Origin of the sequence: Gordonia soli NBRC 108243 (assembly GCF_000334455.1) — a bacterium.
In the GTDB taxonomy this organism is placed as follows: Bacteria; Actinomycetota; Actinomycetes; order Mycobacteriales; family Mycobacteriaceae; genus Gordonia; species Gordonia soli.
In genome coordinates, this window is the sequence record NZ_BANX01000011.1 from 398651 (window position 1) to 455902 (window position 57252).

Below are 57252 nucleotides of genomic sequence, written 5' to 3' on the forward strand. Positions count from 1 at the left end.
TACGATCCGTGGTTCGCCCGTGCGCGCACCACCGGGACCATCACGGTCCGCGAGATGGACGAGGGAATGGTCAAGTGCGGACTCGAGGCGGCAGCGGCCCGGTTGCCGTTCCTGCCGATCCGTGCGGGCCTCGGCTCCGACGTCGTCGAGTTCTGGGAGGGCGAGCTCCAGACCGTCACCTCGCCGTACCCGGACGCCGACGGACGCACGCAGACGTTGATCGCCATGCCGGCATTGAGACTCGACGCGGCCTTCGTCCATCTCGACCTCGCCGACAGTCGCGGCAACGCCGCTTACACCGGCGTCGACCCCTACTTCGACGACCTCTTCTGTGCTGCCGCCGATCGCCGCTACCTCGAGACCGACCAGCTGGTCTCCACCGAGGTGCTGGTGAAGTCGGTTCCGACACAACGTCTGCTGCTGAACCGGATGAACGTCGACCGCGTGGTGCACGCCCCCAACGGCGCGCACTTCACCTTCGCCGGCGCCGCGAACAATGCAGCCGGTGCGAACGTCACGGCCGACTACGGGCGGGACGAGGCATTCCAGCGCTTTTATGTCGAGTCGACGAAGGACGCCGAGACCTGGACGGCGTTCTCCGAACGGTTCCTGGTCGTCGACGAGGAGACCTACCAACGCGAGATCGAGGCCTGGCGCACCGAGCAGGAGGAGGCCAAGTGACCGACACCGTCACCGACACCGACATCACGCGCGCCGAGGTGTGCGTCGTCGCCTGTGCCGAGATCTTCTCCGGCGCAGGCGAGATCATGGCATCCCCGATGGCGCCGACCCCACTCATCGGCGCACGGCTGGCGCGCCTGACCACGGAGCCGGATCTGCTCATCACCGACGGCGAGGCACTGATCTTCGCCGACACCCCGGCCGTCGGCGCATCCGGCCCCATCGAGGGATGGATGCCGTTCCGCAAGGTCTTCGATGTCGTCGCCTCCGGCCGACGGCACGTGGTGATGGGTGCCAACCAGATCGACCGGCACGGCAACCAGAACCTGTCGGCCTTCGGTCCGCTGCAGCAACCCACCCGACAGATGTTCGGTGTCCGGGGGGCTCCCGGCAACACCGTGAACCATCCGACCAGCTACTGGGTGGCGCGGCACTCGACCCGCGTCTTCGGCGACTCCGTCGACATCGTCTCGGGCGTCGGCTACGACCAGATCGACCCGGAGAACCCCGCTTTCGACGATCTCGACATCCATCGGGTGGTCACCAACCTCGGCGTCTTCGACTTCGGCGGCCCCGACCACACGTTCCGGGCGCTCTCCCTGCATCCGGGTGTGACCGTCGCCGAGGTCGCCGAGAACACCGGCTTCGAGGTCGCCGATCTCGACAAGGCGCCGCACACCCGGCTGCCCACCGACGAAGAACTGACCCTGATCCGAGAGGTCTTGGATCCCAAGGGTGTCCGGAATCGAGAAGTGAGATGACCTCCGTCGACTCGACCGCGTCCTCATCCCCGGCGACCGGGACACCCTCGACCACCTCGACTGCGACCACTACGACGGCGACCACCTCGACTGCGGCGCCGAGCCGGGCGGCAGCGCTGTCGACGAGGTTCACCGAGCTCGTCGGGATCGAGTACCCGATCGTCCAGACCGGCATGGGGTGGGTTTCGGGGCCGTCGCTGACCGCGGCGACCTCCAATGCCGGCGGGCTGGGCATCCTGGCGTCGGCAACCATGACCTACGACGAACTCGAAGCCGCGATCGCCAAGACGAAGTCGGCGACCGACAAACCGTTCGGTGTGAACATCCGCGCGGACGCCACCGACGCCGACGAACGGATCGACCTGCTGATCCGCGAGCAGGTCCGGGTCGCATCCTTCGCGCTGGCACCCAAGCAAGAGCTGATCGCCAAGCTCAAGGACCACGGAGTGGTCGTCATCCCGTCCATCGGTGCGGCCAAACACGCGGTCAAGGTGGCCTCCTGGGGTGCCGACGCGGTGATCGTGCAGGGTGGCGAGGGCGGTGGCCACACCGGCCCGGTCGCGACCACGCTGCTGCTGCCGTCCGTGCTGGACGCCCTGTCGGCCAAGGGCATCGACATGCCGGTGGTCGCAGCAGGCGGCTTCTTCGACGGCCGGGGCCTGACCGCGGCACTCGCCTACGGCGCCGAGGGGGTCGCGATGGGTACCCGGTTCCTGCTGACCTCCGACAGCGCCGTCCCGGACTCGGTCAAACAGGAGTACATCCAGCGCGGCCTCGGTGACACCGTGGTGTCGACGAAGGTCGACGGCATGCCGCATCGCGTGCTGCGGACCCGACTCGTCGACGCGCTCGAGAGCGGGAGTCGGGTGCGGGCGCTGACCGCGGCGGCCCGCAACGCCAACGAGTTCAAGCAGATGACCGGCATGAAGTGGACAACCATGCTGCGCGACGGTCGGTCGATGAGGAAGTCCGGTGACCGGACCTGGCAGCAGATCATCATGGCGGGCAACACTCCGATGCTGCTCCGCGCGGGCCTCGTCGAGGGTGACACGGGCGCCGGCGTGCTGGCGTCGGGTCAGGTGGTCGGGATGATCGACGACCTACCCAGCTGCGACGACCTGATCCAGTCGATCATGACCGGCGCCCACGACCGTCTGGCCGCACTCGGCGCCCTCTCCCAGCCGAATCCGTAGCAGTTCTTCCCGGAATCCGGGAACATCTTCTACGGAATCGGTTGTCGGGTCAGGTGTTCGCGATGTCGACGTGCGCGACGCGGAGGTCCTTCTTCAGGATCTTGCCGCTCGGGTTCTTGGGCAGCGCGTCGGCGATGACGACGTATTTGGGACGCTTGTAGCCCGCCAGGACCGTCGCCACATGCGCGTCGACGTCGGCAACCGTGACGGTGACGTCGGGCTTGGGCACGACCACAGCCGTCACCGCTTCGATCCACTTGGGGTGCGGCACGGCGAAGACCGCGACCTCGGCCACCCCGTCGAGCTGATAGATCGCCTCCTCGACCTCTCGTGAGGCCACGTTCTCCCCACCGGTCTTGATCATGTCCTTCTTGCGGTCGACCACCGACAGATAGCCGTCGGAGTCGATGACGCCGAGGTCGCCGGAGTGGAACCAGCCACCGTCGAACGCCTGGGCCGTCTTGTCCTCGTCGCCGTAATACCCCAGCGCCGCATGCGGACTGCGGTGCACGATCTCCCCGACCTCGCCGATCGGCACCGACTCCCCCGTCTCGTCGACGACGCGTGTCTCGACGTTCAGCGCCGGGCGACCGGCCGAACCGGCCCGACTCATCTGCTCATGCGGCTGCAGGATGGTCGCGAGTGGCGACATCTCCGTCTGACCGTAAAAATTCCACAGCGAGACGTCGGGGAGTCGGCGCCCCATCTCGCGCAGGACCTCGACCGGCATCGCCGACGCGCCGTAATACCCCTTGCGCAGCGACGACAGGTCGCGGGTCTCGAAGTCGGGATGCCGCAGCAGGGAGATCCAGACCGTCGGCGGCGCAAAGAACTTGGTCACCTGCTCGGACTCGATCGTCGCGAGCACGGTCGCCGGATCCGGTGCGCGGAGGATGATCCCCGTCGCGCCGAGGTAGACGTCGACCGAGAAGAAACAGTCCATCTGCGCGCAGTGGAACATCGGCAGCGAGTGGATCTCGATGTCGTCGCCGGTCATCCCGCCGTCGACGATGCACGAGACGTACTGCGTGATGAGCGACTTGGAGGACAGGAGCACTCCCTTGGGCCGCGACTCGGTGCCGGAGGTGTACATCAGCCGCAGCGGGTCGTCGTCACCGACTGCCGTGGTGGGCGGGGTCGGATCGCCGTCGCGCGCCCAGTCGTCGACCGTTTCCCAACCGTCGGGGGCCGCGCCTGAGCCGAGCGCGATCCATCCGCGGGCGACGATCTCGTTGCCGGCGAGGTCGAGCGCCTCGGTGACCGTCGGAGCCAATGCGTCCTCGGTGACCACGGCGCGGGCGCCTGAGTGCTCGAGGATGAACGCGATCTCGCCGGCGCCCAGGCCGAAGTTGACAGGGACGAGCACGACGCCGAGGCGCGCGGTGGCGAAGGCCAGAACCCCGTACTGCCACGAGTTGTGACTCACCAGCGCGAGCCGGTCGCCGTGACGGAGTCCGTGCGCCGACAGCGCATTCGCCGTCCGGTTCACTGCCGCGTCGAACTCGGCATAGGTCAACCGGGTGTCGCCGTCGATGATCGCGGTCTTGGCGGGTACCCGGAGCGCTGTTCGTCGGAGCAGGTCGCCGAAGGTCTGACTGCGCGCGGAGGCAACGGTGGCGGTGGTCTGGGGTGTGAAGCTCATGGCGCTTTTCTAGCAGTCGCACCGCGCCCGCGGACCCTACCCACGAGTAGTCGCGACGAGCGGCGGTAGCCGGCCCATGAACGGTCAGTTCTCCGGCCGCAGCACACGATCGACGATCGGGCGCAGCGTTGCCGGAGTCGACGGACGGTCGGCGTCGAGGCCCATCGAACGAGTGAAGAGCACGCCTTCGAGTGTCGTGATCAGGTCGCGGGCGGCCGAGTCCGGATCGCGTGCGTTCATCGTGGTCATCAGCGATGTGGCCGCCGGCAGCGAGAAGAAGCACGCCGTGAGGTCGCGGTCCCCGGAGTCGGTCATGAGCGCGTAGCGAGCCCGCACATCGCGGCGACGGTCGGTGACGAGGGTGGTGAGGTATCCGACGATCACCTCGGTCGGGTCCGCATCGTGTCCTGACTGCGAGTCCGACTGCGCCCTCGACTCCGGCTGCGCCCTCGACTCCGGCTGCGACTCCGACCTCGACTGCGAGTGCGCGACGGCAGCGGCGAATGCGTCGCGTGATCGGTCGGTGAGCCGGTCGAGCGCGGCGTCGACGAGAGCGGCCCGCGTCCGGAAGTAGTAGGACGTGGAGCCCTTCGACAACTCCAGGGCGCGGTCGACGGCGGTGTGTGTGATCGCGTGGTTGCCACCGGCGGCGGCGAGGTCGAGGCATGCCTCGGCGATCAAGACGCGGCGATCGGTGCGCTCCATCACGTCAGGCTACCAGCACCCTCTACGATGATAGAGTGCGGTCATGTGGCCCCGTCTGCGTCGCACCCAAAAATCGGTTCTGCCATCACATTCGGACTTCGTCGTCGCGGCCGCTTCGGTCGGCTTCACACTGGACGTCGGTCAGCGGGCCGCAGTCGAGGTGCTGACGACCGGCGAGAACGTCTATCTCCACGGCCCACCGGGCCGCGGGAAGTCGTGGCTGATGGACGTGGTCGCCACCACGGCGCCGACAGATTCGACGCTCCGGCTGCACTCGCACGAGTTCGCCGACGCGCTGCACGCCGCCATCGTCGTCAACGGTTCCCTCGCCACCGGCCTCGAGGCCATGCTCGGCACGGTTCGGACCCTCTGTTTCGACGAGCTGGTCGTCGACGACCCGGCCGACGGCATCTTCCTCGCCCGCCTCTTCGCCGCGGCGGTCGACCGCGACGTGACCATCGTGATCACCAGCAACAGCGCACCCGACGAGCTGATGCCCAACCCGCTCTTCCACGACACCTTCGTGCCGACCATCGAACTGCTCCGAACGCACTGTCAGGTCGTCGAACTCGATGGTGGCACGGACTATCGGTCGCGAGCCGAGCACGGCGCGGGCTTCGCCTCGGGACGCTGGATCGCGGACACCACCGGCCGCGCACTGGAAGCACCATCGCCGGACGAGCGGACGGAGGTCCGTCCCGCGGGGCATCCGATCACCGCCCGCGCGGCGACACCTGGACGCGTCTGGTTCACCTTCGACGACCTCTGCGGCTCCCCCACCGGAGTCCGCGACTACCTGCGCCTCGTCGCCGACCACCGGACCTGGGTGATCGACGACATCCCGCCCCTCGGCACCACCGACCGCGAGTCGGCCCGACGGTTCGCGCATGTCGTCGACGTCCTGTACGACCGCGACGTGCCCACCACTTTCCGCGCCGCGGGCGATCGGGACACCTGCGTGCCCGCGGACCTCGACCTCGCCGGGGTCGCACGCCTCCGCAGTCGGCTCACCGAGCTGCGTTCCCACCAGATCTCGTAGCGCGAACACGTGATATCCGCGTGTTCGCGCTACGAAAACGGCAGTGTCAGTGGGCCATCGCCCATCCGGCCGCCGCAGTGCGCTCATGCCAGAAGCGCGCGTACTGGCCGCCTCGACCGATCAGCTCTGCATGGGTACCGACATCGTCGACGCCGCCCTCGTCGTCCAACACGACGATCTGGTCGGCGGCCACCACCGTCGACAGCTTGTGGGCGATCACGATCACCGTGCTGTTGTCGGCGAGCTCCCGGATCGAGGCCGCGACGTGTGCCTCGTTCTCCGGATCGAGCGCACTCGTCGCCTCGTCGAAGAGGACGATCGGCGCACCCTTCAGCAGGGCCCGCGCGATCGAGACACGCTGACGCTCACCGCCGGACAAGGCCGAGCCGCCCTCCCCCACCGGGGTGTCCCAACCGTTGTGCAGCCGGTCGACGATCCGCCCGACCCCGGCGGTCTCGGCAGCCGCCGCGATCTCTTCGTCGGTGGCGTCCGGACGGCCGATACGGATGTTCTCCCGCAACGTGTCGTCGAAGAGATAGACGTCCTGGAACACCTGGGACAGCTGGCCCATCAGTGTCGCGGTGTCCTGGTCACGGACATCCACACCGCCGACCCGCACCACGCCGCCGTCGACGTCGTAGAAGCGCGCGAGCAACCGGAACAACGTCGTCTTGCCCGACCCGGACGGACCGACCAGTGCCGTCATCGTGCCGGGCTCGGCCCGGAAGCTGATGTCCCGCGCCACCGGCTCGCCGTCGACGTATCCGAATCGGACGTGCTCGACCTCGACCGAACCCGGCATCGACACCGGCTGCGGCTCGGCGGGCTGGGCGATCGACTCCGTCTCGAGCACGTCGGTGATGCGCTTGATCTCGTCACGCGCCATCCGGAGCGTCGACCCGAGGTCGGCGAGTTCACCCACCGGGCCGGTGAACCGGGCCGCGAGCCCGAAGACCGCGATCAGCAAGGCGGGCTCGATCCGATCGGTCACCGCCAGCCACGCACCGAAGGCCAGGATCGCGGTGAAGACCGCCTGCACCGCGACGCCGTTGAGCGAGATGCCCGCCACCGATCGCCACATCATCCGACGGCCGGTGCGGTACTGGGTGTCGAGCACCTCCGCCAGCGGCTCGTACGACGTCCCGGCTCGACCGAATGCGCGCAGGACCGGCTGACAGCGGGCGAACTCGAGGACTCGGTTGTTCACGGCGATGGAGACGCGATGATTGGCCTCCTCCGCACTCGCGATGACCGAACTGGACACGATTGCGGCGACGTACAGGAGGACCGCGCCGGCGGCTGCGACGAGACCGATCCGCCAGTCGAAGAACAACAGTCCGACGACCACCACCAACGAACTGGTGGTGTTGGCGATCACCGGCGTGAAGAAGTGTGCGCTGGTGCTGCCGACGAACATCGTGCCCTTGACCGCGATCTGCGAGACCTCGCCGGTGCGCCGACGGGTGAACCATCCGAGCGGGAGCGTCACCAGATGCTCGCCGAGGCGGTGGTGCAGGGTGCGCATGGTGAACAGCGCCAACCGCATCCCGCGGATCGACTGCACGTAGAAGGTGATGCAGCAGATGGCGACGAGGAGCAGAAGCCAGAGCAGCCAGCGCACGGCAGCCGAGCCATCGAGGTCCAGGAGTGCCTGGACGAAGGGCACCAGCACCAACATCGCCAGCCCCTGCGCAACACCGAAGGTGGTCGCCCAGAGCAGGAAGCCGAACATCTGTCGACGCTGGCTGCCGAGAATGGTCAGGAATCCGCGGATCATCGCACAGCTCCGGTGTTCTCGAGTTCGGACCGGTCGACGACGTCGGCCGGTTCTGAGGTCCGGTCCCGACCGATGTCGAGTCCTCCCTCGGTGTAGGACCGCCACATGGCGGCGTAGGTCCCCTGCGCTGCGACGAGATCGTCGTGGCGGCCCTGCTCGACGACCCGCCCGCCGTCCAGCACGACGATGTTGTCGGCGTGTGTGATGGTTCCCAGCCGGTGGGCGATGACGAGGACGGTGCGGCCGTCGATCAGCGTCGAGATCGCCTGCTGTATCTGCGCTTCCGACTCCGGGTCGGCGAAGGCGGTCGCCTCGTCGAGCACCAGGATCGGGGTGTCGGCCAGCAGCGCACGCGCGATGCTCACCCGCTGCGACTCACCACCGGAGAAGTGGGCGTCGTCGCCGATCACCGCGTCGTAGCCGCGCGGCAGCGCGACGATCCGATCGTGGATCCGTGCGGCGCGGGCGGCATCGGCGACCTCCTCTTCGGTCGCGTCCGGGCGTCCGAGCCGGATGTTGTCGCGGATGCTGATGCCCAGCAACTGCACGTCTTGCAGCACGAATCCGACCGTGCGATAGAGCGTTTCCGGATCGATCTCCCGGACATCGACCCCACCGATCCGGACCGAACCGGTGTCGGCGTCGTGGAAGCGCGGCACGAGGGTGGCCAACGTCGACTTGCCACTGCCGGACTCACCGACGAGTGCCGTGAGCGACCCCGCCGGCAGCACCAGATCCACTCCGTCGAGGGCCTTCGATCGCCCGTTCTCCCCGACGCTCGCCGGGGCAGTGGTCTGATACGAGAAGCTCACATCCTCGAGTTCGACCCCGTTGCCCTGGGGCACAGCGGGATCGGCACTGACCGGCAGCTCGGGGAGGGCGAACAGATCCACCAGGCGGCGGGCAGCCCCGCCGGCCTGCTGCCGGCTGTGGAGCGCCATGGTGATCGCCATCAGCGACGTGGGGAGGACCAGGGCGATCAGCGTGGCACCGACCACCTCGATCGGCTGCACCCACCCGCTGCTGGTGAACCAATATCCGCCGGCGAGGTTGACCAGCAACACCAGCGGAGCCGACAGCATCATCGCCGCGATGGCCTCGATACGCAGCATCGGACCGACGTATCCGGCGAAATCGTCGTTGAAATCGTCTGCGGCATCGATGAATCGGCGATGCGCCCGGCCGACCTGACCGAAGGTCTTGACGACTGCGACGCCGGAGACGAACTCGACGATCGTCGCACTGATCCGTTCGATCCCGGTGTTCATCCGTGCCATCTGCTCGGTCATGTCGCGGATCATCCACGCGTAGCCGGCGGCGTAGAGCGGCAGCGTCGCCATCGCCAGGAGCCCGAGACGCCAGTCCAGGACGAAGCAGTAGATCAGCGCGAAGACCGGGGTGACCACCGCGGCGGTGGTCTCGACGTCGGCGTGCGCGACGAGATAGTGCAGTTCGTGGACGTCGTTCTGAGCAGACTTGCGCACCTCGCCGGAGGACGTCCGGGTGAACCACCCCAACGGGAGGCGACCGAGCTTGGTGACGATCCGTCGACGCAGGTGCGACTGGAAGTCGACATCCGCGAAGTGGCTGATGCCGAGGGCGAGTGCACCGAAGAACGCACGCGCACCCAGCCCGACGATCACCAGCCAGACGATCGGCCAGATGTCGCCCGCGGTCGTCTGGCCGGCCAGTAGGCGGCGCCCGAGTTCGACGATCCCGATGAAGGGGAGCACCGTCGCCGCCGAACCGATGAGTTGGACGCCCTGCGCGAGGCGGAGGCGCCCGCGCACGGGTTGCAGCATGTCCTTGAGTGCCGCGGACTCGGCGCGTGCCGACGCGGCAGGGTCATCGCCAGGTGTTGTCATACGCGTACGATAACCCTGCCGACGAGAAAAAGAAAGGTAAGCCTAACTTCGCTTAGCGACGTGGGACGATGCCGTCGAGGACAACCGAGAGGTATTGGTCGGCGATCGCGGACACCGGCCGCGAGCCGCCGGGCCGGTACCAGCGGACCGCGACCCAGACGGTGTCGCGCATGAACCGGTAGACCAGCTCGATGTCGAGGTCGGAACGGAACTCGCCACTCGCGACGCCACTCTGTAGGACCGAGTGCCACAGCGACCGGAACTCGGTGTTGCGATCGTTGATGTAGCCGAACCGCTCTTGGGCGGCCAGACGCTTCGCCTCGTCCTGGTAGATCGCGACGGCGTGATGATCGGCGTCGATGGACTCGAAGGACGCCACGACCAGTTGCCGCAACGTCTCCGTCGCCGACGAGCCGGTCGCGACGATCTCGCGATAGCGGGCGAAGAGCTGGTCGAGGAATCCGCGCAGCAGCTCGTCGACCATCGACTCCTTCGAGTCGAAGTGGTGATACAGACTGCCGGACAGGATTCCGGCGGCGTCGGCGATGTCACGTACGGTTGTCGAACGCAAGCCCTGTTCGGCGAACATCTGTCCGGCGGTGGCCAGCAACTCGTCACGACGTGACGAACCGGCCCGCTTCTCTCCGACGCTGCTGTTCCGTGGCGCCATCGGGATCTCCTCGCACTCGCCGTGGCCTTCTCCGTGACCCTAGCAAGCGCTTGGCCGGGCCCGTCGGTGACGGACCCGGCCAAGACAGAACTCTCGTCAGCGCTTCTTGAGCTTCTTGATCGCGCGGTTGTTCAGGCGCGTCCACAGTTTCAGCTGACCGTCGGTCATCTTCTTGTCGCGTGCGGTGAACGGAGGCGACATCAACTCCGCGACCGACAGCGGCAGCCGCGAGACCGTGACCGCGCGCGCGTGGCTGAAGGTCTCGAAGCCGAAGCGGCCGTGGTAGTTGCCCATCCCGCTCTTGCCGACGCCGCCGAACGGCAGGCCGCCGCTGAAGAGGTGGGTGGCGAAGTCGTTGGCGTTGATCGAACCGCTGCGGGTGCGATCCGCGAGTTCGGCGAGCCGCTCGTTGTCGTCGCCGGCCCAGTACAGCGTCAGCGGATGCGGATGACTGGAGATGTGGCTGATCGCCTCGGACAGTTCGCGATACGGGTACACGGTGAGGACCGGACCGAAGACCTCGTCCTCCTCGATCTTCATCCCCGCCTTGACCCCGGTGAGCAGCGTCGGCGGGATCTTGCGCTCGGCATCACTGGGCAGCGTCTCCCCCACCGGGACCACCTGATGCTTGGTCGCGCCCAGCTGCTCGGCATCGTCGATCAGCCCGACGATGCGTGTGTAGTTCTTCTCGTTGATGGTCGACGTGTACTCACGGTTGCCGACGATGGTGGGGAATTTGGCCTTCCATCGCGCGACCACCTTGTCGGTGAACTCGCCGAGCTTGGCCTCCGGCACGAAGACGTAATCGGGACAGAGGCAGACCTGCCCGCCGTTGACGAGTCGGGCGTCGGCCAGGAACTTGGCGGCCTTGTCGATGTCTGCGTCGACGTCCACGACGGCTGGGTTCTTGCCACCGAGCTCGAGCGTGACGGGCACGAGGTTCTTGGCCGCCTCACCGGCGACCGACGCTCCGACCTCGGGCGAGCCGGTGAAGAACATGTGGTCGACCTTGAGCTTGGCGAAGTCCGAGCCCGAGCCGTGCTCACTGGTGACGATCGCGAGCTCTTCGATGGAGAAGTAGTCGGGAGCGTGTGCGGCGATCACGTCGGTGGTGCGCTTGGTGATCGACGACGGGCGCATCAGCACCCGGTTACCCGCCGCGAAGGCCGAACCGGCCGGCACGAAGGTCAGCTGCAGCGGGAAGTTCCAGGGACCCATGATCCCGACCACGCCGAGCGGATCGTGTCGCAGTCGCTGCGTGAAGCCGGCGATGCCCTGCCCGCGCGCGACGTTGACCTCCTTCATCCACTTCTCGGCATGCCGACGCTGATGGGTGAGGTCGATGAGACACCCCACGACATCGGCGGCCACCGACAGCTCACGCGGACGCGTACCGAAGTCGGCGTCGAGCGCCTCGGCGATCTCGTCCGCGTTGTCGAGCAGCAGCGCGGACAGCCGCGTGATGCGGTCGATCCGCGTCTTCGCGTCGGGGATGCCGTCCCGGAGGAATGCCGCCCGCTGGATCTCCAGCAGTTCGGCGAGAGTGTGTTCGCGCGATGACGTGCGGTCGGCGCCGCCCGTCGTCACCTCTGCGGGCTTGGTCATCAGGTCCTCCGTGGGGCTCGCGTTGGAACGGATGTCTCCGTTTGTTCCAGCATAGTATGCCCCACGTCACATCGAAACTGGCGACGGGTGTTGTCAGAAGTTCAGAGCTCAGCCCAGCCGCTCGATGATCGTGACGTTGGCGGTCCCGCCGCCTTCACACCCGCGGCTGACCGCCGGAGCTCAGCCCAGTCGCTCGATGATCGTGACGTTGGCGGTCCCGCGCCCTTCACACCCGCGGCTGACCGCCGCGGCTCAGCCCAGTCGCTCGATGATCGTGACGTTGGCGGTCCCGCCGCCTTCACACATCGTCTGCAGCCCGTAGCGGCCGCCGGTGCGTTCGAGTTCGTTGAGCAGGGTGGCGAACAGCTTGGCGCCGGTCGCGCCGAGCGGATGTCCGAGCGCGATGGCCCCGCCGTTGCGGTTGACCTTCTCCGGATCGGTGCCGGTCTCCTTGAGCCAGGCCAGGACCACCGGCGCGAACGCCTCGTTGATCTCGACGACGTCGATGTCGTCGATCGAGAGCCCCGTCTTCTCGAGTGCGTACCTCGTGGCCGGGATGGGTGCCGAGAGCATCATCACCGGGTCGTCACCGCGGACACTCATGTGGTGGATGCGGGCCCGCGGGGTGAGGCCGTGGTCGGCGAGCGCCTTCTCGGACACGACCAGCGTCGCCGATGATCCGTCGGCGATCTGCGAGGCGACGGCCGCGGTGAGTCGCGATCCCTCGGAGAGCGGCTGCAGTCCGGCCATCTTCTCCAGCGAGGTCTCGCGCGGGCATTCGTCGACGACGCAGTCGCCGATCACGACGTTCTCCTTGTCGAACCGGCCGGCGTCGATGGCGGCTCGCGCTCGTTGGTGCGACCGCAGCGCCCACTCCTCCATGTCCTCGCGGGAGATGTCCCAGCGCTTGGCCATCAGGTCGGCACCATTGAACTGGGAGATGAAGGCATCGCCGAAGCGGTCGCGCCAACCGACGGATTCGGCCGTGGGCGTGCTGAAACCGAACTCCTTGCCGGCGATCATGGCCTGCGAGATCGGGATCGCGCTCATGTTCTGCAGTCCGCCGGCGACGACGACGTCCTGGGTGCCGCTCATCACGCCCTGTGCGGCGAAGTGGATCGCCTGCTGCGATGATCCGCACTGCCGGTCGACCGTGGTCCCCGGGATCTCGAGCGGCAGGCCGGCGGCGAGCCATGCGGTCCGGGCGACGTTGCCCGCCTGACCACCGATCGTGTCGAGGCATCCGAACACCACGTCGTCGACGACGGACGGGTCGATGCCGGTGCGCTCGACGAGCGCGGAGAGGATGTGGGCGCCGAGGTCGGCGGGGTGGGTCTTGGCCAGCGACCCGTTGCGCTTGCCGACCGGGGTACGGATGGCGTCGACGATGTAGGCCTGGGGTGTGCTCATCGGATTCTCCTGTGGTGTCGGATGTCTGGTGCGGCCACGATGTCGGTCAGGCGCGCTGGCTGGAGATCGAGACGACCTCGCCGGTCAGATATGTGGTGTAGTCGCTGGCGAGCATCGCGATGGTGGCGGCGACCTCCCATACCTCGGCGGCACGGCCGTAGGCCTCTCGCGAGGCGAGTTCGTCGAGGAGGTCGTCGCTGGTGACCTTGGCCAGGAACGGATGCTTCGCGATGGACGGTGCGACGGCGTTGATACGCACGCCGTGGTCGGCGGCTTCGACTGCGGCACATCGGGTCAGGGCCATCACACCGGCCTTGGCCGCGGCGTAGTGTGCCTGACCCCGCTGTGCGCGCCACCCGAGCACCGACGCATTGTTCACGATGACCCCGTTGTGCGGCACCGACCGGAAGTAGCGCAGGGCGGCACGCGTCGCCCGGAACGTGCCGTTCAGGGTGATGTCGAGGACACGGTCCCACTCCTCGTCGGTCATGTCCACGACCGGGGTCTCACCACCGAGACCCGCATTGTTGACGAGTACGTCGATGCGGCCGAGTTGCGCTGCGGCACTCTCGAAGAGCGCATCGACATCGGCGGTCTCCTGGACGTTGCAGGTGGCCTGCAGCACCTGCTGGTCGGCGAACTCCTCGCCCAGCCGCTCACATGCCTCGCCGAGGCGGCGTTCGTGCCAGTCGCTGATCAGGACGTCGGCGCCCTCCAACAACGCGCGGCGTGCGGTCGCGAAGCCGATACCGGTGCCCGCCGCGGCCGTCACCACCACCTTGCGTCCGGCCAGCAGTCCGTGGCCCGGCGTCTCGTCGGGCGGGGTCGCCAACGGCGATGTGCTCGGTCCGGTCCCGTTCTCGGTTGCCGACGTGGTCACTGGCGGGCCTCTCTTGGTAGGCCGAGCACACGCTCGGCGATGATGTTGCGCTGCACCTCGTTCGAGCCGCCGTAGATGGTGTCGGCGCGGGTGAACAGGAAGAGCCGCTGCCATTCGTCGAGTTCGACGTGCTCGGCGTCGGTGATGTCGTTGACGGCACCCTCGGCAGTCACGTCGGGTCCGATCAGCGACGCCGCCCCGACCACCGCCATCGCGAGTTCTCCGAGATCACGATGCCAGTTGGCCCACAGCAGTTTCAGCACCGACGCCGCGCCAGCCTGGGAGACGATCTCACCTGCCAGGGTGCGCTGCGCCTGCGCACGCATCACCTTGAGGCCGATCCACGCCCTGGTGATCCGGGAGGCGATCTCGGGGTCGTCGGCCGCGCCGTTGGACTTGGCGATGGCGACGATGTTCTCGAGTTCCCGTGCGAAGCCGACCTGCTGGCCGAGCGTCGAGACCCCGCGCTCGAACTGCAGCAGGCCCATCGCCACGCCCCAGCCCTCGCCCGGCTCGCCGACGATCAGATCGGAGTCGGTGACGGCGTCGTCGAAGAAGACCTCGTTGAACTCCGATGTGCCGGTGAGCTGTTGGATCGGCCGGACCGTGATGCCGTCCTGGTCGAGCGGGACGAGTAAGAAGCTCAGTCCCTTGTGCCGGGAGCTGCCCTTCTCCGACCGGGCGATCACGAACACCCACTGCGCGACATGGGCGAGTGAGGTCCAGATCTTCTGTCCGTTCACGATCCAACGGTCGTCGTCGAGACGGGCGGTGGTCGAGACGTTAGCGAGGTCGGAACCGGCACCGGGCTCGGAGTACCCCTGCGCCCAGAGCTCGGTGACGTCGACGATCCGCGGCAGGAACCGCTCCTTCTGCGCATCGGACCCGAACTCGATCAGCGTCGGTCCGAGGAGCTCCTCTCCGAGGTGATTCACCCGCGCGGGAGCGTTCGCGCGGGCATACTCCTGGTGGAAGATGATCCGCTGCTCGAGTGTCGCGCCCCGCCCGCCGTATCGGGTGGGCCATCCGAGGCACGTCCACCCGGCGGAGGCGAGATGACGATCCCACGCGAGACGTTCGGCGAAGAACTCGTGCTCACTCCCCGGTCCGCCTCGACCCCTCAGCGCGGCGAACTCCCCGACCAGGTTCTCGTCGAGCCATGCGCGCACGGCGTCGGCGAAGACCTCGGCGGCATCCGGGGTCGAAGCCGCCCATTCGCCGAGGTCGACCCCGCGATCGGCAAGGTTGATCGAGGTCATGGCAGCTAGCATAACGCACCAAGCAAGTGCTAGGTTGGGCGCCATGGAGTCGCCGCGGACCTCGCCGTCCGCCCTACGCCGTGCAGCCCGTTCGTGGCCCGAGGGCATCGCCCTCGTCGACCGCCAATGGGGTACCGACGTCGAGCTGACATGGTCGGAGCTGCTGACTGATGTCCGTTCCTTCGCCGCGACCCTGATCGGTGCCGGAATCCGCCCTGGTGACCGGGTGGTCATCTGGTCACCGAACAGCCACCACTGGCCGGTCGCCGCGCTGGGCGTCCACTACGCCGGCGGTGTACTCGTCCCACTGAACACGCGCTACACCGCGGTCGAGGCCGTCGATCCCATCGAGCGGTCGGGAGCGCGCGCCGTGGTCGTCTCGGGTGCGTTCCTGGGCACCGATCACCTCGCTGACCTGCTCGCCGACCATCGGGACGCGCTGCCCGACCTGGTCATCAGGGTGCCGCTGGACGATTCGCCGATCGCCGACGACGCACCGGGCGGAGTGGTCGACTGGTCGGACTTCCTGGCCACCGCAACCGACGATCTGCGCGCCGAAGCCGAGCGTCGGGCAGATGCGGTCGCACCCGACGACCTCTCCGACATCCTCTTCACCTCCGGCACCACCGGCAGGTCGAAAGGTGTTCTGGCCGAGCATCGTCAGACGATGGCGGGATCGCAGGCCTGGGGGGCCAACGGTGGACTCTCCCCGGACGACCGCTATCTGATGGTCAACCCGTACTTCCACACCTTCGGGTACAAGGCGGGCATCCTGCCGAGTGTGCTGTTCGGCGTGACGATGCTGCCGCTCGCGGTGTACTCGCCGAGCGAGGCGATGCGACTGGTGGCGGCCGAGCGCGCGACGGTGTTCCCCGGTGCGCCGACCATCTTCCAGACCATCCTCGACGCCCCCGAACGCGCCGATCACGACCTCTCGTCACTGCGACTGGTGGTGACCGGCGCCGCGATCGTGCCGGTGGTGCTCATCGAACGGCTGCAGACCGACCTGGGCGTCGAGACCGTGGTGACCGCCTACGGTCTCACCGAGTCGAGTGGATTCGTGTCGACGTGTACCCCCGATGACGACGATGTCACCGTCGCGACCACCTGCGGACGTGCATTCGCGGGCATGGAGATCGCGTTGTCGGAGCAGGGTGAGGTGCTGGCCCGCGGCGACATGGTGATGCGCGGCTACCTCGACGATCCCGACGCCACCGCCGCGACCATCGACGCCGACGGCTGGCTGCACACCGGGGACATCGGCACCATCGACGACCACGGCAACCTCCGCATCACCGACCGCCTCAAGGACATGTACATCTGCGGCGGCTTCAACGTGTACCCGGCCGAGGTCGAGCAGGTGATCGCACGGATCGACGGCGTGACCGAGTCGGCGGTGATCGGGGTGCCCGACGACCGTCTCGGCGAGGTCGGGAAGGCGTTCGTGACGCTGCGGGACGGTACCGACGTCGGTGGCGCGGACGACCTCGAGCACCATGACTTCGAGTACCGCGTCGTCGAGCACTGCAAACAACAGCTGGCGAACTTCAAGGTCCCTCGGTCGGTCGTGATCGTCGACGCCTTCCCGCGTAATCCGGCCGGGAAGATCCTCAAACGCGAACTCTCCTAGCCGTTAGCGGGGCTTCACGATCGGGAACAGGATGGTCTCGCGGATGCCGAGGCCGGTGAGGGCCATCAGCAGGCGGTCGATGCCCATGCCGGTGCCGGCGGTCGGGGGCATGCCGTACTCCATCGCGGCGAGGAAGTCCTCGTCGAGGGCCATCGCCTCATCGTCGCCGGCCGCGGCCAGACGCGCCTGGTCGACGAACCGCTCACGCTGGATGACGGGGTCGACGAGCTCGGAATAGCCGGTGGCCAACTCGAATCCGCGGATGTAGAGGTCCCACTTCTCGACGACACCGGGCACCGACCGATGCGACCGCACCAGCGGCGACGTCTCGACCGGGAAGTCGCGGATGAACACCGGCTCCGAGAGGTGCTGTCCGACAGTGTGTTCCCACAGTTCCTCGACCAGCTTGCCGTGGCCGTAGCCCTTCCCTGCGGGCACCTCGAGTCCGACGCGCGCGGCGATCGCCAGCAACTCGTCGACACTCGTCTCGACCGGCACGATCTCCTGACCGAGCGCCTCCGACAGCGAGGGGTACATCTGCAGCGAGGTCCACTCCCCCGACAGATCGTAGGCGCTGCCGTCGGGCATCGTCGGCGCGAGCGTCCCGAGTGCGGCCTGCGAGACCTCCTGCACGAGTTCACGGGTCATCGCCGCGGCGTCGTCGTAGGTGCCGTAGGCCTGATACGTCTCCAGCATCGCGAACTCGGGCGAGTGGGTGGAGTCGGCACCCTCGTTGCGGAAGTTGCGGTTGACCTCGAAGACCCGCTCGATGCCACCGACCACGCAGCGCTTGAGGAAGAGCTCCGGCGCGATCCGCAGGTAGAGGTCGATGTCGAAGGCGTTGGAATGGGTGACGAACGGTCGGGCCGCCGCGCCGCCGTGCAGCGTCTGCAGCATGGGCGTCTCGACCTCGAGGAAGCCCCGACGGACCAGTGCGGCACGGAGTTCGGCGATCACGGCCACGCGGGTACGGGCGATCTCGCGCGCCTCGGGCCGCACGATGAGGTCGACATACCGCTGCCGGACCCGCGACTCCTCGTTCATGTCCTTGTGCGCGACGGGCAACGGCCGCAACGCCTTCGACGCCATCTGCCAGGCATCGGCCATCACACTGAGCTCACCGGTCCGCGAACTGATCACCTGGCCGCCGACGTAGACGATGTCACCGAGGTCGACCTCGGCCTTCCACCGTGCCAGCGACTCCTCACCGACACCGTTGAAGCTGACCATCGCCTGCAGCTGGGTACCGTCCCCCTCCTGCAGCGTCGCGAAGCAGAGCTTGCCCTTGTTGCGCAGGAAGATGACACGTCCCGCGACACCGACGTGCTCACCGGTCTCGGTGTCCGCCTCGAGGTCGGGGTGCGCGTCGCGGATCTCGCGGAGCGAATGGGTACGCGGGATCGACACCGGGTAGGCCTCGTGGCCCTCGGCGAGGATCCGCTCACGCTTCTCCTGGCGGATCCGGATCTGCTCGGGCGTGTGGTCGGCGGCCTGGTCCGGGACGGAGTCTGCAGGTGAGGTGGGGCTGTCGGTCACCTGTCGACCCTATCGAACCAGCCGGGGCTCCCGACCGGAGGCGGCTGCCGCCAGCTCGACGCGGGTGCGCAGACCGAGCTTGCCGAGGACGTGTGACACGTGGGTCTGGACGGTACGCGGTGACATGAACAGCCGACCGGCGATGTCGGGACCCGAGAGCCCCAATGCGACAAGCTCGGTGACCTGCGCTTCCGTGGGCGTGAGGCTGTCCCAGCCGGTGTCCGGCCGACGGCGGGTCCCGCTGGTGGTGACCCGCACCCCGGCGCCCCGCATCCGCGACAGGATGCGCGACCGCCATCCGTCGGCGCCCGCGTCCTCGACGGTTCGCAGTGCCGCACGGGCGTGATCGATCGCCTCCGTCTTCCGTCCGTCGACCGCTGCGGCGACCGCTGCCTCCTCCCATCCGCTGACGATGAGGGCGAAGTCCTCTGTCCGGGTGGCTCGGCGCGCGACATCGGATGCGACCTCGACGACCGCCGACGGCTCGGCCGACGCCATCGCCTCGGCCAGCCGGACCGCGTCCGTGGTCGCCGGTCCCAGTGGCCGGGGCAGGGTGGCGAGGTCGGCGGCAACCTGGGTCACCAGGTCCTCGTCGACGGCCCGGATCGCGATCCGGACGATCTCCGGGGCGACCATCGCCGCCCACGAGAAGCAGTGCTGTGACATCGCGCCCGACCACACCTCCCCGGCCAGGTGTGCGGCCGTGCGATGGCTGCGCCGGGCCTCGGCGGTCAGCATCCGCACCCGCGCGATCTGCGGGATGCCGAACTGGTGCAGCAGGTGCCCGTAACCGATACGGTCGTCGTCCCACAACTGGACGCGATGTTCGGCGCCGGCCAGGTCACCGGTCATCACGTCGATCATCGCCCGACCGCCGTAGGCCAGCGACGACACGGCCTCCTCCCCGGTCGCCACCTTCTCGAAGGCGGCGTCGTAGATCGCGACGGAGTCGGCGAGGTTGCCGCGGAGGAGTTCGATGGAGCCGGAGATCAGCTGGTGATACGTTCCCTGCCAACCGGTTCCGCGGTCGGCCTGTCGGCGTGCCATCTCCAGTCGCGACTCGGCGGCCGCCTTGGGTCCGCGGTGGTACATCTCGATGAAGGGCGGCCAGAGGTCGGCCGACGCGCCCTCACTCGAATCCGATGCCTCCTCGGTCATGAAGCGCCGCGACGCCTCGGCGGCGTACTCGACCGCGGCGAAGGTCGCGCCGGTCAGACAGCTGCGTAGGGCCTCGGCCACCAGCCCCGTCAGTGACAGTTCACCGACGGTGTCGACATACGGTTCGAGCGGTATCGGACCGGCGCCGCCGAGAAGCCGCACGTACGACCGATGGTCGGTGATGATCCGACGGCTCACCTCCGGCAGCGGGAAGGTCAAGGTCTCCTCGATCATCTCGAGTACCTCGTCGCGCGCGCCGCGGACGGTCAGCGCGAACATCCGGACCCGGATCAACCGGGCGATGGCGTCGACGTCACCGGCGACACTCAACGCGTCGCGGGCCACCTCGTCGGCCTGGGCGAGCTGCCCGGACCGGGCGAGTGCGAGGGCGCGCTCCACCGACAACGCCGTCGCCTCCGCGGCCACTCCCGCGCCCCCGAACGGTCCCGCGCCGCCGGCCAGGACGTCGGCGGCCACCGCGGGGACGGTCTCCAGCCGTCGCGCAGCTGCCTGCACTGCGACGACGGTCTCGCCGGGCTCGGCGCCCGCTGCCCGCAGATGGTGCGCGCGCGCCACCGGGTCGGACTCACCGACGAAGTCGGCGATCGCCCGGTGCACCACGTCTCGGAGTGGACGAGCGGTCCGCTCACAGACCGCGTCGGCGATGGTGTCGTGGGTGACCTCGAGTCTGCCGTGGTCGTCGAAGGCGACCAGGTCGGCTTCCAGGAGTTCCTGTACCGGCGCCACCACCGCGGCGGCAGGCACCGCGACCAGCGCGGCGAGATCTTCGAGGGCGGCCGGACCACCCCACACCGCGAGCCTCAGCAGCACATCGCGTGCACCGCTGCCGACGGGGTCCAGGCGGGCCTCGACGGATTCTGCGAGCGTCGGCGCCGATGCGGCGTCCACCCCCATCGGGATGTCGACGCCGTCTGCGTCGCGGATCAGCAGTTCGCGCCGACCGAGGTCGTCGAGCATGGTCTGCGCGGACAGCGGGTGGCCGCCGGTCGTCGCCAGCGCCGATCTGAGTCGCGTTCCCGGCCAGGCGGCGAGGCGCTCGTGCACCAGTACGTCGACGTCCATCCCGTCCAACGGCGGGACCACCACGGTCTCGACGTCGGGTCGGGCGGCGAGCCGGACCAGGTACTCGCGCACGGGTTCCGGCCGCCGGGCGACGATCAGCGCAACCGGCAGCATCCGCGCGACGTCGGCGATCAGCGCCATCGTCGCAAGGCTCGCAGCGTCGGCGTGATGGGCGTCGTCGACCACGAAGACATGCGGCCCCAGCGCGACGAGGCGGTCGAGCCGCTCCAGGAACAGCCGATCGGCATCCGGCGGAAGGGGATCGGGGACCTCGACGCCGAGCAGGTCGCCGACCACGGAATATGGCTTACGCCATGACAATTCCGAAGCGGTGGCCCACGAGACGGTGACCGGCGACTCGGCAGCGGCGGCCCGTAAGGAGTGACTCTTTCCACCGCCCGCCTCAGCGGTGACGACCACGCAACCGCCGCCGCCGCCCGTCGCGGCGACCGCATCGACGCGACGACGCAACGCGGAGACGAACTCTCGTCGCCGACCGGCCAGCACCGCGCTCATGCGCAGAGCCTACTGCGGACAAAACCGGCATGCGCGCCTTCTGAACGGCGCAGTGCGGGTCAGTGTGCGGAGATCATCGCCAGCTCGCCGGGGGCGACCCGACCGCGTATCCCGGCGCGATGCAGGGCACGGAACCCACCGCGCACGAAACGCGCGCCGTGGACACCGCGCGCCTGCAGGTGCCAGGTGAGCCACTCGGCCTCATGGCCGTCGTCGCTGACCAGCAGCCAGCGCGCCCCGGTGTCGGCGGTACGCAAGGCGCCGGGGAGGCCGGGGGTGAGTCGGTTGAGCAGGTCGGCAGCGTCGATGGCCAGCGCACCGGAGAGGACGCCGTCGGCGGCCCGTCGGTGCTGGCTGCGGACATCTACCGCGACGACACCCGAATCGATCTCGTCGAGGAACTGCGCGACCGAGACGGACAGCGGCGCGTCCGATGCCACGGCGACGACGGGACGGATGGGAGCAACAGGAGAGAGCACGGAGGCAGTCATGAGAGTCCTCGGGAAATGATCGAGCTACGAGCGGGGTGGTCGACGCGAGGGCGGCCGCAGATGCGGACTCAGCCCTGACAACACTCCCGACAGCTCATGATCACGCGGTGGATTCTGCCACACCTCCGATGTCACGCGCCAGACCAGCCGCGATCTCGGCCAGCCGGTCGATGCCGGGGCGTTCGATCGGGTAGTGCCCACAGCCGTCCAGCAGGTGCATCGAGGTCGGGCCCGCGATGCGGTCGAGGAAGCGACGACTCAGCGCGGGCGGAGTCCACGCGTCCTCGGCGGGGTGGACGAGCGTGACCGCAGGCCCGGCGTACTCCTCCGGCGGTGTGTGCGCGAAGGTCATCGCGTCGGCGAGGAACCCGATGGGCACCCTGCCGCCCCCGCCACGCCGATCGGTCGCACACAGTCGCGACAGACGCGAGTCGGCGCTCATCCGGTCGAGCGGTGCGATCCAGCCGATCGGAATGCGCACATCGCCGACGAACCGAGCGATGGTCGGCAGCGTCGTCGGCGCGAACTGTCCGATCAGCGGCCAGCGGGTGGCCGCCCGAACGGCTGCACGATCGCCGGAGAGGTCCAGCAAACAGGTGGCCACGGCGGCTGCGACCCGGCCGGTCCGGGCCGCCACCTCGTAGGCCAGCATCCCGCCCATGCTGGCACCGAAGACGATCAGAGGGCGCGGGTCGCGATCGGTCTCGGCGATCACCAGGTCGGTGAGCAGGTCCACCCAGTCGGCGTAGCGCACCCGTCCCGGCTCGTCGAGGCGGGTCCGTCCGTAGAGCGGCAGGTCGGGAGCCAACGGCTCGGCGCCGTTGTCGGCGAGCACGGCGGCCGCCGGCCAGAGCGCCCCCGAATGTCCACCGGCTCCGTGGATGACCATCACCCGCACCCGCGCGTCGGGCCGTGGCGCCCGTGCGATCTGGACATCGACCGGTCGGCCGTGCAGCTCCCAACGCCACCACGACTCCTGCGGCGGGGTGGCCGACGCCCGCGAACGCCACGGCTCAGGAAGAAGATCGGCGTATTCTGTCCAGGTGGTCATCCATCAATTGTCGAAAGTGCTGGCCGCCAGCACAACTCGCATTCTGGCGCCCACCTTTTGATGCGCAAACAGCCTGCGCAACAACGGTCCCGGTTCACCGTCGACGTGATCCTGGAAGCAGCGACTCGCATTCTGGATCGGCCGGGCACCACGCTGGACGGCATCGGCGACGACGGGTTCACCACCAATCGCGTCGCCGAGGAGGCCGGCGTCTCGGTCGGCTCGCTCTACCAGTACTTCCCCGACAAACAGTCGATCATCGAGGAGATCGCTCGTCGACACCTGGCATCGGCATCGGCCCGGATGATCGACCTGCTCGACGACGTGTCGACGAGCACCGAGGACCTGCTGGCCGGGCTGATCACGATCGTGGTGTCGGAGAACGCATCCCACCCGCGCGCATTCGCCCTGATCCGCGAGCGAACTGTCTCGCCGGAGGTGGCCGACGAGTACCTCTCCTTCGTGCGGGATCTCGTCGACCGGCTCGCACCGCGGCTCGTCACCACGGACGACGGCGGGGACATCGACGGGACCGTCGACGCGGCCGAGGCGCGGTCGCGTGCCCGGCTGGCGATCGCGGCCATCGACGGACAGGTACACCAGTTGGTCGAGCAGGTCCGCGGCCCCGAGGACGAGCGGCGGCTGGTCGAGCGCATCCTACGGTTCACCCGAGCGGCGCTGTCCGACGCGGGATGAAGCGACGTCGGTGCACGGTCGACGAGTCCGAGCGCACGATCAACGGGCTGGAGCGCACGATCGACGGGCTCAGCGAGCGCGGGATCGGGCGTTCTGCTTGGCACGCTCGTGGACCAGCCGGAGCCCCTCGAGCGTCAGGTGCGGGTTCTGAGTGCCGACGGTGCGGCATTCGTCGAACATCAGCGGCGCGAGGAACCCGGTGGCGACGACCGTCACGTCGTCGGCGTCGAAGCCCGGCACCTCTCGACGGACCCGGTCGACCAACGCGTCGACCTGGCCGGCGAATCCGTAGAGGATGCCCGACTGCAGGGCCTCCGCCGTGTTCTTGCCGAGCACGCTGCGCGGCGGCATCAACTCGATCTTCCGGAGTGTGACCGTGTGCTCCGACAGCGCCTCCACCGCCAGGTTGACGCCGGGGGCGATTGCACCGCCCAGGAACTCCCCCCTCGCTGACACCGCATCCACCACGGTTGCGGTACCGAAGGCGACGACGATACATGGTCCAGGGTACTTCTCGTGCGCGGCAACGCAGTTGGCGACACGGTCGGCGCCGACCTCTTTGGGGTTGTCGACCAGCAGGGGCACCCCCGTCCGCACGCCCGGTTCCAGCAGGATGTGCGGACCCGCCCCGTGGTAGCGATCGACCATGGCACGGAGTTCACGCAGCAGCGAAGGGACCGTCGACAGGGCGGCGACCGAGGTGACCTGCTCGATGTCGGGTCCGAGCAGGCCGCGGATGGCCAGCGCCAGTTCGTCTGCGGTGAGGGCCGGATCGGTGTGAATCCGCCAGTCGCGCACCAGTGTCGCGTGGTCGCCGGACCCCGCGAACACCCCGAGATGGATGTTGGTGTTACCGACGTCGACGGTGAGCAGCATCGGGTCAGACCGACACGAAGTCGGCCCCGCGCGGGTCCTTCAGACCCGAGCCGGCCGGTGCGTAAGCGGGATCGGTACCCGCCTGCGACACCCGGTTGTGCTCGTCGACGAACACGACATGCGGTGCGTAGTCACGGACCTCCTGCTCGTTGAGCATGCCGTAGGCGATGATGATCACGAGGTCGCCGGGATGGACGAGATGTGCAGCGGCACCGTTGATCCCGATGACACCGCTGCCGCGCTCACCCGCGATCGCGTAGGTCTCCAGGCGGGCGCCGTTGGTGATGTCGACGATGGCGACCTGCTCACCCTCGAGCAGATCGGCGGCGTCGAGGAGGTCTTGGTCGATGGTGACCGAACCGACGTAGTGCAGGTCGGCCTGGGTCACCGTGGCGCGGTGGATCTTGGAGGTCATCATGGTGCGGAACATGGTGGATGCGTTCCCTTCTGGGCCGGGTCCGAGGTGGGCTGTCTCAGGCGTGCGGTTGATCGGTGAAGCCGGTGCCGATTGCGACGCCGACGTTGTCGATGAGTCGCGCGGCGCCGATGCGCGCCGCGACCAGCAGTCGGCCCTCACCGAGTTCGGGTGGCTCCTCGAGCTGTCGACCACGGAGGGCCAGGTAATCGACGTCGATGTCGGGAGAGGTGTCCAGTACCGCCTGGGCGGCCGCGAGTATCGCGGCCGGCCCGCCTGCCGCGGCGTGCGCCCCCGCGACGAGGGCCGCCGACAGGGTGGTGGCGAGTTCACGTTGGGCGGGATCGAGGTAGCGGTTGCGCGAGGACATCGCGAGGCCGTCCGGTTCGCGGACGGTGGGCACGCCGACGATCTCGACATCGAGATCGAGGTCGGTGGCCATCTGCTTGATGAGCACCAACTGCTGGTAGTCCTTCTCGCCGAAGTAGGCCGCATGCGGACCGGCGATGTTGAACAGCTTGGCGACGACGGTCAGCATGCCGGAGAAATGGCCGGGACGACTCCGGCCGTCGAGGAGTTCACCCGCCGGACCGGGGTGGATGGTGGTGCGCGGTCCGTCGGGGTACATCGCCGATACAGTCGGGGCGAAGACGAGTTCGACACCGAGCGGGCGCAGCAGGTCGAGATCGGCCTCGAAGGTGCGCGGGTAGGCGTCGAGATCCTCCCCCGCGCCGAACTGCAGCGGGTTGACGAAGATCGACACGATCACCACGGCATCGCCCTTGGCCTTGGCCGCGCGGACGAGTTGCAGGTGACCCGCGTGCAACGCACCCATCGTCGGGACCAGCACGATGCGCTTGCCGGTGGCCCGCAGCGCACGGCTGACGCGCCGCAGGGTCGCAGGGTCGCGATGCACGGTGAGTTGGCCGCGGGTGAAGTGGTCGGGGCCGATGGTCGTCGTCATGGTGCCGCCAGGGTGTCGAGGAGGTCGTCGGGCGCGTCGGTGCGCGCCGCCGCACGGCGCGCAAGGGTTCGGTAGGCCTCGGCTATGCCGTCGCGGCCGGGACCGTCGGGGATGTCACGCAGAGCGGCCAGGTGTGCGGCCACCGCATCGGCGTCGCCGCGGGCGACCGGACCGGTCAACGCAGACGGTCCGAGTTCGAGGACGTTCTGCAGCGACGCGGTGACCAGCGGGCCGAGGATGCGCTCGGCCAGCAGGACGGAGTTGCCGTCGACGGTCGCATCGCGTCCGTCGTCACCGGCCGGCGCGATCGCTGCGTTCAGCGCCGCGACGGCGTCGGAGACCAGCGCGATCAGATGGTTGGCGCCGTGGGCCAGGGCAGCGTGGTAGAGCGTGCGATGCTCCTCGGCGATCCGCACCGGCTCGCCGCCCATCTCGAGGACGAGTGCCTGGGCGATGGCGAAGCCGACCTCGTCGGCCGCGGTCACCCCGAAGCAGCAGTGGCGCAGCCGTGCGGTGTCGTCACCGGTACCGACGAAGGTCATCGCGGGATGGAGTGCGAGCGGCAGGGCGCCGAGGGTGATCAGCGGCTCGAGCGCGGAGATGCCCCGTGCACCCGCGGTGTGCGCGACCAGGGTGTTCGGCCGGAGCGACCCGGTCGCGGCGATGTCGGCGACCACGGAGTCGAGTCGGGCGTCGGGGACGCTGATGATCAGGAGCTCCGACCGTGCGACCACTGCGTCGAGCTCGAGAATCTCGGATTCGGGGAGTCGGAGCGTCGCACGGGCCCGGGACTCCGCGGAGCGCGCGACGACGGCGCCGACCACGTGTCCGGCCTGTTCGAGTGCTGCGCCGAGGGCGGTTCCGACTCGGCCGGCGGAGACGATGCCGACGGTCAGACGAGCGGGCGCGGGAAGGTTGGACAGCCCGTCGAGATATGCGGGATCACCGGACTCCGTGCCATGGGCATCGGGGCGACCCGCGTGCGCAGGGTCGGACCCACCGGTGGGTGAGGTCACCACTGTCCTCTCGTCGTTCCAGTCCCGGCCAGCGGGTACCAGACGTTGCAGCACGAGGATAGGCGTCCGACGACGCCGGTGGCCAACGCTGTGATGCGCCTCACCGGGCGGGTGTCGGCGACCTCGGAGATCGTGGGGTGGTCAGTCGTCGCGCCGGCGACGCCCACCGCCGGCGCCACCGGACTGCCGCAGCTGACTCAGCAGTTCGGAGACGGGCAGTCCTGCCGAGTGCGCGCTGTCGACGTCCTCGTCCCGCCGCCGCCGGCGACCGGCCACCGAGGCATCGACGCTGCTCTCGTGCCTGCCGGGAGCGAAGGGGGTGGGGGTCTGATCCGGAGCCGCGTCGCCGGCGCCGGGCACGTCCGCGGCGTCATCGCCCGTCGCGACCCCGTTGGCGTCGCCACCGACCGCCGAAGGGGGTGCGGCCCACTGGTCGGTCGGGGCATCCTCGACCCACGGCTGGCGCGGTGCCTGCGGATACGGTCCGGCGTCGGGACGCTCGTGTTGACCCGACTGGCCCGACTGTGCCTGACCCGCGTGCGTGTGCCCCGCCTGCCCGGGAGCCGAATAGGCCACCCCGCCGTATTCGGGAGGGGTGAACGGTACCGATCCGGGAGCCGGCTCCACCGTCTCCACATCGGCCGGCGCCTGGTCGGCCGGAAGATCGCCTCGCTCGTCTGCAGCCGGATCCTCGGTGACGGTCGCGTCGATCGTGTCGTCAGCGGGCTGGGCGGCGGCTTGCGTTCCGTAGGGCCGGTAGCCGGGGTCGGGCACCTGGGCCGCGATCCGACCGGAGATCGGGACGTCGTCGGTGACGATCGGGATGACCTCGGTCATCTCGTTGGGGTCCACACCTGCCGGGATGTGCCGACCGTTGTCGGCCGAGGGGGCGGTGGCGGCGAAATCGCGTGCGGCCAGGGTGCCGTCGTCGGGCGCGTCGAGGTGCTGACCGAGTCCGGAGGCGAGTTCCCGCAGCTTCTCATTGGGAAGTGCGGCGCGCTGCTCCGGAAGTGATTCTCCGAGAAGCAGTTCCAGGCTCGACCGAAGGGCGAGCACCTGTTGCTTCAGTTCCGCCAGTTGCTCGTTCGCCTCGGCGCCGACCTCTTTGCGGATGGTCGCCTCGACATCGAGTTCGTACTGACGCCGTGCGGCGATCTCGCGTTCGAGCTGTAATTCGTAGACCAGACGCAGATCCCGACTCTTGGCCTCCGCGCTGTCGGCCTGCCGACGGAAGCGCGTCACCAGGATCGCGCCGATCACCGCCGCCCACAGCGCGGCGATCACCGCCAGCGATCCGACGATCGAGAGCTTGTCGGTGAAGACCATCAGAATGCTGGCCACGAGGGCCAGCACGATCAGCAGCCCCAGCAACCACTGACCCACCGACCGACCGGCACGCCGACCTTCGGTGGAGCGGCCATTCGGGGTCGTCATGTCCGTGAAGATACCTGCTGATGCACCAGGCGTCGGCCAACCGGGGACGGAGAGTCACGATTCGCCCTATGCATGTCCCGGATGCCGTCCCCCGTTGTCGTCCGTCGGATCGTCGGGTGCGCGGCAGCAGTACTCCAGCCAGAGCGCCGCGCCGACGAGCAGCAACCCGCCGACGAGACCGAGGACGGCACCCGGCTTGTCGTGGTCGGCGGCGGCGAGATCCCGTTGGCTCCAGAGGAACAGCGCGAGCCCTGCCCACACACCGGTACCGAGCGCGCCGAGGATCGCCGACGCCTTCGCCAGCGCCAGCACGCGCGCAGCGGTGAGCGGATGCAATTGTCCGCGTGCCCGTCCGACATCTCGGGAGTCGACGCGCGAGCGGACGATGAATGCGATGACCACCTCGAGGGCCGCCAATACATAGAGCACGAGACCGGCGAGGAGTGGCAGCGGCGGCAGATCACCGTAGTTGTACCGGACCAGGATCCATGCGATGACCGCGGTCACGACTGCGACGATCGCAAGGTCGCGCGGACGACTCGGGCCGAGTCCGGGCTTCTCGTCGTCCGACGGGGACCGTGACGGTGTCATGGGGTGTCCCGGTCGGACGACGAGTCCGCGGCAACGCCGGATCGGGTGGGGCCGAGTTCGGTCACCCCGTCGCGTTCATCCTCATCGAGGGCCGCGAGGAGGGCACTCACGCTGCGTACCCCGTCCGGCGTCCACAGCGTTGCGTCGGGATCTGCGGCCAGCCACGGGATCAGGACGAAGGCGCGCTGCGCGGCCCGGGGGTGCGGCAGCGTGAGCTCGGGATCGTCGTCGACGACCGTGGTCTGATCGATGTCGACGCTGATCACGTCGACGTCCAGAGTGCGTGGCCCCCAGCGGATCTCACGGGTCCGCTCGGCCTCGCGCTCGAGTTCGCGGCCGATGTCGAGCCAGTCACGCGGCGTGCGGTCCGCCTCGACGACGAGGGTGATGTTGTAGAAGTCGTCCTGTTCGACACCGCCCCACGGCGCGGTGACGTGAATCGGCGAGACCGCCACCACCTCGTCGCCGAACCGATCGACCACCGCGCGCAGATGTGCGGCGCGATCTCCGACGTTTGAGCCGGCCGACAGCACGGCGCGACTCATCGGGCGCCCATCGACTTGCGCGACCGTCGGGTGACGACGGCGACGTCACCGAACGTCAGCGGGATGGGCGCAGACGGTTTGTGAAGGGTCACCTCGCAGGCGACGATCCGCTCGTCGCCCATCACCGCATCGGCGATCTCTGCGCCGACGGTCTCGATGAGATCGCGCGGTTCACCGGCCACGATGTCGTGTGCGGTCTGGGCGAGGGTGCCGTAGTCGACGGTGTCGGCCAGATCGTCGCTGGCGGCGGCCGCCCGCAGGTCGAGCCAGAGCGTGACGTCGACGACGAAGTCCTGGCCGTCACGACGTTCGTGATCGAAGACGCCGTGATTGCCACGGACCACCAGTCCGCGCAGTTCGATGCGATCGGTCATCGGCGATCACCGCCTCCATGGGCCGGGGTCGGGAGTGGGGCCGGTTGGTCGACGAGGCCGCGGGAGCCGCCCGCGCGCCAGGCGGATGCCACGGCGACCGCGTCCCGGCTGGCGGCCACGTCGTGGACGCGCACCCCCCACGCGCCGTTGATCGCCGACAACGCCGAGATCGCGGCGGTCGCGGTCTCCCGCCCCGCAGGTGGTCGGACCTCGTCGCCCTCGGCGAGCAGCGAGCCGAGGAACCGCTTGCGCGACGCACCCACCAGCACCGGGAACCCCAGTCCCACCAGGGTCGGCAGCGCGTGCAACAGCGCCCAGTTGTGCTCGGCGGTCTTCGCGAAGCCCAGGCCCGGGTCGAGGATGATCGCGTCGGGGTCGACCCCGGCGCGAACCGCGGCATCCACCTGCGCCAATAACTCGCCACTGACCTCGGCGACGACATCGCGATAACCGCCGACGTCGTCGACCCGATGCGTGAACCGGGTGTCGGCGGACGGCGCCGCGACCGGCCGCCAGTGCATGAGAATCCAAGGCACGCGGGCTTCGGCGACGACGCGACCCATGTCGGGGTCGGCGCGCCCGCCCGAGACGTCGTTGACGATCTGCGCACCTGCGGCGATGGCTGCCGCGGCGACACTCGCTCGCATCGTGTCCACCGAGATGGTCGCGCCCGCGGCGGCCAATTCGGCGATCACCGGGGTGACTCGTTGCGCCTCGAGATCGGGATCGACGCGATCGGCACCCGGGCGGGTCGACTCGCCGCCGACGTCGATGAGGTCGGCGCCGGCCGCGATCAGCTGCTGCCCGTGGGCGATGGCCGCATCTGGATCGAGATAGCGCCCACCGTCGGAGAACGAGTCGGCGGTGACGTTGATGACCCCCATCACCCGGGTCCGACCGGGGGCGGGAGGTGATGCGTACGTAGCGTTCTCGTCGCTCACCGGGTCAGGGTCGCGAGATCAGGTCGAGGGCCTCGCCGCGCGAGACCGCGCTCGTCTTGAACAGCCCGCGCACCGCCGACGTGGTGGTCCGGGCCCCCGGCTTGCGGATGCCGCGCATCGCCATGCACAGGTGCTCTGCCTCGATCACGACGATCACGCCGCGCGGCTCGAGCCTGCGGACGATCGCGTCGGCGATCTGACTGGTGAGGCGCTCCTGCACCTGCGGTCGCTTGGCATACAGGTCGACCAGACGCGCCAGCTTCGACAACCCGGTGACCCGGCCGGACACACCGGGGATGTAGCCGACGTGCGCGACCCCGTGGAACGAGACCAGGTGATGTTCGCAGGTCGAGTACATCGGGATGTCCTTGACCAGCACCAATTCGTCGTGGTTCTCGTCGAAGGTCGTCGCCAGGACGTCGTCGGGGTCGGTGTAGAGACCCGCGAAGACCTCACGGTAAGCGTTCGCGACGCGACTCGGGGTCCGGCGCAGACCCTCGCGGTCGGGGTCCTCGCCGACTGCGAGCAGCAGCTCACGGACCGCGGCCTCGGCACGTGCCTGGTCGAATCCCGACTCTTCGGTGTCCACGGCGGACTCACCGTCGTGGTCGGTCTCGCTGATGGTCATCGTCTCCCGATCTGCTCTCAGGAACCGGAACCGCCGGGTCCACCCTGCGGGTGGTCGCCGTCGGTGCGCTCACCGTTCTGGCCGTATCCGTTGCGACCGCGGTCACCGTTGGTCGGCCCGCTCTCCTGCGGGGGCCATCCCGGTGCGGACCAGTCGCGCGGGGCGCCGTAGTCCGGGCGCGTTCCGCTCGTGGGCTGTCCGGGATATTGCTGGCCGGGATATTGCTGGCCGGGATACGACTGACCGGGATGGGGCTGTCCCGGCTGTGCACCGCCGTACGGCGGATACTGCGAGCCGCCGTTGGTCGGGGTGCCGTTCCGTCCCGAGCCGTTGTGCGGCCCGGCGGGCGGGAACTGGGTGCCGCCGCCACCGTACGGCGGGGCGGGCACGCCACCACCCTGCGGCGGGTAGTCGTTGCCGCCACCGTAGGGCGGGTAGCCGGGCACCGGCTGCGGCTGCCCCGGACCGGCCTGGCCGCCGCCGACCGGCACCGGTTCGCGGGTCGGCTCGGGCTCCGGGGGCCACGGCTCGCCACGCTCGATCGCGAGTTCGCCCGGGGTCTTCACCGGCGGCTTGTCGCTCGGGGTCCGCTCCCCGAACTCGTTGAAGGTCGTGATCCGCGGGCGCTTCTCGACACCGGAGAAGATCGCCTCCAGGTCCTTGCGGGTCAGCGTCTCCTTCTCCAGCAGTTCGGTGGCGAGCACGTCGAGGGTGTCGCGGTACTCGGTCAGGATCGCCCACGCCTCGGTGTGCGCGGCCTCGATGAGGCGACGCACCTCGTCGTCGATCTCACCGGCGATCTCGGCCGAGTAGTCGGAGTGGTTGCCCATCGACCGGCCCAGGAACGGATCGCCCTGCTCCTGGCCGTAGCGGACCGCACCGAGCTTGGCGCTCATGCCGTACTCGGTGACCATCGCACGGGCGATCTTGGTGGCTTGGTCGATGTCGGACGATGCGCCCGTGGTCGGCTCGTGGAAGACGAGTTCCTCGGCTGCCCGGCCGCCCATCGCCATGACGAGGCGCGCGATCATCTCCGAGCGCGTCATCAGGTCCTTGTCCTGCTCGGGCACGGCCAGCGCGTGACCGCCGGTCCGTCCGCGGGCGAGGATGGTGACCTTGTAGATCGGGTCGAGGTCGGGCATCGCCCACGCGGCGAGCGTGTGGCCACCCTCGTGGTAGGCGACGACCTTCTTCTCGTGCTCACTGATGATCCGGCTCTTGCGACGTGGACCACCGATGACGCGGTCGACCGCCTCCTCGAGCATCTCGGCGGTGATGGTGGTCTTGTTCTCGCGAGCGGCCAGCAGTGCGGCCTCGTTGACGACGTTCGCGAGGTCGGCGCCGGACATGCCGGGGGTGCGCTTGGCCAGACCGTCGAGGTCGGCGTCGGCATCGATCGGCTTGCCGTTGGCGTGCACCTTCAGGATGGCGCGACGGCCGGCGATGTCGGGGTTGCCGACCGGGATCTGGCGATCGAAGCGGCCGGGCCGCAGCAGCGCCGGGTCGAGGATGTCGGGACGGTTGGTGGCCGCGATCAGAATGACGCCCGACCGGTCACCGAAGCCGTCCATCTCGACGAGCAGCTGGTTCAGCGTCTGCTCGCGCTCGTCGTGTCCGCCACCGAGTCCGGCGCCGCGCTGGCGACCGACGGCGTCGATCTCGTCGACGAAGATGATGCACGGGCTGTTGTTCTTGGCCTGCTCGAACAGGTCTCGCACACGAGAAGCACCGACACCGACGAACATCTCGACGAAGTCCGAACCGGAGATGGTGAAGAACGGCACACCCGCCTCGCCGGCGACCGCTCGGGCGAGCAGCGTCTTACCGGTTCCGGGAGGGCCGTAGAGCAGGACACCCTTGGGGATCTTCGCGCCCAGCGCCTGGTAGCGCGCCGGATTCTGCAGGAAGTCCTTGATCTCGTACAGCTCTTCGACGGCCTCGTCGGCACCCGCGACATCGGCGAAGGTGGTCTTCGGCATGTCCTTGGTGAGCTGCTTGGCCTTCGACTTGCCGAAGCCCATCACACCGCCGCGACCGCCGCCCTGCATCCGGCTCATGACGAACAGGAAGAGGCCGAACAGGAGCAGCATCGGCAGAACGAAGATGAGGATCTGCCACAGGACCGAGTCCTGGGTGACGTTGGTCTGATAGGGCGCACCGGTCTGGGTGACCGACTGGAAGATGTTGTCGCCGACCTGCGCCGGGTACTTCGTGCTGATCTTGTTCGAGGTCGTGCCCTTGTCGTCGACCTTGATCGGCTCCTTGAGCTCGATCCGCAGTTGCTGCTCACGGTCGTCGATCTGGATGAACTTGGTGTTCTTGACGTTCAGCTGCGTCAGGGCGATCGAGGTGTCCACCGCCCGGTATTCGCGACCGGAATCGCGCATCACACTCCAGCCCCACAGCGCTAACACGATCAGCGCCACAATGGCCAGGTTGCGGAAGACTGTCTTTCGGTTCATCCCAGTTTGGTGCGCACGGCCGATGGCGGAGCCCCCGCCGGTGCCGTGTCCACTGTCCTTCCCATCGACTTACTTGTAGAGGCTACCGGTCAACGTTCCGCCGGGTGAAACCGTTCCGATGGAGCCGGATGCGCAGGTCGCGCCCGGTGCGGACCCCGTCCCGCCGGGCCCGTGGTGGCGAGGTCGGCTGCGGGGGTTCGGCGGCGGCGAGGTCGGCGGCCGGCGGTTCAGTCGGAGTAGACCGATGCGTGCAGCCTGCCGATGTAGGGCAGGTCGCGGTAACGCTCGGCGTAGTCGAGGCCGTATCCGACGACGAACTCGTTGGGGATGTCGAACCCGACGTCGGCGACATCGACCGGGGATCGGACCGCCTCGGGCTTGCGCAGCAACGTGCACACCTGCAGCGACCGCGGCGACCGGGTGGCCAGGTTGCGCATCAGCCACGACAGGGTGAGTCCGGAGTCGATGATGTCCTCGACGATCAGCACATCGCGGTCGGCGATGTCGCGGTCGAGGTCCTTGAGGATGCGGACCACGCCCGACGACGATGTGGCCGAGCCGTAGCTGGAGACCGCCATGAACTCCATCTGCGAGGGGATCGGCAGGGCGCGGGCGAAGTCGGTCATGAACATCACCGCCCCCTTGAGCACGCCGATCAACACGAGGTCGTCCTCGATGTCGGCGTAGCGGGCTGCGGCGGAATCGGCGAGCTCACGGATCCGGGTCTGGATCTGGTCCTGGGTGATCAGGACTGCCTCGATGTCGTCGCCGTAGGGGTCGGTGCGATCACTGTGGGGCTGCACGACCTCAAGCTTGTCACGTCCTCCCGACTGCGGGCAGCGGTGCCCCGATTCCAGCAATTCCCGCGCATAATCGCAGGTCGAAGCATTGCGCAACAATCGTTGTGGAGATTGCCCGCCGAATGATCACAAAAATGGAATTCGCCCGGTTTGTTGAGTCTATAACACTCCGGTCACGAATGACGCCAGGTCGTCACACGCGTAACACAATTTGCTGATATCTATTCTTTTCTGTGAAACTCTGAGCATCCGGAACGCTGGGATCGGGATCGGCGGCACCTTCCGGAATCCTCTCCTGTCCAAATCGCATCCAGCCCCCTCTGTGATGCCGGTTCCGAAAGAGACTTCATGCCTCCTGTCTCCCCCCGATTCGCACGCCGTTTTCGTGCTCTGACCTTTGTTTCCGTTGCAACCGCAGCGATCACGGCCTTTGCCGGCGTGGCCAATGCGGCGCCGGCACAGCCGGTCGAGGTCGGCCCGGTCCACTATTCCGTCACACAAACCGGCAGCGGCGTCAACCTGTCGGTATCGAATGGATCCATCAGCCATAACGGACAGACACTGTCGATTCGCAATGCCGCGGGCGCCGAGGTCTATCGGATGCCGCTGAACTACCGGCTCGAAGATCGCCAGTTCCCGATTGCGGCACGCGGTGCCAGTAATTCCGTTTCGTTGACCCCGGTTCGCGACGTTTCCCAGTCGACCACTGTCGACCGCGGAGAAGTCGAGCGCCTGCGCGGAATTGCACGCACCCAGGTGGCTGCCCCGCAGACCCGCCAGGAGCGCGACGACCAGGCGCTCGGACGGCTGCAGCAGCAGTTGAGCCTCGGGATCACGGTGTCGACACTCATCGGTACAGGTCTCGGCGCCCTGGTCGGTGCAGTTGCCGGATGTGTCTTGGGAGTCGCACTGGGTTGCTTGCCCACCATCCCTATCGGGGCAACGATCGGTGGAATTGTCGGAACCAGCTTGGGTGGAGGTGGCACGCTCATCGCCGCGGCGATCCAGTACTTCAACACGATCAACTCGCCCTTCAAGCCGCCTCGCAGGTAGCCGACAGGCACGAGCAACTCACGACGAGCCCGCCGACCATCTGGTCGGCGGGCTCGTTGCCGTGGTGGCACGCCCGCCACCACGACCAAGTACTGCCGCCCAGCGCGATGCCGCGTGCACTATCCACACGACACCCCGCTCAGGTGCAGATTTTCGCCACCGCGGACCCCTCAGAGCAGATTGTGGTCAGCGCCCCCGCGGCCGACTGTCGACGACCAGCCGACCGTCGACGACCCGGACGACCAGCCGATGAGTCGGGTCGCCGCCGATCGCGACCTCTCCCCGACCGCCGGCCGTCAACGCGTCGACCGCGCCGACCACCGCCGACGTGGGTTCCGTCGCCCCGACCTCGCGCAGCCATCGCCGCAGCACCCGTGTCCAGATCGCCCGTGGCGCCGACATCAGATCGCCGACCGCGAGCGCCGACCCCGCTACCGCCTGTGTGAAGAGTTCCTCGGCGATCGCATCCAGCGCATCCAGGTCGTCGCGGAGTGCGTCTCCGGTTCGCGCCAGCGCCTCGGCGACACCACCGGCCAGGACGTCCTCGAGCAGCGGCAACGCCTCGGTGCGCACACGGACGCGGGTGAAGCGCAGATCGTCGTTGTGTGGATCGTGATGGGCCTCGATGCCCCAGGCCGCGCATGCTGCGCGGGTCGCCGACCGTCGGGTTCCCAGCAGGGGCCGACCCCACGGGGCGTTCCATCCGCGCATCCCGACGATCGATCGTCCGCCCGACCCCCGCGCCAGCCCGAGCAGCACGGTCTCGGCCTGGTCGTCGAGGGTGTGACCGAGCAACACCGGCCGGTCGCCGCGCGCCGCCTCCAGTGCCGCGTAGCGGGCATCGCGCGCTGCCGCCTCCGGTCCGCCCGCATCCCCGACCACCACGCGGAGCACCTGTGCGCTCGCTCCGAGGGAACGCGCCCACTCCGCGGCGCGCGCGGCGACGTCGGCCGAGCCCTGCTGGAGACCGTGGTCGACGACGAGCGCCTCGACGGTCAGTCCCGCCCGCACGGCCGCGGCTGCCAGGGCCGACGAATCAGGGCCGCCGGACAGTCCGACGCAGACGTCGCGAGCGGTGAGATGACGGTCGGCGAAGTCGCCGACGGCCGCGATCAGAGCACGCGTCGGATCCATGCGCGCGGCTCGTCGATCTCGGCGGGTCGCGGCATGGTGTCCGGCGACGACCAGATGGCGTTGAACGACTCCATCCCGACGGTCGACACCACCTCGTCGACGAATGCCTTGCCTCGGATGTACTGCGCCAGTTTGGCATCCATACCGATGAGAGCACGGATGATGCGCTGCACCGGGTTACGCGGGCCGGTGCGCCGACGGTCGAAGGCGGCGCGGATGTTCTCGACGGTCGGCACGTGCGCCGGCCCGACCGCGTCCATCACGTGGTCGGCGTGACCCTCGAGCAGGGTGCCGAGCATCATCATGCGGGTCAACGCCTCGTACTGCTCCGGCGACTGCAGCAGCTGCATCGCGCCGATCACGCCCTTCTCGCGCGGACGGTCACCGTCGGGTCCCTTGATGGTGCCCTCACGCAACGCTCCGGTGATCCGACCGAGCATCTCGGAGGTCGACTCGTCGGCTTCGGCGGTCAGGACGGCGATGTTGTCGAGCATGTACTGCCGCAGCCAGGGGTTCGCGGAGAACTGCACGCGATGGGTGACCTCATGCAGGCAGACCCACAGGCGAAAGTCCGACGGAACCACCTTCAGGGCGCGCTCGACGGAGATGATGTTCGGCGCGACCACCATCAGCACGCCCGGGTCGCCGGTCTCCGGGTCGGGGGTGAACGGGTCGTACTGACCGAGGATCGCCGTGGACAGGAACGCGAGCAGCCCCCCGGCCTGCAGACCGCCGATCTTTCCCGAGATGCCCTGGCCGCCGTCGGCATCGCCTGCGCCGAGCATCGAACTCATCGACGTCGCCGCGGCATCGATCCATTCACGCCGGTCGAGGATGCGGGTGGTCGGGACGCGGAGACCGTCGGCCAGGCCGGTCACCTCGCGCACGGGCGCCTCCGCGCGGGACGCGGCGTCGGCGAGTTCGGCATGGGTGGCGCGCAGGGTGTAGGCGGTGGTCAGCGGCCCGGGTCGGCTGAGGCGCTTGCCGGTGGTCGCCGCCAGCGACCAGTCGATGCGCGCGCCGATGAGTTCCTGGTCGGCCCTGGCTTCGTCGGTTGCAGCCTCGTCGGTTGCGGCCCCGTCGTTTGCAGTCTCGTCGGTTGCAGTCTCGTCGATTGCAGACTGGTCGGTTGCAGGCTGATGGCTCATCGACATCCGCACTCCCTGAGTTCGCCCGCGACCGCATCCAGGGCGGTACGGGCATCCGCGGGCGAGGTGCCGCCGGACATCAGGGCGAAGGACAGCACCCGACCGTCGATGGTCTGGACTATCCCGGTCAACGAACTCACCCCGGTGAGGGTTCCCGTCTTGGCGCGGACCCAGCCGGCCCCCGGATTGGTCTTCGGATCGAAACGGTCGGCGAGTGTGCCGGTGCCACCCGCGATCGGCAGCCCGTCGAGCATCGGCCGCAACTTGGGTTGCGACGGTCCGCTGACACCGGCCATCAGTTTGTCGAGGACACCGGCGGGCACCTTGTTGGCATACGAGATGCCCGATGCGTCACGCATGGTGACGCCGGTGAGGTCCACTCCCGCGGTGCGCAGGGTCTGCTGAATCGCATCGACGCCACCGGCCAGGGTGGCCGGACCTCCGCGTGCGATGGACAACTCCACCGACAGCGTCTCGGCCAGCACGTTGTCGCTGAACCGCATCATGTCGTTCACGCGCGTCACCAACGGCGCCGACTCGACACTCGCGATCTGTCGCGCGCCGGCGGGAGTGCGTTCCTCGGTGACCGCGGTGTCGACGCCGAGCGCGGTCGCGAGCGCCCGGCCGGCGGCCAGCGCCGGTTCGTCGGTCCGCGGCGAGTACTCGTCGAGCGGTTCGAGTCGCGCGCCGTCGACCATCAGGGAGTCGATCGGTGCGATGTCGCCGCCGGCGATGTCCCGACGATCCCAGGTGCGGTCCATCGATGGTCCGGGGAAGGCGCTCGTGTCGACGGCCACCGATCGCACCGGGACGCCCGAGCGCCGGATCTGGTCGACGAGGTCGGAGATCCGCGCCGGATCGGTGTAGAACGTCTCGGTGCCGGCCGGTTGCGCCGACAACGTGGGGTCACCCGCTCCCCTGATGATGATCTGACCGTCGGCGCCCTCGGCGACCGTGGTCGTCAGGCGTTTGTCGTGCGGCAGTGCGAGCAGAGCCGCCGACGCGGTGAGAATCTTGTCGTTGGATGCCGGGGTCCGGGGGGTCGATGCGTCGTCGGACCACAGGATCTGGCCGGTCAGCGAATCGGACACCTGGCCGCTGAGCTGACCCAACGCCGGATTGCGCACCGATGCCGCGATGGCGCGGCGCACACCGGCCGCAGTCGGGGTCGGGGCATTGCCGACGACCGGCGCGATCTCCGGCGAGTAGCTGATGGCCGCCGGCCGCTCCGGGATTCCCGGCGGCAACTCGTCGGACTTGTCGAGGCGGAGCGCCACGACCACCGCGGCGACCGCCACGACGGCCACCGTCAGGACCGACACGAGCGTCCACAGGATCAGTCGACGGGTCGGCCGGCGGCCAGATCTGCGCGTGGCGCCCACAGGACCTCCGGGTCAGTGTCTTAGGGGTTGTCCCCCTGACAGTATCGTTGAGGCGATCCGCGGCGCCGATGCAAGGTCGGTGCCGCATCACGAGCACCGCAGTACGTACCGACATCTCCCAGGAGGAACCCGTGGAATTCGACGTGACCATCGAGATCCCCAAGGGCGCACGCAACAAGTACGAGGTCGACCACGAGACCGGCAAGGTCTACCTGGATCGCTACCTCTACACCGCGTTCGGCTACCCCGCCGACTACGGCTACATCGACGGCACCCTCGGCGAAGACGGGGATCCGCTGGACGCGCTCGTGCTCCTGCCGGAGTCGGTGTACCCGGGCGTCATCGTCCGCACCCGCATCGTCGGCATGTACACGATGACCGACGAGGCCGGCGGTGACGACAAGCTGCTCGGCGTCCCGGCCGGCGACCCGCGCTGGGATCACATCCAGGACGTGGACGACGTCCCCGAGTTCGAGTTGAAGGCCATCGCGCACTTCTTCGAGCACTACAAGGACCTCGAGCCGGGCAAGTCGGTCCAGCCGGGCGGCTGGGTCGGTACCGAGCAGGCGTTCAAGGTCGCCCAGGAGGCCATCGACCGCCTTGCACAGCAGCCCGAGCACGCCAACGAGCCGTCGCGCGGCTGACCCCCCACCGACATACGTCGACGCCCCGTCCCTCTGCAGGGACGGGGCGTCGATGCTGTGGAGGGCCGTCGGCTCAGGCGTCGACGGTCGCCTCCGGGTTGCCGATCGGCTTGCCCTGACGTAGTGGCAGTTCGCGCCAGGTGACGGTGCCGACGATCGCGATCAGCGAGAGGATCGAGACCGTCAGGAACACGCGGTCCATCGAGTTCGCGAACCCCTCCTTGATCGGGGCCGACAGCGCATCCGGCAACTTCTCGATGACCGAGGTGTCACTCATGACGCTGCTCGACGAGGACGCACCCCCGCGCTCGGGATGTGCCGTCGCCTCCACCAGCGACTTACCGAAGGCACTGACCTGCGGGTCGGAACTCTGCGATGCCTCGACGACCGCGGTGCGGTACTCGGGCTTCGATGCGGCGGAGACCATCTCGTCCTTGATGTTCGGCCCCATCAGCGAGAACAGCAGGGAGAAGAACACCGCCACGCCGAGCGTTCCACCGATCTGCCGGAAGAAGGTCGCGGTGCCCGTCGAGAGGCCCATGTCCTTGGGCGGCAGGATGTTCTGCATCGCGAGGGTGATCGGCTGCATCAGGTTGCCCAGACCGAAACCGAGCAGCAACGCGTACAGCATCACCACGTAGACGTGGGTGTCGGTGCCGACCGTGTGCAGCAGGAACGTACCCACCGCGATCAGCACCGATCCGAGGATGGTGAAGACCTTGTATCGGCCTGTGCGCGAGATCATCTGACCCGAGACGACCGAACCGGCCATGAGTCCCAGCACCATCGGCAGCATCTGCAGCCCGGCGATCATCGGACTCGAACCGCGCAGCACCTGGTAGTACTGCGGCAACATCGAGATCCCGCCGAACATCACCGCACCGACGACCACCGAGACCACGATGCCCTGACTGAACACTCGATTCTTGAAGACCCGCAACGGGATCAGGGCATCGTCGCCCATCCGGTGTTCGATGGCGACGAACACCCCGAGGCCGACCACACCGATCGCGTAGCAGAGCAACGAGAGCCCGGAGGTCCAGCCCCACTCGCGTCCCTGCTCCGCGACGATCAGCAGCGGCGCGACCGTGACGGCGAGAGCCGCTGCGCCCCAATAATCGGTGCGCTGGCCGGTGCCCTTGTTCTGGTCGTAGTTGAGGACCCGGTAGACCACCGCGAGCGCGATGATGCCGATCGGCACGTTGACGAGGAACACCCAGCGCCACCCGGAGATGAACAGGATCGAGGCCTGGCCGGCGAACAGGCCGCCGAGAACCGGACCGAGCACGCTGGACGTGCCGAACACGGCCAGGAAGTAGCCCTGGTACTTGGCGCGCTCGCGAGGCGGCACGATGTCGCCGATCGTGGTGAGCGCCAACGTGAACAGACCGCCGGCGCCGAGTCCCTGCAGCGCTCGGAAGGCGGCAAGCTCGTACATCGATGTCGCCATACTGCACAGCAGTGAGCCGATGACGAAGATGGTGATCGCCAGCAGGAAGAACGGTTTGCGACCGTAGATGTCGGAGAGCTTGCCGTACAACGGCGTCACGATGGTCGAGGTGACGAGGTAGGCGGTGGTCACCCAGGCCTGCAGGTCGTAGCCCTGCAGGTCGTCGGCGATGGTGCGGATGGCGGTCGACACGATCGTCTGGTCGAGTGCGGCCAGGAACATGCCGATCATCAGGCCACCGAGGATGGTCAGGATCTGACGGTGTGTCAGGCCTGCCCCCGCGATGTCGTCCGGTGGCGCGGAGGCGCCGGCTGCGGTGGAGTCGGTCATCATCGTCCTTTCACGAGATCGTCGGCGCGCGGGCTGTCGGCGCCGGACAGAACCGGTGGTTTGAGGGGCATCGCCGTCTCGGCCGCGTCCACGAAGCGGCTGAACAGCGTCACCAGGGTGTGGACCTCGTGATCGGTCCAGTCGGCCATCGCCTCGTCGAGCGCGGCCCGGCGGACCCGACGCATCGATTCGACGCGCTCGCGGCCGGCGTCGGTGATCACCAGCAGGGTCGCGCGACCGTCATCGGGGTCGGCTTCGCGGCGGAGCAGACCGAGGTCGACGAGTTGCGCGACGTGTCGGCTCACGGTCGAGGGGTCGGCGTTGAGGCAGTCCGCGAGGGCGCGCGACCGCATGGGCTGCCGCGCCAGGTGGAACAGGCCCTTGAAGGCGGCGATCTCGATCTCGACCTCGCCGTCGGCGGACCGGAACGTGGTGTGCGCCGCGCGGTCGCGCAGGCGCATGAAGCGGTTGAGCGAGTCGAACAGCTCGTCGATCGCCGTGTGTTCGATCATCGGCCACCTCTCCCGCTTCGCCACCGGCCATGCAGCGCCGGTCTTTACGTTCTCTTTACAACTAGTTGCGGTCTACATCTAGTTGGACTGCGCAAGTATGCGCGCGGGATCGGACGATGACAAGTCGGACATAAACAAAACGACTGAGATCGTCCCCCTCAGCGGGTACCGAGGGGAATGTTCCCTCGGCGACCCGCCACGGGGTAGATCTCAGTCGTCTGTCGCTGAAAGAGTGACGCGCTCAGGCCACCCGACGCCGCTGGTCGCGGAGCAGCGGGAGGACCTCCTCGCGGACGCGGGCGGCGGTCGCCGACCCGTCCAGCGGGGTGATGATCACGGCATCGGCGACCTCGGCGGCGTAGATGTCCTTGATCAGGGTGACCAGCCCCTCCGGGGTGCCCACGTACCGCACCGTCTCGGCCTCCCCCGCCTCGACGGGTCGGGCGGACGCACGCGCCGAAGCCGGATGCGGGGCGATGGCCGCCTCGATCTCGAGGGCCACCACGAAGTTCACCGGGTCGTGGTTGCCCGCGCGGAGCACCCACCGCTTGCGTTGCGCATCACGGAGATTCGACTGGCGCACCACGATCGGGAACGCGGCGTCGGCGTCGCCGGTCAGAGCGACCTGCAATCCGGGACGGCCGATGCTGATGGTCGCCTGGGGTGCGATCGCCGTATGGGCGACGACCGGACGGGTGGCGACAGGGGTAACACTCGCGGTCATGACTTACCTGCTTTCGTACGGAGTCCGGTCAAGGCGTCGATGAGTCGATCGATGTCGGCCGTCGAGGTCCCCAGTCCGAAACTCGCCCGGACGGCTCCCTCTGGATGTCCCAACGTGGTCAACAGCGGATGCGCGCAGAACTTCCCGTCCCGCACCCCGATCCCGTGCTGATCGTTGAGATACTCGGCCACGTCTCGCGGACGACAGCTCTCGACCACGAAGGTCACGATCCCCACCCGGTCGCGGACGTCGCCGAAGATGTCCAGTCGCCGCACCCCGTCGATGCCGTCGAGACCGCGTACGAGTCGGGCACGGAGCGCTTCCTCGTGCCAGCCGATCTCCTCGTAACCGAACTCGGCGATGGCATCGCAGGCCGCGGCGATGGCCAGCACGCCGAGCACGTTCGGGCTGCCGGCCTCGTGCCGCGCCGGACCCTCGTACCAGTCCACCGACGAGCCGTCGTCGGTGAGCGTGACCGCAGCGGTCGCGCCGCCGCCGGCAAGGTACGGCGTCGCCGCGTCCAGCCAGTCGGAACGGCCGACCAACACTCCCGCGCCGAATGGCGCGTACAGCTTGTGGCCGGAGAAGACCAGGTAGTCGACACCGCTGCCGACGATCGAGAGAGCACGATGCGGGACCAACTGCGCCCCGTCGACCAGGATGCGGGCGCCGTGTCGGTGGGCCAGCGATGCCAGCCGTCCGATCGGCAGCACCTCGCCGGTCACGTTCGATGCCGCGGTGACCGCGAGCAGGGCCGCAGGCGCCGCCGACAACTCGGCCTCGAGCGCATCGAAGGTCTCGGCGAACGTCGGTGCGGCTGCGACCACGCGGGCCCTGGCGACGCCGTCGCGCGGTGCGCACCAGGTCACCAGGTTGGCGTGATGCTCGATGTCGAGGACCACCACCTCCCCCGGCGTGATGTGTGCGGCGAGGTTGATCGCATCGGTGGTGTTGCGGGTGAAGACGACCGAGTCGTCGGCGCGCCCGCGGACGAAGGCCCGCACGGTCTCGCGAGCGCTCTCGTAGCGGGCGGTGGTGATCTGCGACAGCGCACCCGCGCCGCGGTGCACGCTCGCGTACTGGCCCAGTGCGTCTGCGATCTGGTCTGCGACGTACTGCAGAGCCGGCGCGCTGGCCGCGTAGTCCAGGTTGACGTACCCGACCTCGGAACCGTCCGCGACGGTCACGGTCTGGTCGGCGCCGACGACGTCGGCGAGTGCCCCGACCTCGACAGCGGCGAGGCGATCGGCGACCGACGTGCGGCCAGGGGAGGTCGACCGGATGGTCGTGGGATGTGGTGGTGTCGTGTCGACGACAGCGGTCATGACGAATACTCCTCGAGGATCCACGCTTGCCGTGTCCGGGCGGACACGGCCGGGTCGTCACCCGGAGCACCCCACCGTGGAGGAGGGTTGCCGACCAGCGAGCCGGGGCTTGTCACTGGCACTCATGACCCGATCCCAGGTTCGCCCAGGCGCTTCGCCGAAGTCAATTTCCACTCAGGGTGGGCGCAACTACTTCTGCGACGGACCGCAGTAGCGTGGACGGAGTGCCCCCGGTTCCCACCGATCCCGACCGTCACCCCGTCGCCGACGCAGATCCCGACGTCCACGCCGAACTCGATCCCGACACCGTGTTCGTGCTGTCGCGACCGCACGGGACCGTCGTGGCGCGTGGGGTCGCCGCGGGTTTCTCCGATGTCGGCGCGGCGCAGGCCGCACTCGCCGACGGTTCGGCCTCGGCCGTGGTGGGCGCCCTCCCCTTCGACACCGCCGATGCGCCGACGCTCATCGCGCCGGAGTCCGTCGCCGTCACCGACACACCGCTGCCCGGCATCACCCCGACCCCGCACGGGATCGTCACCGAGTCGACCCATCCGTCACCCGACGAGCACCGACGTCGGGTGGCCGAGGTGGTCGAGCGGATCCGGCGCGGCGATGCCGAGAAGGTCGTGCTGGCACGATCGGTCGACGTCAGGGTCACCCCGCGGGTCGAGATCGGCGAACTGCTCGGCGCTCTCGCAGGAGGCAATCCCGAACACAATGCCTTCGCCGTCGACCTGGACCGCGACGGCAGTCGCTGGCTACTGGGCGCCAGCCCGGAACTGTTGGTACGCAAGCGAGGTCGCGAGGTCACCTGTCATCCGTACGCCGGGACAGCCGCCCGGGGCGCGGATTCGGCATCCGACGACGCCGCCGCGGCTGCGCTCACCGCGTCGACGAAGGACCGCGTCGAGCACGCTCACGTGGTCGATCATCTACGAGATCGACTGGCGCGCTGGTGCACCGACGTCGAGGCGCCGACCGAGCCGCAACTCACCGCGACCGGCGAACTGTGGCACCTCGCGACACCGATTCGGGCGACCGTCCGCGACGAGGCGACCACCGTCCTCGACCTCGCTCTCGACCTCGGCCCGACCCCTGCGGTGGGCGGTACGCCACGCGACGCCGCGGTCGACATCATCGCGGAGACGGAGGAGCCGCGCCGGTTCTACGCGGGTGCCGTCGGATGGTGCGACGCGAACGGCGACGGCGAGTGGATGGTGGCCATCCGATGCGTCGAGGTCGCCGCGGATCGCGAGCAGTTGCGGATGTGGGCCGGCGGCGGCCTGGTCGCGGCTTCTGATCCGGACGCCGAACTGGCAGAGACCACGGCGAAACTCCGCACCGTTCGCAGCGCGCTCGGCATCACCGACGTCTGAGCATCAGCTCCGACGCTGCGGGCGATCGGCCACGCCTGATCATCTCAGCCCAGCGCGCGGTCGAGGTCGGCCAGCAGGTCGTCGATGCCCTCGAGCCCCACCGACAGTCGGACGACGGAATCGCTCAACCCGATGGCGGCGCGACCCTCCGGCCCCATGGCGCGGTGCGTCGTGGTCGCCGGGTGGGTGATCAGCGACTTCGAGTCACCGAGGTTGTTCGAGATGTCGATCACCCGAAGGCCGTTGAGCACCTCGAACGCCCGCTCCTTGCCGTCGACGCCGGCGCGGTCGTTGAGTTCGAAGGTCACCACCGTGCCGCCGCCGGACATCTGTCGCTTCGCGAGTTCGTACTGCGGATGCGATGTGAGGAAGGGGTACTTGACCCACCGGACCCGCGGGTCGGCCTCGAGGAACTCGGCGATCCGCAGTGCGGACGCCACCGACGCATCCACCCGCAGCTTGAGGGTCTCCAGACCCTTCACCAGGGTCCAGGCGTTGAACGGACTCAACGCAGGTCCTGTGTGTCGCATCAGCTTCTGCACCGGACCGTCGATGTACTCCTTGTCACCGAGCACGGCGCCACCCATCACGCGCCCCTGGCCGTCGATGTGCTTGGTACCCGAGTAGACGATGACATCGGCGCCGAGGTCGAACCCACGCTGCAGCAGCGGGGTGGCGAACACGTTGTCCAGCACCACCTTTGCACCAGCCGCATGCGCCAGTTCCGACACCCGCTCGACGTCGACCAACGACTGCATGGGGTTCGACGGGGTCTCGAAGAACACGGCGTCGGTCGGTCGCGAGAGCGCACGCTCCCACTGCTCCAGGTCCTCACCGTCGACGAACTCCGTCTCGATCCCCCACCGCGGCAGGATCTCGTTGCAGACCACGAAGCACGAGCCGAACAGGCTGCGCGCGGCGACCAACCGGTCGCCTGCCTTCAGCAGAGCGCCGAGCGACACGAACACCGCAGCCATCCCGCTGGCGGTGGCGAAACAGGCCTCGGCGCCGTCGATCAGCCGCAGGCGCTCCTGGAACATCTCCACGGTCGGGTTGCCGTACCGCGAGTAGACGAAGCGTTCGTCCTCACCGGTGAAAGCACGCTCGGCCGCCTCCGCCGAGTCGTACACGTAACCACTCGTCAGGTACAGCCCCTCGGCGGTCTCGTGGAATCCCGACCGCGCCAGACCGCCGCGAACGGAGAGCGTCTCGGGCGACAGCCCTTCGGGCAGACCGTCGCTCACGACTGACGCCAGGGCAGGTTCAGCGCCTTCCACCCGGTGCCGCCGCGGTGGTCGTTCTCGTCGAGGTTACCCTCGAATCCGTCGAGCACGTTGTAGGCCTTCGCGACCCCCGCGCCGGTCGCGGCCTCCGCAGCGCCGATCGAGCGGTTACCCGAACGGCACAGGAAGATGACCTCGTCGGTGTCGGTCACGCCGGCCTCACGCAGCTGGTCGACGAACTGCTCGTTGCGCCGACCTTCCGGAAACGTCGACCACTCCACGAAGACGGTGCGCTTGCCGAGGATCTCGAGGTCGGGGACCCCGACGAAGTTCCATTCCGCGCGAGTACGACAGTCGACGAGGACAGCTGCCGGATTGGTCTCCAAGGCCTCCCAGGCCTGCTGTGGCGTCAGATCTCCCGCGTAGCTCACGACGTGCACACCTTCCAGTCGCCGTTCTCTCTCACCACGACCACCCGCTCGGACTTCTTGTCGTCCGGGTGATCATCGAAATGCCAATGTACCTGCGCAGACCCACGATCACCCGTCACGGTGATCTGATCGATCTCCGGGATGACGATGTGACCGTTGGCCTCCCGCGACCGCAGGTTGTCGTCGACGAACGCCTGCTCGGTGGGGAATGCTGCGCGATCGTGGTCGGCTGCGCAGGTGGCCTCGCGGTAGTCGCCGTAGTTCAACTCGTTGCGGGCGGTGTAGGCATCGTTTATCGCGTGCTGCACCTGGGCACTCTCGGTGAGACGGTCGTCGACCGGTCGGACCAGATACGAGATCACGATGGCGCCGACCGCGATCACCACGACCACGAGCGCCACCACGAACGGCCATACGGCCCGGAATCCGCGCGGGGTGCCCGGATCATCCGGCCCCCCGGCATCTCCCGGGCTCACGGCTCGATCGGAACGGTCGGTCGGCATGTCGGCAGAGTCTATCGGGGGTGCGATCGGAGGCGGACGGCGACCGTCGGCGTGTAAGTTGAGCCTAACCACACCAAACTCAACGGAGAGGTTGGTCCATGAGACCCCAACGATGGCGCACCCTGGGCGCCGCCACCGCCGCGGTGGCCGCGCTCACCATCACCGCCTGCTCGGCACCCGACGAATCCGGATCGGATTCCGACAGTGCGAGTGTGCCCACCGCGGAGGCCGGCGCGTACCCGGTCACCATCGACCACGTGTTCGGCAAGACGACCATCGACAGCCAGCGCAAGCGGGTCGCGGCGATGGGCGTGGGTGACGCCGACAACCTGCTGGCACTCGGGGTCAAGCCGGTGACGATCGCGACGTTCGCGGATCCGGACGCCACGAGTTCGCCGTGGAACGCCGACCTGATCGGTGACACCAGCCCGACGGTCCTCCCGAACACGTCGTCGGAGTTCGGTGGGCAGATCGCCAAGGCGTTGTCGACCAACCCGGACCTCATCACCGCGGTCGGCGCGGTGCCGACGCGCGAGCAGTACGACACGCTCGCCAAGACCACGCCGACCATCCTGCGGCCCACCGGCGCGACCGCCTGGGAGACGCCCTGGGACGTCCAGGTCACCGAGATCGGCAAGGCCGTCGGCCTGCCGAAGGCGGCCGAGGCGAAGGTCGCCGAGACCAAGAAGTACCTCACCGACGTGCAGAATCAGCATCCGCAGTTCGCCGGCAAGACCGGCGTCGTGGTCACCGGGGCCCCCAACGGCGGCGTCTCGATCTACAGCGAGGGCGACGGCCGCGGCCAGACCCTGACCGGCTACGGGCTGAAATTCCCCGAGCAACTGCGGTCGGCCATCACCAACGGCTTCTACGGCGAGCTGGCGGCGGAGAGCCTGAACCGACTCGACAGCGCCGACGTCGTGGTCGCGGTCGACTGGGCCGGCTCCAACGACAAGCTACGCGCCGACCCGGCCTTCCAGCGGACCGCCGCCGCACGTGAGGGTCGCGTGGTCTACCTCGATCAGGAAGTGGGCAGCGCGATGTCGGTGCCCACAGTGCTGACGATCCCCTGGGTCGGCAGCCGAGCAGTGGGTCCGATCGCCGACGCGATCAAGTGACCTGCACACCCTTCAAGTGAGGTAACCCTCACACGGGATTTTGGCGCTGCCCGCCCAGCGCCTACCGTAGAGGGGATCAGGCGCGTGCCTGCGGGCTCTCTTCGCCGGGAGCCCGCAGGCTTTCGCGCGCGACGTCTACGAGTCGAGGTAGCACCACTCCATGAGCGACTACAGCCGCCCGTTGCGGGTAGCGATCGTCGGCGCGGGTCCTGCTGGGATCTACGCCGCGGACGCGTTGATGAAGTCCGACACCGCCAAGGACCGTGGCGTCAGCATCGACCTCTACGAGCGGATGCCCGCACCGTTCGGACTCATCCGCTACGGCGTCGCCCCTGACCACCCCCGCATCAAGGGCATCATCACCGCCCTCCACAAGGTGCTCGACAAGCCACAGGTCCGACTCCTGGGCAACATCGACTACGGCACCGACATCACGCTCGAGGAACTGCGCGACCACTACGACGCGGTGATCTTCTCGACCGGCGCCACCGACGACCGCGCACTCGACATCCCGGGTGTCGAGCTCGAGGGCAGCTACGGTGCCGGACAGTTCGTGGCCTGGTACGACGGCCACCCCGACTTCCCGCGCACCTGGCCGCTGGAGGCCGAGAAGGTCGCCGTCATCGGCGTCGGCAACGTGGCCCTCGACGTCGCGCGCGTGCTCGCCAAGACCGGCGACGAACTGCTGCCGACCGAGATCCCGGCCAACGTCTACGAGGGACTCAAGGCCAACAAGGCCGTCGAGGTGCACGTCTTCGGACGTCGCGGCCCGGCGCAGGCCAAGTTCACCCCGCTCGAACTCAAGGAACTCGACCACTCCCCGACCATCGAGGTCGTCGTGGCACCCGAGGACATCGAGTACGACGAGGGTTCGGCCGTCGCCCGTCGCAGCAGCAAGATCACCGACCAGGTCGCGACGATCATCGAGAACTACGCGATCCGCGATCCCAAGCAGGGTGCGATCCACAAGCTGTTCCTGCACTTCTTCGAGAACCCCATCGAGATCCTCGGCGAGGACGGCAAGGTCGTCGGCCTGCGCACCGAGCGCACCGAACTCGACGGCACCGGCAACGTGAAGCCGACCGGCAAGACCACCGACTGGGAGCTCGGCGCCGTCTACCGGGCTGTCGGTTACCTGTCGGACAACCTGCCGCAGATCCCGTTCGACACCCAGGCCGGGGTCATCCCGAACGAGGCCGGCCGGGTCTTCGACCAGGGCCGTCACCTCACCGGCATCTACACGACGGGGTGGGTCAAGCGCGGTCCGGTCGGTCTCATCGGCCACACCAAGGGCGATGCCAACGAGACGGTCGACTGCATCATCGAGGACATGACCAACGGCACCCTGAACGAGCCGTCGGCGCCGACCGAGGACGCGGTCATCGCGCTGCTCGAGGGCAAGGGCATCCCGTTCACGACGTGGGACGGCTGGTACCGACTCGACGAGCACGAGCGCGCCCTGGGCGCCGCCGAGGGCCGTGAGCGCGTGAAGGTCGTCGAGCGCGAGGACATGCTCGCCGCATCCGAGCCGCACAAGGTCAGCGGCACCGACTGACTCCCTACACACCACAGCAGACACGAGAAGCGGCGACCGGGATCACCGGTCGCCGCTTCTCGTGTGTGAACTCGTTACTGCGTCTCAGCCCTGACGACGGATGTCGTTGCGCCAGTAGCCGAAGTTGTCGAAGACGTTCTCCGCCTCGGTTGCGATGGTGTAGCCGCTGATGGAGCTCGGGAAGCAGCCGAACCAGCGCGTCTCGATCGGACGGACCCACCGGGTGCCGTTCCACTTGGACATCGACTGTCCGGGCTTGAGCTCCTTGATGAACTTGGTCGGCCCGTTGATCTCCTGCAGCGTGACGTTGTGCAGGCTGCTGCCGCCGGTGTTGCGCACGGTCATCCATCGCTCCATGTACCAGGCCTGGTTCCAGGGCTGGCCCCACTGACCGAAGTGACATTCCACGCCGCCGAGAAGCTGGAGATTGCCTGGCGTGGCCGCCTGGGCCGGGGCCGTGGCCCCGAGCATCCCGGCACCGATCCCGACCGTCGCCAGCACTGCTGCGGCGGCGCGCGTGAGGGAAGCACGCGTGAGAGACATTGACATGTCGACCTTCCTCGATTCCGATCCGGTGTTGACTGTGTGACTGGTTGGACTATCGCGCAGCCCAGATCGAATCGTTACCCCCTCGCCGTGATCGACACGTACGATGCCGATCTTTCGTTACGCAAACTCCATGTCCGACGACGGCTTCCGTTCGCACCTTCCGTGGTTGGTAAGGTTTACCTTTGTGCGTCGTTTCACCGTGTTGGTGCTGCTCATCGCAGTGCTCCTGGCCGCCATCGTGGCCTCTGTCGCCATCGGCACCCGGTCGCTCGGGGTCACCGAGGTGTGGCAGGCGCTGTTCGACAGTTCCACCGAGGGCACCGACGCCCACGGCATCGTCTGGGACCTGCGAATCCCGCGGACCGGACTCGGACTCGTCGTCGGTCTGGCCATCGGTGCCGCCGGAGCCCTGACCCAGGGCCACACCCGCAACCCACTCGCCGACCCCGGCATGCTCGGCGTCAACGCCGGTGCCGCCCTCGCGGTCGTGGCCGGTGTGTACCTCCTCGGCATCCAGAGCCCGATCGCCTACATGTTCTTCGGGCTACTCGGGGCGGTGGTCGCCGCGAGCGCGGTGTTCGGACTCTCGGCGCTGAGCGGCACCAGCCCTCTGACCCTGGTCCTCGCAGGTACCGGACTCTCCGCCCTGCTCCTGGCCTTCACGTCGGCGATCGTGCTGACCGACACCGACTCGCTCGAGACCTGGCGGTTCTGGAATGTCGGGGCGACCTCGGGCCGCAGTCCCGACATCTTCTGGTCGAGCCTGCCGTTCATCTGCATCGGCCTCGTCCTGGCCCTCGCGAGCGGATTCTTCCTCAACGTCCTGAGCCTGGGCGACGACATGACCAAGGCCCTCGGCTCCCGGGTCGTGGTCATCCGGATCGTCGGCGTCCTGGCGATCACCCTGCTGATCGGCGCGGCCACCGCGGCCTGCGGCCCGATCGTCTTCCTCGGTCTGGTGGTGCCCCACATCTCGCGGGCGTTCGTCGGTCCCGACTACCGCTGGATCATCCCGTATTCGGCTGTGCTGGGCGCCATCCTGCTGTTGGTGTGCGACGTGATCGGCCGCGTCGTGGCCCGTCCGGGTGAACTGCAGGTCGGCGTGGTACTCGCGCTGGTATGCGCACCGTTCCTGATCGTGATGGTCCGTCGGCGGAGGTTGGCGAGCGTATGAGCACTGTTCTCTCCGATCCGACCGCGACCCCCATCCGCGGGCGGCGTCCCGTCTTCCGGTTCGGCCGGGCTTCGTGGATCATCCGTCCCCGACAACTCATCGTCGTCGGCATCGGCATCGTCGTGGCCCTGATCCTGTTCCTGTTCAGCGTCGGTGTCAGCGAGTACCCGCTCTCGCCGATCGACGTGGCCCGCATCCTGCTCGGCGGTGGTACGCGCATCGAGAACGTGGTGGTCTTCGATGTTGCGCTCCCCCGCGCGCTGGTCTCGGCACTGGTCGGCTTCGGCCTCGGGATGGCCGGCTCGCTGACTCAGCTGATCGCCCGCAACCCGCTGGCCACCCCGGACATCCTCGGTATCACCGCGGGCGCAAGTGCCGCGGCCGTGGCCGCGATCGCCTTCGCCGGCTCCTGGGGTGCGTGGTTCGCGAGCATCGGCGTCCCGGGCGCGGCCCTCGTCGGTGGACTCGCCACCGCCATCGCGATGTACCTGCTCGCATGGAAGCGCGGCGGCGGCATCAGCATCGACCCGTTCCGCCTGGTGCTGATCGGTGTGGGGCTGACGTGGATGCTGCAGGCGTTGACGAGCTATCTGCTGACCCGCGCCAACATCTACGACGTCGGCCGGGCGCAGACCTGGCTGGTGGGCTCCGTCGCCGACGCCGGCTGGTCCAATGTCTGGCCCGCAGCCGTCGCCATCGCGGTCGGCGTCGCCATCGTCGTGCTCACGTCGCGTCAGATCAGCACGATGAGCCTGGGCGCCGACATCGCGAAGGGCCTCGGCGTCCCGACCGGCCGGATCACGGCGGTCATCTTGCTGGTGGCCGTCGTCGTCGCCGCGCTGTGTGTGTCGGCGGCCGGTCCCATCGCGTTCGTCGGACTGCTCGCTCCGCAGATCGCCATGCGCGTCGTCCACTCGTCGGTGCCCACCCCGCTCGCATCCGGTCTGTGCGGCGCCATCCTGGTGCTCGCCGGAGACCTGTTGTGCCGCACGCTGCTCCCCGGCGGACTCCCCGTCGGCATCGTCACCGCGGCGATCGGCGGCCCGTTCCTGATCTACCTGATGATCAGCATGTCCAGAAAGGCGACCGTATGAGTCGACTCCGCGCCGAAGGACTGGTCGTCGGATACGACGACCGGATCATCATCGACGACCTCGACATCGCCATCCCCGATGCGCAGATCACCACGATCATCGGCCCCAACGGCTGCGGCAAGTCGACCCTGCTGCGCTGTCTGGCCCGGCTCCTGCCGGCCAAGGCGGGCACCGTGTTCCTCGACGACCAGGACATCGCGACCATCCGACCGAAGACGGTCGCCCGGACCCTGGGTCTGCTGCCGCAGAACCCGGTCGCACCCGAGGGGCTGACCGTCGCCGACCTGGTCTCGCGCGGTCGTCACCCGCACCAGCGCTGGTATCAGCAGGCCTCGTCGGAGGACGAGGCGGCCGTCGAGCGGGCGCTCGAGCTGACCGGTACCGCAGAACTCGCCGAGCGGCCGGTCGACGCGTTGTCGGGCGGTCAGCGACAACGCGTCTGGATTGCGCTGACGCTCGCGCAGGAGACCGACCTGTTGCTGCTGGACGAGCCGACGACGTACCTCGACCTCGCGCATTCCGTGGAGGTGCTCGACCTCGTCCACGAACTCAAGTCCGAGCACGGCAAGACGATCGTCATGGTCTTGCACGACCTGAATCTCGCGACCCGCTACAGCGATTCGCTGTTCGTGATGCGCGACGGCGCGATCGTGCGGCACGGTTCGCCCGAGTCGGTCATCGACGTCGAACTCCTCGAGCAGGCCTTCGGCCTACGGTCCCACATCATCCCGGACCCGCTGTTCGGCCATCCGCTGATCGTGCCGGTCGGCTCACGCGGCGATCTCCGTCTGCCCGAGGAGATCCCGGACGCCGCTCACTGACCCGTGGTCGGCGTGGGCGTCCCGGCGCGCCCGGGAGTGGCCGATGGCCGCAGGACGGCACCGAGGACCAGCACGACGAGCAGGAGCCCGAACGGGAACCACAGGGCGGGCAACCGGATCCACTGGTAGGCGAAGCCCCCTGCAACCGCACCGACCGCCAGCAGCGCCCACGACGACAGGCTGATCAGCCAGGCACGGCGGTCGGCCGAGTGTCGGGTACTCGGGGCGAGGATGTCGGCGAGTTCGCGGCCCGCGGTGACCAGGGTGCCGGTCACGTAGGTGAGTCCGCCGCGCACCGACCGGTCGTTCTCGAAGGTCGCGTTGATCATGCCGGTCACCACCGCGGTCACCAGCATCGCCGACAGTCCGGACACGGTGAGCGCCAACAGGAGTACGAGTCCCATCCCCGCGGTGACGATCGCGGTGAGGCGCCACCGTGTGCCCCACGACAGTCGGTTGCACACCGATCCGGCTACGACGCCGACGAAGAACAGCGCGATGATGCCTCCGCACTCGGCCGCCTCCGACCACTGCCGGGTGCTCGGTGACGAGCCCAGCACGGTGGTGTTGCCGGACATGAACGAGACAAAGGTGCCACCGAGGTACAGAAAGGCGACGGCGTCGACGAATCCCGCGACGACGAGCAACGATCGGGCGAGGACACGCCGCTCGAGTTGGATCCGACTCACACCACTACTGCTGTCTGCGTTCACGATTCACTCCGACGCGCACGGAGCAGCTCGAGTAGCAGTTCCCGCAGGGCAGGCTCGGAATCCCCGAGCGCGGCGACCAGCGTCGGGTCGGTGCGTTCCCGTTCGAGGAGAGTCCGGTAGACGTCGAGCCCGGCGGCCGTGCCGGCCACGTGTTTACGACGTTCGTCGGCGGGGTCGGTCTGCCGGGTGACGTAGCCGACGCGTTCGAGCCGCTCGATCGTCCGGCTCGCGGTCTGATCGGTCACCCGTGCCGCCTGCGCGATCTGACGCTGCGACGCCGGACCGGTCGACAGCACATGCAGGACGACGAGTCCGGCGCTGGACAGGTCGTATTCGCGCAGCACCCGCTCCCATGCATGCTCGACGAGCCGGGCCGCAGTCGACAGCAGGCGGCCGGTCGGCCATCCCTCGATACCGTCGTCCATCACCCGATCCTCGTTCCTCGTCCACCTCGGGACTTGCAATTGCTCAGCCTGCTGAACAAGATGGTCCCAGAAGCCGACGCATCGAACAATCACGCCGCGCCGGATCCCGACGAGAGACGAGGCATCGTGTCCGACACCTCCACCACCCGCCGACCCGTCAGCCGTCTGCGGTGGATTCTGCCAGCATTGCTGGTCATCGGATGGCTGGCGGTCGGCTCGGTCGGCGGCCCGTTCGCGGGCAAACTCGGCGATGTCCAGGCCAACGACAACACGTCGTTCCTGCCCGCATCCGCCGAGGCGACCGAGGTGTCTCAGCTCGAGGGCGCCTTCGTGGACAGCAGCGAGATCCCGGCGATCGTGGTGGTCGAGCGCAGCTCGGGGGTGACCCCGGCCGACACCGCCTTCGTCAACGCAGCGGTCGATCGCGTCGCCGGCACCGATGGCATCAGCGAGACCACCTCACCTGCCATCCGCTCCGACGACGGCCAGGCCCTGCAGATGGTCGTGCCGGTCGACTCGTCCGGAGAGGTCGCCGACAGCGTCGAGGTCCTGCGTGATCAGTTGGCGAACAACGCACCGGAGGGCCTGACGATCTACGTGACGGGTCCGGCCGGGAGCGCGGCCGATCTCACGTCGGCGTTCGGCGGCATCGACGGTTTGCTGCTGCTGGTCGCCGGTGCGGTGGTCATCCTGATCCTGATCGTGGTGTACCGCAGCCCGATCCTGCCGTTCGTCGTGATCATCTCGGCGGTCTTCGCACTCGGCCTGGCCAGCGGCCTGGTCTATCTGTTGGCCAAGAACGACATCATCACGCTCAACGGCCAGAGCCAGGGCATCCTGTTCATCCTTGTGTTCGGCGCAGCCACCGACTATGCACTGCTCCTCGTGTCGCGCTATCGCGAGGAACTCTCGACGACGGTCGACCGGTACTCGGCCATGCGTGTCGCCTGGCGGGCGACACTCGAGCCGGTGGCGGCGTCGGCCGGAACGGTCATCGCGGGTGTGCTGTGTCTGCTGCTGTCCGACCTCAACTCCAACCGCGGCCTGGGGCCGGTCGCTGCCATCGGCATCGCCGCCTCCTTCCTCGCCTCGATGACCTTCCTGCCGGCGGTGTTGACCCTGTTGGGGCGCAGCGCATTCTGGCCTCGCCGCCCACAGGCGGACCCCGATCGCGAGCACACCGTCGAGGAAGGGCATCGCATCTGGGCCTCGCTGGCCGATCGCATCCGCGCCCATCCGCGGCGGTTCTGGGTCGCCTCCAGTCTGTTGCTGGTGCTGTGTGCGCTGCTGGTCCCCCAGTTCCGCGCCGACGGTGTCGCACAGTCGGACACCTTCTTGCTCACCGTCGACTCGCAGCGCGGTCAGGACGTGCTCGCCGCGCACTTCGATGCCGGCGACGGGTCGCCCGCGATGATCATCGCCGACTCCGGTGCCCTGCAGCCGGTTCAGCAGGCCGCATCGGGTGTCGACGGGGTCGCCGAGGTGACACCGGTGGCCGGCCCAGACGGCGCACCGAAGACTGTCGACGGTCGGGTGGCGCTGCGCGCCACCCTCACCGATCCGGCCGATTCGCTTGCGGCCGAGGACACCATCGAGCGACTTCGCGGAGCGGTGCGCGGGGTCGACGGCGCCGACGCACTGGTCGGTGGGCCGACCGCAGTGGACCTCGATACGAAGACAACCGCCATCCACGACCGCAACCTGATCATCCCGGTGGTCAGTCTCGTGGTGCTGGTCATCCTGTGTCTGCTGCTGCGGTCGATCCTCGCCCCGATCCTGTTGATGGCGACGGTGATCCTCTCGTTCGCCGCGACCCTCGGAGTCTCGTCGGTCGTCTTCAATCACATACTGGGCTTCCCCGGCGCCGACCCGGT

Annotated in this window: 53 protein-coding genes and 1 riboswitch (2 of these 54 only partly in view); of the genes, 15 read left to right on the forward strand and 38 right to left on the reverse strand. The window is 68.4% G+C overall.

The annotated features are described in order from the left end of the window. The 3 genes in view from GS4_RS09530 to GS4_RS09540 are tightly spaced (each overlapping or abutting the next) and all read left to right on the forward strand, a layout consistent with a single transcriptional unit that may run on beyond the window. Positions 1-681, forward strand: the 3' portion of a protein-coding gene (locus GS4_RS09530; RefSeq protein WP_007619919.1) for a CoA transferase subunit A. It extends 255 nt beyond the left edge of the window; the window shows 681 of its 936 coding nt (coding positions 256-936); its start codon lies off the left edge, out of view; its stop codon occupies positions 679-681. Continuing rightward, positions 678-1442 (forward strand): CoA-transferase subunit beta, encoded by a 765-nt coding sequence (locus tag GS4_RS09535; RefSeq protein ID WP_007619927.1) that lies wholly within the window; start codon positions 678-680, stop codon positions 1440-1442. The genes GS4_RS09530 and GS4_RS09535 overlap by 4 nt, the downstream gene beginning before the upstream one ends. Continuing rightward, positions 1439-2635, forward strand: coding sequence for an NAD(P)H-dependent flavin oxidoreductase (locus tag GS4_RS09540; protein WP_007619938.1), 1197 nt, complete (start codon positions 1439-1441; stop codon positions 2633-2635). The genes GS4_RS09535 and GS4_RS09540 overlap by 4 nt, the downstream gene beginning before the upstream one ends. Positions 2636-2684: 49 nt before the next feature. Here GS4_RS09540 and GS4_RS09545 read toward each other — a convergent pair whose 3' ends face one another. Together GS4_RS09545 and GS4_RS09550 are read right to left on the reverse strand one after the other, a co-directional pair. After that, on the reverse strand, positions 2685-4277 hold the full coding sequence (locus GS4_RS09545; protein WP_007619939.1) for an acyl-CoA synthetase: 1593 nt from the start codon (positions 4275-4277) through the stop codon (positions 2685-2687). Positions 4278-4361: 84 nt separating this feature from the next. Then, on the reverse strand, positions 4362-4982 hold the full coding sequence (locus GS4_RS09550; protein WP_007619941.1) for a TetR/AcrR family transcriptional regulator: 621 nt from the start codon (positions 4980-4982) through the stop codon (positions 4362-4364). Between the two features lie 43 nt (positions 4983-5025). On the opposite strand from GS4_RS09550, the gene zapE reads away from it, so the two are divergent. Next, positions 5026-6021 (forward strand): cell division protein ZapE, encoded by a 996-nt coding sequence (gene zapE / locus GS4_RS09555; protein ID WP_007619944.1) that lies wholly within the window; start codon positions 5026-5028, stop codon positions 6019-6021. A gap of 46 nt (positions 6022-6067) precedes the next feature. On the opposite strand, the gene GS4_RS09560 is transcribed toward zapE, so the two are convergent. The 7 genes from GS4_RS09560 to GS4_RS09590 form a co-directional block, all read right to left on the reverse strand. Then, the gene (locus tag GS4_RS09560; protein WP_007619945.1) at positions 6068-7798 is read right to left on the reverse strand and encodes an ABC transporter ATP-binding protein; all 1731 of its coding nucleotides are present in this window, start codon (positions 7796-7798) and stop codon (positions 6068-6070) included. Next, a complete protein-coding gene (locus GS4_RS09565) occupies positions 7795-9663 on the reverse strand; it encodes an ABC transporter ATP-binding protein (RefSeq protein ID WP_007619946.1) in 1869 nt (622 codons plus the stop codon). The genes GS4_RS09560 and GS4_RS09565 overlap by 4 nt, the downstream gene beginning before the upstream one ends. Positions 9664-9715: 52 nt before the next feature. Continuing rightward, positions 9716-10333: a TetR/AcrR family transcriptional regulator gene (locus GS4_RS09570; RefSeq protein ID WP_007619947.1), complete on the reverse strand. Its 618-nt coding sequence runs from the start codon at positions 10331-10333 to the stop codon at positions 9716-9718. 96 nt (positions 10334-10429) lie between these two features. Continuing rightward, positions 10430-11938 carry an aldehyde dehydrogenase family protein gene (locus tag GS4_RS09575; protein ID WP_007619949.1) on the reverse strand — a complete coding sequence of 503 codons (1509 nt, stop codon included), beginning with the start codon at positions 11936-11938 and terminating at the stop codon, positions 10430-10432. Positions 11939-12190: 252 nt separating this feature from the next. Then, positions 12191-13348: an acetyl-CoA C-acetyltransferase gene (locus GS4_RS09580; RefSeq protein ID WP_007619952.1), complete on the reverse strand. Its 1158-nt coding sequence runs from the start codon at positions 13346-13348 to the stop codon at positions 12191-12193. A 46-nt stretch (positions 13349-13394) separates the two neighbouring features. Then, positions 13395-14228 carry an SDR family oxidoreductase gene (locus tag GS4_RS09585; RefSeq protein WP_007619953.1) on the reverse strand — a complete coding sequence of 278 codons (834 nt, stop codon included), beginning with the start codon at positions 14226-14228 and terminating at the stop codon, positions 13395-13397. Next, a complete protein-coding gene (locus GS4_RS09590) occupies positions 14225-15487 on the reverse strand; it encodes an acyl-CoA dehydrogenase family protein (RefSeq protein WP_007619955.1) in 1263 nt (420 codons plus the stop codon). Before GS4_RS09590 ends, GS4_RS09585 begins: the two co-directional genes overlap by 4 nt. 43 nt (positions 15488-15530) lie before the next feature. Here GS4_RS09590 and GS4_RS09595 point away from each other — a divergent pair, with 43 nt between their 5' ends. Further along, on the forward strand, positions 15531-17117 hold the full coding sequence (locus GS4_RS09595) for a FadD3 family acyl-CoA ligase (protein ID WP_007619957.1): 1587 nt from the start codon (positions 15531-15533) through the stop codon (positions 17115-17117). Positions 17118-17120: 3 nt separating this feature from the next. On the opposite strand, the gene lysS is transcribed toward GS4_RS09595, so the two are convergent. The 4 genes from lysS to GS4_RS09615 form a co-directional block, all read right to left on the reverse strand. Next, entirely contained in the window at positions 17121-18653 is a 1533-nt protein-coding gene (gene lysS / locus GS4_RS09600) for a lysine--tRNA ligase (protein WP_007619959.1), read from the reverse strand. A 9-nt stretch (positions 18654-18662) separates the two neighbouring features. After that, positions 18663-21410: a helix-turn-helix transcriptional regulator gene (locus GS4_RS09605; RefSeq protein WP_007619961.1), complete on the reverse strand. Its 2748-nt coding sequence runs from the start codon at positions 21408-21410 to the stop codon at positions 18663-18665. A 59-nt stretch (positions 21411-21469) separates the two neighbouring features. Beyond that, on the reverse strand, positions 21470-21901 hold the full coding sequence (locus GS4_RS09610) for a rhodanese-like domain-containing protein (protein ID WP_007619962.1): 432 nt from the start codon (positions 21899-21901) through the stop codon (positions 21470-21472). Between the two features lie 100 nt (positions 21902-22001). Continuing rightward, positions 22002-22952: an alpha/beta fold hydrolase gene (locus GS4_RS09615; RefSeq protein ID WP_007619963.1), complete on the reverse strand. Its 951-nt coding sequence runs from the start codon at positions 22950-22952 to the stop codon at positions 22002-22004. A 60-nt stretch (positions 22953-23012) separates the two neighbouring features. On the opposite strand from GS4_RS09615, the gene GS4_RS09620 reads away from it, so the two are divergent. Next, complete coding sequence (locus tag GS4_RS09620) at positions 23013-23648, forward strand: TetR/AcrR family transcriptional regulator (protein WP_007619964.1); 636 nt, start codon at positions 23013-23015, stop codon at positions 23646-23648. A gap of 69 nt (positions 23649-23717) precedes the next feature. Here the strand turns inward: GS4_RS09620 and GS4_RS09625 are convergent, their stop codons facing one another. From GS4_RS09625 to hpt, 12 genes are all read right to left on the reverse strand, one after another. Further along, positions 23718-24524: a type III pantothenate kinase gene (locus tag GS4_RS09625; RefSeq protein WP_007619969.1), complete on the reverse strand. Its 807-nt coding sequence runs from the start codon at positions 24522-24524 to the stop codon at positions 23718-23720. 4 nt (positions 24525-24528) lie between these two features. Beyond that, complete coding sequence (gene panD / locus GS4_RS09630; RefSeq protein WP_007619971.1) at positions 24529-24954, reverse strand: aspartate 1-decarboxylase; 426 nt, start codon at positions 24952-24954, stop codon at positions 24529-24531. Positions 24955-24997: 43 nt separating this feature from the next. Continuing rightward, positions 24998-25903 carry a pantoate--beta-alanine ligase gene (gene panC, locus GS4_RS09635; protein WP_007619974.1) on the reverse strand — a complete coding sequence of 302 codons (906 nt, stop codon included), beginning with the start codon at positions 25901-25903 and terminating at the stop codon, positions 24998-25000. After that, positions 25900-26919 (reverse strand): Rossmann-like and DUF2520 domain-containing protein, encoded by a 1020-nt coding sequence (locus tag GS4_RS09640; protein ID WP_007619976.1) that lies wholly within the window; start codon positions 26917-26919, stop codon positions 25900-25902. The genes panC and GS4_RS09640 overlap by 4 nt, the downstream gene beginning before the upstream one ends. 141 nt (positions 26920-27060) lie before the next feature. Then, positions 27061-28353: a DUF6779 domain-containing protein gene (locus GS4_RS09650; protein ID WP_007619978.1), complete on the reverse strand. Its 1293-nt coding sequence runs from the start codon at positions 28351-28353 to the stop codon at positions 27061-27063. A 66-nt stretch (positions 28354-28419) separates the two neighbouring features. Next, complete coding sequence (locus tag GS4_RS09655; protein ID WP_007619980.1) at positions 28420-28944, reverse strand: DUF3180 domain-containing protein; 525 nt, start codon at positions 28942-28944, stop codon at positions 28420-28422. After that, positions 28941-29489: a 2-amino-4-hydroxy-6-hydroxymethyldihydropteridine diphosphokinase gene (gene folK, locus GS4_RS09660; RefSeq protein WP_007619983.1), complete on the reverse strand. Its 549-nt coding sequence runs from the start codon at positions 29487-29489 to the stop codon at positions 28941-28943. Before folK ends, GS4_RS09655 begins: the two co-directional genes overlap by 4 nt. Next, positions 29486-29863, reverse strand: a complete 378-nt coding sequence (gene folB / locus GS4_RS09665) for a dihydroneopterin aldolase (RefSeq protein ID WP_007619985.1) — start codon at positions 29861-29863, stop codon at positions 29486-29488. The genes folK and folB overlap by 4 nt, the downstream gene beginning before the upstream one ends. Further along, entirely contained in the window at positions 29860-30747 is an 888-nt protein-coding gene (folP, locus tag GS4_RS09670; RefSeq protein ID WP_007619987.1) for a dihydropteroate synthase, read from the reverse strand. The genes folB and folP overlap by 4 nt, the downstream gene beginning before the upstream one ends. 61 nt (positions 30748-30808) lie before the next feature. After that, complete coding sequence (gene folE / locus GS4_RS09675; RefSeq protein WP_007619988.1) at positions 30809-31432, reverse strand: GTP cyclohydrolase I FolE; 624 nt, start codon at positions 31430-31432, stop codon at positions 30809-30811. Positions 31433-31449: 17 nt separating this feature from the next. After that, entirely contained in the window at positions 31450-33894 is a 2445-nt protein-coding gene (gene ftsH, locus GS4_RS09680; RefSeq protein WP_007619989.1) for an ATP-dependent zinc metalloprotease FtsH, read from the reverse strand. Positions 33895-34121: 227 nt separating this feature from the next. Then, on the reverse strand, positions 34122-34697 hold the full coding sequence (hpt, locus tag GS4_RS09685; protein ID WP_040510081.1) for a hypoxanthine phosphoribosyltransferase: 576 nt from the start codon (positions 34695-34697) through the stop codon (positions 34122-34124). Between the two features lie 345 nt (positions 34698-35042). On the opposite strand from hpt, the gene GS4_RS09690 reads away from it, so the two are divergent. Beyond that, a complete protein-coding gene (locus tag GS4_RS09690) occupies positions 35043-35747 on the forward strand; it encodes a DUF8020 domain-containing protein (protein WP_007619992.1) in 705 nt (234 codons plus the stop codon). A gap of 186 nt (positions 35748-35933) precedes the next feature. On the opposite strand, the gene tilS is transcribed toward GS4_RS09690, so the two are convergent. The 3 genes from tilS to dacB are packed head-to-tail and all read right to left on the reverse strand — an operon-like array spanning position 35934 to position 39411. Continuing rightward, positions 35934-36881 carry a tRNA lysidine(34) synthetase TilS gene (tilS, locus tag GS4_RS09695; RefSeq protein WP_007619995.1) on the reverse strand — a complete coding sequence of 316 codons (948 nt, stop codon included), beginning with the start codon at positions 36879-36881 and terminating at the stop codon, positions 35934-35936. Then, entirely contained in the window at positions 36860-38029 is a 1170-nt protein-coding gene (locus tag GS4_RS09700) for a zinc-dependent metalloprotease (RefSeq protein WP_007619997.1), read from the reverse strand. Before GS4_RS09700 ends, tilS begins: the two co-directional genes overlap by 22 nt. Continuing rightward, positions 38026-39411, reverse strand: a complete 1386-nt coding sequence (dacB, locus tag GS4_RS09705) for a D-alanyl-D-alanine carboxypeptidase/D-alanyl-D-alanine endopeptidase (protein ID WP_007619999.1) — start codon at positions 39409-39411, stop codon at positions 38026-38028. Before dacB ends, GS4_RS09700 begins: the two co-directional genes overlap by 4 nt. 131 nt (positions 39412-39542) lie before the next feature. Between dacB and GS4_RS09710 the strand changes: the two genes are divergently transcribed. Then, on the forward strand, positions 39543-40055 hold the full coding sequence (locus GS4_RS09710; protein ID WP_007620003.1) for an inorganic diphosphatase: 513 nt from the start codon (positions 39543-39545) through the stop codon (positions 40053-40055). Between the two features lie 73 nt (positions 40056-40128). On the opposite strand, the gene GS4_RS09715 is transcribed toward GS4_RS09710, so the two are convergent. The 4 genes from GS4_RS09715 to GS4_RS09730 form a co-directional block, all read right to left on the reverse strand. Continuing rightward, positions 40129-41835 carry an MDR family MFS transporter gene (locus tag GS4_RS09715; RefSeq protein ID WP_007620005.1) on the reverse strand — a complete coding sequence of 569 codons (1707 nt, stop codon included), beginning with the start codon at positions 41833-41835 and terminating at the stop codon, positions 40129-40131. Further along, complete coding sequence (locus GS4_RS09720) at positions 41835-42347, reverse strand: MarR family winged helix-turn-helix transcriptional regulator (RefSeq protein WP_007620007.1); 513 nt, start codon at positions 42345-42347, stop codon at positions 41835-41837. The genes GS4_RS09715 and GS4_RS09720 overlap by 1 nt, the downstream gene beginning before the upstream one ends. 241 nt (positions 42348-42588) lie before the next feature. Further along, positions 42589-43071 carry a hypothetical protein gene (locus GS4_RS09725; RefSeq protein ID WP_007620008.1) on the reverse strand — a complete coding sequence of 161 codons (483 nt, stop codon included), beginning with the start codon at positions 43069-43071 and terminating at the stop codon, positions 42589-42591. Then, a complete protein-coding gene (locus GS4_RS09730; RefSeq protein ID WP_007620009.1) occupies positions 43068-44396 on the reverse strand; it encodes an aminotransferase class V-fold PLP-dependent enzyme in 1329 nt (442 codons plus the stop codon). The genes GS4_RS09725 and GS4_RS09730 overlap by 4 nt, the downstream gene beginning before the upstream one ends. Before the next feature lie 17 nt (positions 44397-44413). Then, a riboswitch (SAM riboswitch) is annotated at positions 44414-44526 on the reverse strand. An 85-nt stretch (positions 44527-44611) separates the two neighbouring features. On the opposite strand from GS4_RS09730, the gene GS4_RS09735 reads away from it, so the two are divergent. After that, positions 44612-45772, forward strand: a complete 1161-nt coding sequence (locus GS4_RS09735) for an isochorismate synthase (protein ID WP_007620011.1) — start codon at positions 44612-44614, stop codon at positions 45770-45772. A 44-nt stretch (positions 45773-45816) separates the two neighbouring features. Here GS4_RS09735 and GS4_RS09740 read toward each other — a convergent pair whose 3' ends face one another. The 3 genes from GS4_RS09740 to GS4_RS09750 are packed head-to-tail and all read right to left on the reverse strand — an operon-like array spanning position 45817 to position 47929. Beyond that, positions 45817-47016 (reverse strand): O-succinylhomoserine sulfhydrylase, encoded by a 1200-nt coding sequence (locus tag GS4_RS09740; protein ID WP_007620012.1) that lies wholly within the window; start codon positions 47014-47016, stop codon positions 45817-45819. Continuing rightward, complete coding sequence (locus GS4_RS09745; protein ID WP_007620013.1) at positions 47013-47426, reverse strand: rhodanese-like domain-containing protein; 414 nt, start codon at positions 47424-47426, stop codon at positions 47013-47015. Before GS4_RS09745 ends, GS4_RS09740 begins: the two co-directional genes overlap by 4 nt. Beyond that, positions 47423-47929 carry an Rv0361 family membrane protein gene (locus GS4_RS09750; protein WP_007620014.1) on the reverse strand — a complete coding sequence of 169 codons (507 nt, stop codon included), beginning with the start codon at positions 47927-47929 and terminating at the stop codon, positions 47423-47425. Before GS4_RS09750 ends, GS4_RS09745 begins: the two co-directional genes overlap by 4 nt. A gap of 98 nt (positions 47930-48027) precedes the next feature. Between GS4_RS09750 and GS4_RS09755 the strand changes: the two genes are divergently transcribed. Further along, the gene (locus GS4_RS09755) at positions 48028-49047 is read left to right on the forward strand and encodes an ABC transporter substrate-binding protein (protein WP_007620015.1); all 1020 of its coding nucleotides are present in this window, start codon (positions 48028-48030) and stop codon (positions 49045-49047) included. 160 nt (positions 49048-49207) lie between these two features. Further along, the gene (locus GS4_RS09760; protein ID WP_007620016.1) at positions 49208-50602 is read left to right on the forward strand and encodes an FAD-dependent oxidoreductase; all 1395 of its coding nucleotides are present in this window, start codon (positions 49208-49210) and stop codon (positions 50600-50602) included. Positions 50603-50686: 84 nt separating this feature from the next. On the opposite strand, the gene GS4_RS09765 is transcribed toward GS4_RS09760, so the two are convergent. After that, positions 50687-51145: a hypothetical protein gene (locus GS4_RS09765; RefSeq protein WP_040509973.1), complete on the reverse strand. Its 459-nt coding sequence runs from the start codon at positions 51143-51145 to the stop codon at positions 50687-50689. A 190-nt stretch (positions 51146-51335) separates the two neighbouring features. Here GS4_RS09765 and GS4_RS09770 point away from each other — a divergent pair, with 190 nt between their 5' ends. The 3 genes from GS4_RS09770 to GS4_RS09780 are packed head-to-tail and all read left to right on the forward strand — an operon-like array spanning position 51336 to position 54240. Continuing rightward, positions 51336-52325, forward strand: coding sequence for a FecCD family ABC transporter permease (locus GS4_RS09770; protein ID WP_040509974.1), 990 nt, complete (start codon positions 51336-51338; stop codon positions 52323-52325). Beyond that, positions 52322-53419, forward strand: coding sequence for a FecCD family ABC transporter permease (locus GS4_RS09775; protein WP_007620023.1), 1098 nt, complete (start codon positions 52322-52324; stop codon positions 53417-53419). Before GS4_RS09770 ends, GS4_RS09775 begins: the two co-directional genes overlap by 4 nt. Beyond that, positions 53416-54240 carry an ABC transporter ATP-binding protein gene (locus GS4_RS09780; protein WP_007620025.1) on the forward strand — a complete coding sequence of 275 codons (825 nt, stop codon included), beginning with the start codon at positions 53416-53418 and terminating at the stop codon, positions 54238-54240. The genes GS4_RS09775 and GS4_RS09780 overlap by 4 nt, the downstream gene beginning before the upstream one ends. Here GS4_RS09780 and GS4_RS09785 read toward each other — a convergent pair. Both GS4_RS09785 and GS4_RS09790 read right to left on the reverse strand, forming a co-directional pair. After that, positions 54234-54953, reverse strand: coding sequence for a YoaK family protein (locus tag GS4_RS09785; RefSeq protein ID WP_157226563.1), 720 nt, complete (start codon positions 54951-54953; stop codon positions 54234-54236). The two genes, GS4_RS09780 and GS4_RS09785, sit on opposite strands and share 7 nt — an antisense overlap. Next, entirely contained in the window at positions 54950-55378 is a 429-nt protein-coding gene (locus GS4_RS09790) for a MarR family winged helix-turn-helix transcriptional regulator (RefSeq protein WP_007620029.1), read from the reverse strand. The genes GS4_RS09785 and GS4_RS09790 overlap by 4 nt, the downstream gene beginning before the upstream one ends. A 126-nt stretch (positions 55379-55504) precedes the next feature. Between GS4_RS09790 and GS4_RS09795 the strand changes: the two genes are divergently transcribed. Beyond that, a protein-coding gene (locus GS4_RS09795) for an MMPL family transporter (RefSeq protein ID WP_007620031.1) crosses the window boundary here: on the forward strand, positions 55505-57252 show its 5' portion. It continues 349 nt past the right edge of the window; only the first 1748 of its 2097 coding nucleotides appear in the window; the start codon lies at positions 55505-55507; its stop codon lies beyond the right edge, outside the window.

Bases quoted from the DNA above. Each gene is read 5' to 3' on its own strand.
- GS4_RS09540 (WP_007619938.1), top strand. From the start codon at position 1,439: ATGACCTCCGTCGACTCGACCGCGTCCTCATCCCCGGCGACCGGGACA.
- GS4_RS09545 (WP_007619939.1), bottom strand. From the start codon at position 4,277: ATGAGCTTCACACCCCAGACCACCGCCACCGTTGCCTCCGCGCGCAGT.
- GS4_RS09550 (WP_007619941.1), bottom strand. From the start codon at position 4,982: ATGGAGCGCACCGATCGCCGCGTCTTGATCGCCGAGGCATGCCTCGAC.
- zapE (WP_007619944.1), top strand. From the start codon at position 5,026: ATGTGGCCCCGTCTGCGTCGCACCCAAAAATCGGTTCTGCCATCACAT.
- GS4_RS09560 (WP_007619945.1), bottom strand. From the start codon at position 7,798: ATGATCCGCGGATTCCTGACCATTCTCGGCAGCCAGCGTCGACAGATG.
- GS4_RS09565 (WP_007619946.1), bottom strand. From the start codon at position 9,663: ATGACAACACCTGGCGATGACCCTGCCGCGTCGGCACGCGCCGAGTCC.
- GS4_RS09570 (WP_007619947.1), bottom strand. From the start codon at position 10,333: ATGGCGCCACGGAACAGCAGCGTCGGAGAGAAGCGGGCCGGTTCGTCA.
- GS4_RS09575 (WP_007619949.1), bottom strand. From the start codon at position 11,938: ATGACCAAGCCCGCAGAGGTGACGACGGGCGGCGCCGACCGCACGTCA.
- GS4_RS09580 (WP_007619952.1), bottom strand. From the start codon at position 13,348: ATGAGCACACCCCAGGCCTACATCGTCGACGCCATCCGTACCCCGGTC.
- GS4_RS09590 (WP_007619955.1), bottom strand. From the start codon at position 15,487: ATGACCTCGATCAACCTTGCCGATCGCGGGGTCGACCTCGGCGAATGG.
- GS4_RS09595 (WP_007619957.1), top strand. From the start codon at position 15,531: ATGGAGTCGCCGCGGACCTCGCCGTCCGCCCTACGCCGTGCAGCCCGT.
- GS4_RS09605 (WP_007619961.1), bottom strand. From the start codon at position 21,410: ATGAGCGCGGTGCTGGCCGGTCGGCGACGAGAGTTCGTCTCCGCGTTG.
- GS4_RS09610 (WP_007619962.1), bottom strand. From the start codon at position 21,901: ATGACTGCCTCCGTGCTCTCTCCTGTTGCTCCCATCCGTCCCGTCGTC.
- GS4_RS09615 (WP_007619963.1), bottom strand. From the start codon at position 22,952: ATGACCACCTGGACAGAATACGCCGATCTTCTTCCTGAGCCGTGGCGT.
- GS4_RS09620 (WP_007619964.1), top strand. From the start codon at position 23,013: ATGCGCAAACAGCCTGCGCAACAACGGTCCCGGTTCACCGTCGACGTG.
- GS4_RS09625 (WP_007619969.1), bottom strand. From the start codon at position 24,524: ATGCTGCTCACCGTCGACGTCGGTAACACCAACATCCATCTCGGGGTG.
- panD (WP_007619971.1), bottom strand. From the start codon at position 24,954: ATGTTCCGCACCATGATGACCTCCAAGATCCACCGCGCCACGGTGACC.
- panC (WP_007619974.1), bottom strand. From the start codon at position 25,903: ATGACGACGACCATCGGCCCCGACCACTTCACCCGCGGCCAACTCACC.
- GS4_RS09650 (WP_007619978.1), bottom strand. From the start codon at position 28,353: ATGACGACCCCGAATGGCCGCTCCACCGAAGGTCGGCGTGCCGGTCGG.
- GS4_RS09655 (WP_007619980.1), bottom strand. From the start codon at position 28,944: ATGACACCGTCACGGTCCCCGTCGGACGACGAGAAGCCCGGACTCGGC.
- folK (WP_007619983.1), bottom strand. From the start codon at position 29,489: ATGAGTCGCGCCGTGCTGTCGGCCGGCTCAAACGTCGGAGATCGCGCC.
- folB (WP_007619985.1), bottom strand. From the start codon at position 29,863: ATGACCGATCGCATCGAACTGCGCGGACTGGTGGTCCGTGGCAATCAC.
- folP (WP_007619987.1), bottom strand. From the start codon at position 30,747: ATGGGGGTCATCAACGTCACCGCCGACTCGTTCTCCGACGGTGGGCGC.
- folE (WP_007619988.1), bottom strand. From the start codon at position 31,432: ATGACCATCAGCGAGACCGACCACGACGGTGAGTCCGCCGTGGACACC.
- ftsH (WP_007619989.1), bottom strand. From the start codon at position 33,894: ATGAACCGAAAGACAGTCTTCCGCAACCTGGCCATTGTGGCGCTGATC.
- GS4_RS09690 (WP_007619992.1), top strand. From the start codon at position 35,043: ATGCCTCCTGTCTCCCCCCGATTCGCACGCCGTTTTCGTGCTCTGACC.
- tilS (WP_007619995.1), bottom strand. From the start codon at position 36,881: ATGGATCCGACGCGTGCTCTGATCGCGGCCGTCGGCGACTTCGCCGAC.
- GS4_RS09700 (WP_007619997.1), bottom strand. From the start codon at position 38,029: ATGAGCCATCAGCCTGCAACCGACCAGTCTGCAATCGACGAGACTGCA.
- GS4_RS09715 (WP_007620005.1), bottom strand. From the start codon at position 41,835: ATGACCGACTCCACCGCAGCCGGCGCCTCCGCGCCACCGGACGACATC.
- GS4_RS09720 (WP_007620007.1), bottom strand. From the start codon at position 42,347: ATGATCGAACACACGGCGATCGACGAGCTGTTCGACTCGCTCAACCGC.
- GS4_RS09725 (WP_007620008.1), bottom strand. From the start codon at position 43,071: ATGACCGCGAGTGTTACCCCTGTCGCCACCCGTCCGGTCGTCGCCCAT.
- GS4_RS09730 (WP_007620009.1), bottom strand. From the start codon at position 44,396: ATGACCGCTGTCGTCGACACGACACCACCACATCCCACGACCATCCGG.
- GS4_RS09750 (WP_007620014.1), bottom strand. From the start codon at position 47,929: ATGCCGACCGACCGTTCCGATCGAGCCGTGAGCCCGGGAGATGCCGGG.
- GS4_RS09755 (WP_007620015.1), top strand. From the start codon at position 48,028: ATGAGACCCCAACGATGGCGCACCCTGGGCGCCGCCACCGCCGCGGTG.
- GS4_RS09760 (WP_007620016.1), top strand. From the start codon at position 49,208: ATGAGCGACTACAGCCGCCCGTTGCGGGTAGCGATCGTCGGCGCGGGT.
- GS4_RS09765 (WP_040509973.1), bottom strand. From the start codon at position 51,145: ATGTCTCTCACGCGTGCTTCCCTCACGCGCGCCGCCGCAGCAGTGCTG.
- GS4_RS09775 (WP_007620023.1), top strand. From the start codon at position 52,322: ATGAGCACTGTTCTCTCCGATCCGACCGCGACCCCCATCCGCGGGCGG.
- GS4_RS09780 (WP_007620025.1), top strand. From the start codon at position 53,416: ATGAGTCGACTCCGCGCCGAAGGACTGGTCGTCGGATACGACGACCGG.
- GS4_RS09790 (WP_007620029.1), bottom strand. From the start codon at position 55,378: ATGGACGACGGTATCGAGGGATGGCCGACCGGCCGCCTGCTGTCGACT.